The 57,671-nt window shown below is 38.2% G+C and carries 47 protein-coding genes (2 of these 47 cut by a window edge); 28 read left to right on the top strand and 19 right to left on the bottom strand.

The genetic code is table 11. The features are described 5' to 3' along the window. The 5 genes from IPM47_14755 to IPM47_14735 form a co-directional block, all read left to right on the top strand. On the top strand, positions 1-4,508 hold the 3' portion of the coding sequence (locus IPM47_14755; GenBank protein QQS28119.1) for a T9SS type A sorting domain-containing protein. The gene continues 3,127 nt to the left of window position 1, outside the view; 4,508 of the gene's 7,635 nt are visible here — the last part of the coding sequence; its start codon lies beyond the left edge, outside the window; its stop codon occupies positions 4,506-4,508. 109 nt (positions 4,509-4,617) lie between these two features. Then, complete coding sequence (locus tag IPM47_14750) at positions 4,618-4,992, top strand: response regulator (GenBank protein QQS28118.1); 375 nt, start codon at positions 4,618-4,620, stop codon at positions 4,990-4,992. Positions 4,993-5,538: 546 nt separating this feature from the next. Then, positions 5,539-6,318: a sugar transferase gene (locus IPM47_14745; GenBank protein ID QQS31488.1), complete on the top strand. Its 780-nt coding sequence runs from the start codon at positions 5,539-5,541 to the stop codon at positions 6,316-6,318. Positions 6,319-6,336: 18 nt separating this feature from the next. Beyond that, a complete protein-coding gene (locus IPM47_14740) occupies positions 6,337-7,278 on the top strand; it encodes a glycosyltransferase family 2 protein (protein ID QQS28117.1) in 942 nt (313 codons plus the stop codon). A 293-nt stretch (positions 7,279-7,571) separates the two neighbouring features. After that, on the top strand, positions 7,572-8,726 hold the full coding sequence (locus IPM47_14735; GenBank protein ID QQS28116.1) for a glycosyltransferase: 1,155 nt from the start codon (positions 7,572-7,574) through the stop codon (positions 8,724-8,726). 48 nt (positions 8,727-8,774) lie between these two features. Here the strand turns inward: IPM47_14735 and IPM47_14730 are convergent, their stop codons facing one another. Together IPM47_14730 and IPM47_14725 are read right to left on the bottom strand one after the other, a co-directional pair. Then, on the bottom strand, positions 8,775-10,292 hold the full coding sequence (locus tag IPM47_14730) for an NAD(P)H-hydrate dehydratase (protein ID QQS28115.1): 1,518 nt from the start codon (positions 10,290-10,292) through the stop codon (positions 8,775-8,777). 6 nt (positions 10,293-10,298) lie between these two features. Beyond that, a complete protein-coding gene (locus tag IPM47_14725; GenBank protein ID QQS28114.1) occupies positions 10,299-11,042 on the bottom strand; it encodes a class I SAM-dependent methyltransferase in 744 nt (247 codons plus the stop codon). 237 nt (positions 11,043-11,279) lie between these two features. Between IPM47_14725 and ung the strand changes: the two genes are divergently transcribed. The 5 genes from ung to IPM47_14700 all read left to right on the top strand — a co-directional run bounded on the left by ung (position 11,280) and on the right by IPM47_14700 (position 16,777). Further along, positions 11,280-11,972, top strand: coding sequence for a uracil-DNA glycosylase (gene ung, locus IPM47_14720; protein ID QQS28113.1), 693 nt, complete (start codon positions 11,280-11,282; stop codon positions 11,970-11,972). A 96-nt stretch (positions 11,973-12,068) separates the two neighbouring features. Further along, complete coding sequence (locus IPM47_14715; GenBank protein QQS28112.1) at positions 12,069-12,929, top strand: hypothetical protein; 861 nt, start codon at positions 12,069-12,071, stop codon at positions 12,927-12,929. Between the two features lie 100 nt (positions 12,930-13,029). After that, on the top strand, positions 13,030-15,549 hold the full coding sequence (locus IPM47_14710) for a penicillin acylase family protein (protein ID QQS28111.1): 2,520 nt from the start codon (positions 13,030-13,032) through the stop codon (positions 15,547-15,549). A gap of 2 nt (positions 15,550-15,551) precedes the next feature. Then, entirely contained in the window at positions 15,552-15,911 is a 360-nt protein-coding gene (locus IPM47_14705) for a hypothetical protein (protein ID QQS28110.1), read from the top strand. Between the two features lie 146 nt (positions 15,912-16,057). Beyond that, positions 16,058-16,777, top strand: a complete 720-nt coding sequence (locus tag IPM47_14700) for a hypothetical protein (protein ID QQS28109.1) — start codon at positions 16,058-16,060, stop codon at positions 16,775-16,777. A 65-nt stretch (positions 16,778-16,842) separates the two neighbouring features. On the opposite strand, the gene IPM47_14695 is transcribed toward IPM47_14700, so the two are convergent. Then, complete coding sequence (locus IPM47_14695; GenBank protein QQS28108.1) at positions 16,843-17,427, bottom strand: hypothetical protein; 585 nt, start codon at positions 17,425-17,427, stop codon at positions 16,843-16,845. 255 nt (positions 17,428-17,682) lie between these two features. On the opposite strand from IPM47_14695, the gene IPM47_14690 reads away from it, so the two are divergent. The 4 genes from IPM47_14690 to purH all read left to right on the top strand — a co-directional run bounded on the left by IPM47_14690 (position 17,683) and on the right by purH (position 22,341). Then, positions 17,683-19,050, top strand: coding sequence for an NAD-dependent succinate-semialdehyde dehydrogenase (locus IPM47_14690; GenBank protein QQS28107.1), 1,368 nt, complete (start codon positions 17,683-17,685; stop codon positions 19,048-19,050). Positions 19,051-19,443: 393 nt separating this feature from the next. Continuing rightward, positions 19,444-19,725, top strand: coding sequence for a hypothetical protein (locus tag IPM47_14685; GenBank protein ID QQS28106.1), 282 nt, complete (start codon positions 19,444-19,446; stop codon positions 19,723-19,725). A 113-nt stretch (positions 19,726-19,838) separates the two neighbouring features. Beyond that, the gene (locus IPM47_14680; GenBank protein ID QQS28105.1) at positions 19,839-20,690 is read left to right on the top strand and encodes a phosphoribosylformylglycinamidine synthase subunit PurQ; all 852 of its coding nucleotides are present in this window, start codon (positions 19,839-19,841) and stop codon (positions 20,688-20,690) included. A 31-nt stretch (positions 20,691-20,721) separates the two neighbouring features. Further along, positions 20,722-22,341 (top strand): bifunctional phosphoribosylaminoimidazolecarboxamide formyltransferase/IMP cyclohydrolase, encoded by a 1,620-nt coding sequence (gene purH / locus IPM47_14675; protein ID QQS28104.1) that lies wholly within the window; start codon positions 20,722-20,724, stop codon positions 22,339-22,341. Here purH and IPM47_14670 read toward each other — a convergent pair. From IPM47_14670 to IPM47_14660, 3 genes are all read right to left on the bottom strand, one after another. After that, on the bottom strand, positions 22,331-23,029 hold the full coding sequence (locus IPM47_14670; GenBank protein ID QQS28103.1) for a pseudouridylate synthase: 699 nt from the start codon (positions 23,027-23,029) through the stop codon (positions 22,331-22,333). The genes purH and IPM47_14670 overlap by 11 nt on opposite strands. 8 nt (positions 23,030-23,037) lie before the next feature. Continuing rightward, positions 23,038-23,862, bottom strand: a complete 825-nt coding sequence (locus IPM47_14665; GenBank protein ID QQS28102.1) for a hypothetical protein — start codon at positions 23,860-23,862, stop codon at positions 23,038-23,040. A 64-nt stretch (positions 23,863-23,926) separates the two neighbouring features. Then, entirely contained in the window at positions 23,927-24,931 is a 1,005-nt protein-coding gene (locus IPM47_14660) for a hypothetical protein (GenBank protein ID QQS28101.1), read from the bottom strand. Positions 24,932-25,185: 254 nt separating this feature from the next. Between IPM47_14660 and IPM47_14655 the strand changes: the two genes are divergently transcribed. After that, positions 25,186-25,773, top strand: a complete 588-nt coding sequence (locus tag IPM47_14655) for a thymidine kinase (GenBank protein QQS28100.1) — start codon at positions 25,186-25,188, stop codon at positions 25,771-25,773. Positions 25,774-25,948: 175 nt separating this feature from the next. On the opposite strand, the gene IPM47_14650 is transcribed toward IPM47_14655, so the two are convergent. Next, positions 25,949-27,247, bottom strand: a complete 1,299-nt coding sequence (locus IPM47_14650; GenBank protein QQS28099.1) for an AAA family ATPase — start codon at positions 27,245-27,247, stop codon at positions 25,949-25,951. Positions 27,248-27,478: 231 nt separating this feature from the next. On the opposite strand from IPM47_14650, the gene IPM47_14645 reads away from it, so the two are divergent. The 6 genes from IPM47_14645 to IPM47_14620 all read left to right on the top strand — a co-directional run bounded on the left by IPM47_14645 (position 27,479) and on the right by IPM47_14620 (position 33,632). Continuing rightward, positions 27,479-27,850 (top strand): hypothetical protein, encoded by a 372-nt coding sequence (locus IPM47_14645; GenBank protein QQS28098.1) that lies wholly within the window; start codon positions 27,479-27,481, stop codon positions 27,848-27,850. Between the two features lie 286 nt (positions 27,851-28,136). After that, positions 28,137-29,063 carry a carboxypeptidase-like regulatory domain-containing protein gene (locus IPM47_14640; GenBank protein ID QQS28097.1) on the top strand — a complete coding sequence of 309 codons (927 nt, stop codon included), beginning with the start codon at positions 28,137-28,139 and terminating at the stop codon, positions 29,061-29,063. A 232-nt stretch (positions 29,064-29,295) separates the two neighbouring features. Beyond that, positions 29,296-29,946, top strand: coding sequence for a ribonuclease H family protein (locus IPM47_14635; protein ID QQS28096.1), 651 nt, complete (start codon positions 29,296-29,298; stop codon positions 29,944-29,946). A 112-nt stretch (positions 29,947-30,058) separates the two neighbouring features. Next, positions 30,059-30,634, top strand: coding sequence for an exo-alpha-sialidase (locus IPM47_14630; protein ID QQS28095.1), 576 nt, complete (start codon positions 30,059-30,061; stop codon positions 30,632-30,634). 274 nt (positions 30,635-30,908) lie between these two features. Beyond that, on the top strand, positions 30,909-32,870 hold the full coding sequence (locus IPM47_14625; GenBank protein QQS28094.1) for a T9SS type A sorting domain-containing protein: 1,962 nt from the start codon (positions 30,909-30,911) through the stop codon (positions 32,868-32,870). A gap of 186 nt (positions 32,871-33,056) precedes the next feature. Continuing rightward, a complete protein-coding gene (locus IPM47_14620; GenBank protein QQS28093.1) occupies positions 33,057-33,632 on the top strand; it encodes a toxin-antitoxin system YwqK family antitoxin in 576 nt (191 codons plus the stop codon). Positions 33,633-33,715: 83 nt separating this feature from the next. On the opposite strand, the gene eno is transcribed toward IPM47_14620, so the two are convergent. From eno to IPM47_14600, 4 genes are all read right to left on the bottom strand, one after another. Next, a complete protein-coding gene (gene eno / locus IPM47_14615) occupies positions 33,716-34,999 on the bottom strand; it encodes a phosphopyruvate hydratase (protein ID QQS28092.1) in 1,284 nt (427 codons plus the stop codon). A gap of 18 nt (positions 35,000-35,017) precedes the next feature. Continuing rightward, positions 35,018-35,764 carry a polyprenol monophosphomannose synthase gene (locus tag IPM47_14610; GenBank protein QQS28091.1) on the bottom strand — a complete coding sequence of 249 codons (747 nt, stop codon included), beginning with the start codon at positions 35,762-35,764 and terminating at the stop codon, positions 35,018-35,020. Positions 35,765-35,876: 112 nt separating this feature from the next. Beyond that, the gene (locus tag IPM47_14605) at positions 35,877-36,650 is read right to left on the bottom strand and encodes a 3'-5' exonuclease (protein QQS28090.1); all 774 of its coding nucleotides are present in this window, start codon (positions 36,648-36,650) and stop codon (positions 35,877-35,879) included. Between the two features lie 69 nt (positions 36,651-36,719). Further along, entirely contained in the window at positions 36,720-38,081 is a 1,362-nt protein-coding gene (locus IPM47_14600; GenBank protein ID QQS28089.1) for a peptidoglycan synthetase, read from the bottom strand. A 236-nt stretch (positions 38,082-38,317) separates the two neighbouring features. On the opposite strand from IPM47_14600, the gene IPM47_14595 reads away from it, so the two are divergent. After that, positions 38,318-38,467 (top strand): hypothetical protein, encoded by a 150-nt coding sequence (locus IPM47_14595; GenBank protein ID QQS28088.1) that lies wholly within the window; start codon positions 38,318-38,320, stop codon positions 38,465-38,467. Between the two features lie 78 nt (positions 38,468-38,545). Here IPM47_14595 and IPM47_14590 read toward each other — a convergent pair whose 3' ends face one another. The 3 genes from IPM47_14590 to IPM47_14580 form a co-directional block, all read right to left on the bottom strand. Beyond that, positions 38,546-39,622 carry a trypsin-like peptidase domain-containing protein gene (locus IPM47_14590; protein ID QQS28087.1) on the bottom strand — a complete coding sequence of 359 codons (1,077 nt, stop codon included), beginning with the start codon at positions 39,620-39,622 and terminating at the stop codon, positions 38,546-38,548. Between the two features lie 81 nt (positions 39,623-39,703). Then, positions 39,704-41,296 (bottom strand): amidohydrolase, encoded by a 1,593-nt coding sequence (locus IPM47_14585; GenBank protein QQS28086.1) that lies wholly within the window; start codon positions 41,294-41,296, stop codon positions 39,704-39,706. Between the two features lie 104 nt (positions 41,297-41,400). After that, on the bottom strand, positions 41,401-41,901 hold the full coding sequence (locus IPM47_14580; GenBank protein ID QQS28085.1) for a hypothetical protein: 501 nt from the start codon (positions 41,899-41,901) through the stop codon (positions 41,401-41,403). A gap of 209 nt (positions 41,902-42,110) precedes the next feature. Between IPM47_14580 and IPM47_14575 the strand changes: the two genes are divergently transcribed. Beyond that, positions 42,111-43,547 carry a M20/M25/M40 family metallo-hydrolase gene (locus tag IPM47_14575; GenBank protein QQS28084.1) on the top strand — a complete coding sequence of 479 codons (1,437 nt, stop codon included), beginning with the start codon at positions 42,111-42,113 and terminating at the stop codon, positions 43,545-43,547. Positions 43,548-43,560: 13 nt separating this feature from the next. Here the strand turns inward: IPM47_14575 and IPM47_14570 are convergent, their stop codons facing one another. Next, complete coding sequence (locus IPM47_14570) at positions 43,561-44,130, bottom strand: Crp/Fnr family transcriptional regulator (GenBank protein ID QQS28083.1); 570 nt, start codon at positions 44,128-44,130, stop codon at positions 43,561-43,563. A gap of 48 nt (positions 44,131-44,178) precedes the next feature. Next, entirely contained in the window at positions 44,179-44,715 is a 537-nt protein-coding gene (thpR, locus tag IPM47_14565) for an RNA 2',3'-cyclic phosphodiesterase (GenBank protein QQS28082.1), read from the bottom strand. A gap of 232 nt (positions 44,716-44,947) precedes the next feature. On the opposite strand from thpR, the gene IPM47_14560 reads away from it, so the two are divergent. From IPM47_14560 to IPM47_14550, 3 genes are all read left to right on the top strand, one after another. After that, positions 44,948-46,066: a class I SAM-dependent RNA methyltransferase gene (locus IPM47_14560; GenBank protein ID QQS31487.1), complete on the top strand. Its 1,119-nt coding sequence runs from the start codon at positions 44,948-44,950 to the stop codon at positions 46,064-46,066. Positions 46,067-46,280: 214 nt separating this feature from the next. Continuing rightward, on the top strand, positions 46,281-51,191 hold the full coding sequence (locus IPM47_14555) for a tetratricopeptide repeat protein (GenBank protein ID QQS28081.1): 4,911 nt from the start codon (positions 46,281-46,283) through the stop codon (positions 51,189-51,191). A 550-nt stretch (positions 51,192-51,741) separates the two neighbouring features. After that, positions 51,742-52,614 carry an SDR family oxidoreductase gene (locus IPM47_14550; protein ID QQS28080.1) on the top strand — a complete coding sequence of 291 codons (873 nt, stop codon included), beginning with the start codon at positions 51,742-51,744 and terminating at the stop codon, positions 52,612-52,614. A 231-nt stretch (positions 52,615-52,845) separates the two neighbouring features. On the opposite strand, the gene IPM47_14545 is transcribed toward IPM47_14550, so the two are convergent. Further along, complete coding sequence (locus IPM47_14545; protein QQS28079.1) at positions 52,846-53,343, bottom strand: metallophosphoesterase family protein; 498 nt, start codon at positions 53,341-53,343, stop codon at positions 52,846-52,848. Positions 53,344-53,557: 214 nt separating this feature from the next. On the opposite strand from IPM47_14545, the gene IPM47_14540 reads away from it, so the two are divergent. Next, a complete protein-coding gene (locus tag IPM47_14540) occupies positions 53,558-54,877 on the top strand; it encodes a toll/interleukin-1 receptor domain-containing protein (protein QQS28078.1) in 1,320 nt (439 codons plus the stop codon). Between the two features lie 79 nt (positions 54,878-54,956). After that, positions 54,957-55,355 carry a hypothetical protein gene (locus IPM47_14535; GenBank protein QQS28077.1) on the top strand — a complete coding sequence of 133 codons (399 nt, stop codon included), beginning with the start codon at positions 54,957-54,959 and terminating at the stop codon, positions 55,353-55,355. A gap of 200 nt (positions 55,356-55,555) precedes the next feature. Here IPM47_14535 and IPM47_14530 read toward each other — a convergent pair whose 3' ends face one another. Together IPM47_14530 and IPM47_14525 are read right to left on the bottom strand one after the other, a co-directional pair. Further along, entirely contained in the window at positions 55,556-56,518 is a 963-nt protein-coding gene (locus tag IPM47_14530; protein ID QQS28076.1) for an inositol phosphorylceramide synthase, read from the bottom strand. Between the two features lie 6 nt (positions 56,519-56,524). Then, positions 56,525-57,671, bottom strand: the 3' portion of a protein-coding gene (locus tag IPM47_14525; GenBank protein ID QQS28075.1) for an NAD(P)/FAD-dependent oxidoreductase. 509 nt of this gene lie beyond the right edge of the window; 1,147 of the gene's 1,656 nt are visible here — the last part of the coding sequence; its start codon lies off the right edge, out of view — the gene reads right to left on this strand; its stop codon occupies positions 56,525-56,527.

The raw sequence follows: 57,671 nt of genomic DNA, 5'->3' as shown, positions 1-57,671 counted from the left end.
CTTTGCCAACAAGTGCAAATATACCAACCCCTCGTTCAGCCCCCGCATCTGCAGTTATGGGTAATGAAATTCTTGTTATTGGAGGAACACACCCAACCCAGACAACTGCCAATAAAAAGGTAGAAGCGTTTGATGTTAATACCCAAACCTGGCGGACTTTGAACCCTATGACAGACAACCGGCACGGAACACAGGCAATAGTTAACAATAGCAATATTTTTATCGCTTCAGGTTCAGCCAACACTGCTGAAACAGCTAACAATGGAAAAATGGAGCGGTTTTACTTTTTTACTTCAAACACTCCTACAGGCATTGTTTTGCAAAAAGGGAACTTAACTTCAAATCTCTCTACAGTAAATTTTCCTTTAGTTACATCCGGAGGTTCTTATAATCAAACGATAACTCTTACTAATTCTTCGGGAAACCAATCCCTGATACTGACAAGTTATACATTGGAAGGAAGCAGTGCATTTTCTGTTTCTGCAACAGGAACATTACCTAAGGTTATTGCTCCAGGTCAAAGTGTTACTGTTCAGATTAATTTTACCCCTACTTCAAACGGATCACAAACAGGAACCTTATTAGTTGGAAATTCAGGTCAGACATCTGTTATCAGCATTGCTTTATCGGGAACTGTAGAGCCATTTTCAATCAGGTTAAATTGTGGAGGTGGAGAATACACAGCATTGAACGGGAAGATATTTGCTGCTGACGCTTTTTATTCTGAAAACAGCTCTGTTTTTACAACTTGGATACAAACCCCAATCAACAATAGTACGGATGATGAGTTGTTTCAAACCCAAAGAAACGGTTATGCAAACGGGCTTAGTTACAATATTCCTCTTCCTCAATCAGGCCTGTATTTGGTGAACCTTTATTTTGCAGAGTTAACAGCAACGGCAAACGGACAAAGATTGTTCGACATTAATTTTGAAGGTGGTCCTGCTGAACAATCTGGTTTTGATATTTTTGCTCAAGGTGGTGTAAATCAGGCAGTTCTAAAATCATATTCGGGAATTTCTGTCACAGATGGAATATTAAATATCAATTTCACTGCAACAATTAATGCTTCTGCTATTGCAGCTATTGAAATTATTGCTCAGGAAGGTATTGCCCCACCGACTCCTGATGTTTTATTTGTTGTTAAAAGTGCTACATTAAATACCGGTGAAACTGCTGTGAAAAACAGACTGCAAAGCAGTGGTTATACAGTTACTGTTGTAACACAATCCAATGCATCTTCAGCCAGTGCAACCGGTAAAAGTTTGGTAGTTGTCTCTTCAGAAATTGATGCCAATGTTATTGGAGCAATGTTTAAGAATGTACCTGTTCCATTTTTAAGTTGGGAAGCGTGGATATTTGACGATATGTGTATGACTAACTCAACGTCGGGAACTCATTTTGGGCAACAGACTAATAATTCTACAAACTTAACCATTTCTAATGCTACACATCCAATAGCAGCCGGATTAACAGGAACGGTTTCTGTATATTCAACCGGCCAAAAAATGATGTGGGGTGTTCCTAATTCACAGGCTACGATAATAGCAAAAGTGAGTAATACTTCTAATAAAGCTACCATATTTGCTTATGAAACTGGCACTACTATGTTTAACAGTTTAGTTGCTCCTGCAAGAAGAGTGGGTTTCTTTCTTAATAACAATACAGCCGGAACTTTAAACACCAATGGTTGGAATTTATTCGATGCTGCGGTTTGCTGGGCAATGAATTGTAATAGTTCAGTTGTACAACCGCCCCCAGCTCCTCCCGCCAATACACCTCCTGTTTTTAGTCTTTCACCTTCAAGTGTAACGGTACCCGCTAATTTTGCAACGCCACAAATCATAACGGTAACTCCGGTTGCTGTTCCTTCTGCTGAAACCGGACAAACTGTTACATATACACTATCTCCTCCATCAGTTACCTTTGCAATTTTGAATATTAACAACAGCACAGGTCAGGTAACAATAACGGCAATGCCCAGCCTTTACGGAACTCAAATTTTTACCATCATTGCCAATGACGGGCAAATTATCAATAACGTTGCCACTCAAACTTTTACTTTGACAGTAGAACCACCACAAAACCCTGGAGGGAATACTTTTGCTATACGTTTGAATTGTGGAGGTGCTGCTTATACCGATCCCAATGGCAATCTGTTTGCTGCCGATAATTACTTTACAGGTGATGGAACTTCACTTACATTATCTGCAATTGCTAATACTAACAGCCAAACTTTATACAAAAGTGAACGTTACGGATGGGCAGGCAATTTAACTTACAGTATTCCGGTGCCTCAATCCGGCAGTTATACGATAAAACTTCATTTTGCAGAAATTTATTGGACTGCTTCAGGTCAGCGAATTTTCGGTGCTAACATTGAAGGTGGTCCGGTAGAGTTAAGCAATTATGATATCATTGCTGATGCTGGCGCAGCTAATACCGCAGTCGTGAAACAGTTTGATAATATCAATGTTACAGATGGAGTTTTGAATATTCAGTTTACGGCAAATGTCAACGCAGCTAAAATATCAGCCATTGAAGTATTGGGTACTTCAGGTGGCACTAATCCTCCTGTCAATACTCCTCCTTCATTTACCATTTCGACAAACAATATAAATGTGCCGGCCAACTTTACAACACCACAGATAATTACTGTAAATCCAACAGCTGTGCCCCCTGCCGAAGCATCTCAAGTGGTTACTTATTCTTTAACACCGGCTTCGGTTATTTTTGCCAATGTCAGTATCAATTCTACTACAGGGCAAGTTTCCATCACTCCGGTTCTGGATTTATTCGGGACACAAACCTTTACAATCACAGCAAACGATGGACAAGCTACTAATAACTTATCAACTCAAAATTTTACTTTGACAGTAACTGCTCCAACCGGTGGAGAAACTCCCATTGCAATCCGTCTGAATTGTGGAGGAGGTGCTTATACAGATACGAATGGTAATGTGTTTGCTGCTGATAACTACTATTCTGGTGATGGAACCTATTTGACCTTGTCAACTATAACCAACACAACAAATCAAACGCTTTACAAAAGTGAAAGATATGGATGGTCAGGTAATTTGGCTTACAATATTCCGGTTCCTAACAGCAGCAACTATACTGTAAAACTACATTTTGCGGAAATATATTGGACTACACCTGGGCAAAGGATTTTTAGTGTAAATATTGAAGGTGGGCCTTTAGAATTAAACAATTATGATATCGTTGCAGATGCAGGGGCATCAAATACTGCTGTAATCAAACAGTTTGATAATGTTACAGTGACAGACGGAATGTTAAATATTAATTTTACAGCCTCAGTCAATGCCTCAAAAATCTCAGCTATAGAAATATTGGGAAGTACCGGTGGAGGCACTAATCCTCCTGCCAACACACCACCGGCGTTTACCCTCTCTACAAATAATATAAACGTTGCAGCCAATTTTTCGACACCACAAACAATTACGGTAACTCCGGCAACAGTTCCACCTACCGAGTTATCGCAAGTAGTTACCTATTCACTGTCTCCGGATTCGGTTGTTTTTGCCAATGTCAGCATCAACTCTTCAACCGGACAAGTTTCTATTACTCCAATACTTGATTTATTTGGCACCCAAACTTTTATCATTACTGCCAACGATGGGCAGGCATCTAATTATTTAGCTACTCAAACATTTACTTTGACTGTTAGTGCTCCAACTGGAGGTGGGAGTAATGTAGCTATACGATTAAATTGTGGAGGTGGGGCTTTTACTGATTCACAAGGTAATGTATTTGATGCAGATAATTATTTTGCAGGTGATGGAACCTTTGCTACGCTATCTTCAATAGACAATACAACAAATGATGCTTTATACCAAACCGAGCGATTGGGCTGGGTTAATAATCTGACCTATCAAATACCCGTGCCTTCATCAGGACTTTATACTGTTAAGCTACATTTTGCAGAAATTTACTGGACAACTACCGGGCAAAGAGTTTTTAATGTCAACATGGAAGGTGGAGATGTAGAATTACAGAATTACGATATTATTGCAGATGCCGGAGCACCTAATACTGCGGTCATCAAACAGTTTGATAATATATTAATCAATGATGGTGTGTTGAATATTCAATTTTCAGCGGTTACAAATGCCGGAAAAATATCTGCAATCGAGATTTTAGGAACTCAAACTTCAGGAGGTAATGGACAAGGAAACCAATCCTCGGGAAAATATGAGTCAGAAAGTTCCCAACAGCTTGCTGAATTTGAAAAAAATGAAGTTTTGATATTTCCGAATCCTACATCAGGAAAAATCCAATTGACATTTGAACAACCATTAAAAGATGGGGTAATACTCCGCCTTGTTGATAATCAAGGCAGGTTGGTAAAAAATATTTATCCCGAATTAACTATTGACTCAGAAATAAAAAGCCTACAAATAAATATGGAAGAAATCCCGACAGGATTGTATTTCTTACAAATTGAAACAGAAAAATTTGTAACTACGAAAAAAGTAATCAAACGTTAAACATGATTTTAAAATCAAGAGAATATTTTGAGACTTTCTATATAACTCCCTTATTAAACACAATTGTGCAGTAAATTGCTAAACCCTTATTCACCCAAACAACTTTTTTATGAAACGCAAAACAATTTTGGTCGTTGATGACGACAAAAGTACACGGACTCTATTAAACTGTATGTTAAACAAACAATTTGACGTAACCACACGCAAAGATGGTATGGAGGGAATGGTTTGGTTAGATTTTGGCAATCTTCCTGATTTAATTTTGATGGACATTGATATGCCACATTTTAATGGGTTTGATTTTTTAGACAACCTCAGAAAAAGCGGTTTTTATCGTTCAATTCCAGTAGTGGCTTTATCAGGAACTGATAAACTTGGTGAAGTAGATCGGTTTTTTAAATTGGGTGGAAACGCTTTTTTAAAAAAACCATTCAATCCTTCTGAACTTTTTTCTACCCTAAACAAACACATTGCCTTGAATTAACAGCCTTTTTAAGCAAAATTGAGCTAAGCAAGAAATTTTACATAGTTGTCAATCCAACTTTTTTTGTAAAGTTTGATTGGACCTTTTTAGGTGTAAAAGAGTTTATGCTCAGAATTTTTAGAATTTTAAGACCCTATAAACATGAATATCATATTTAAATCTGAAAGCAGAAAAAGAATTTTAAAACCCTTAAACATTTTTTCCGAACAACAGACTAATGTTAATAGGAAAAATAATCAGTATTTGTATTTTGTTCATAACCAATTTGAATTAGAGAGGGGTAGTAATTTAAATAGGTTTTCAAGTGCAGAAAACTGTTTGCCTTTTTATAGCAATCCCTTAAATTTAAATCAATCATGGTTTGGCACTAATCTTGATGTACCCAATCATTTGCCACATGCAATAATCTGCGACTATTCTTATTTTGTTAAATACAGCAATGAATTGTCCATTTGGGTAGAGCAAAGTGATGTTATTCAGAAATTGCCCTTTATTGTAGTTGCTGATGAATCTGATGTTAAGAAAGACCCCGGGTTACTAAAAAAAATGGCAAGCACTTCTTTTGTGGATGATTGCTATATTTATCCATTAGATTGGAATGAAATTGATGACAGAATTACTTGGTTGAAACAAATTAAACCTGTTAGGTATTTATTGAAAACAGACAATGATGTACTTTTTACCGGAAGGATTCCTTTTTTTAAAAGATTTTTTGATGTCTGTTTTGCTTTTTCAGCCCTGTTGTTTTTTGCACCAATCATGTCATTAATTGCCTTGGCAATAAAAATAGAGTCCCGAGGCCCAGTTTTTTACAAATCTAAACGTGCCGGAACCGGTTATCAAGTTTTTGATTTTTTTAAGTTTCGATCTATGACAATTAGTGCTGAGTCTGAACTGACAAAACTTCAACATCTCAATCAATACAACCAAAATAATACTTCTGTTTCAAATGAGGCAGAAACCACATTTGTAAAAATAAACAATGATCCTCGAGTAACGAAAGTTGGATGGTTTATAAGAAAAACGAGTTTGGATGAATTGCCCCAACTCTTCAATGTATTAAAGGGCGATATGTCAATTGTTGGTAACCGCCCATTACCATTATATGAAGCAGAACAACTTACCAAAGATGTATGGTCAAAGCGGTTTTTAGCTCCTGCAGGTATTACCGGTTTGTGGCAGATCACTAAAAGAGGTAATTCAGAAATGTCAGCTATTGAGCGTATTGAACTTGATAATATGTATGCCGAAAAGTGCAGTTTTTGGTTCGATATAAAAATCATTTTATTGACCTTGCCCGCTATGCTACAAAAAGAAGCGGTCTAAAAGCCAATAAGTTTCATAATGAAAGAGCCTTTAGTTTCAATAATCACTGTAAATTTTAACCAAACACTGCTTACCTGCCAATTACTATCATCTGTTGAAAAATTGGAGTATAGCAACATTGAAGTTATAGTTGTGGACAATGGGTCTTTGGAAAATCCCTCCAAACACATTGAGGAAATGTATCCATCTGTTAATGTAATCAGAAGTGAAGTAAATTATGGTTTTGCAGGCGGCAACAATTTGGGGTTAAGAGCTTCTAAAGGAGACTACTTGTTTTTTGTCAACAATGATACAGAACTCAATAAGGACTGTATCGGAAAATTGTTGGAAGTATTTGAGAAAAACTTAAAAGTTGGAGTAGTTAGCCCCAAAATTAACTTTTACCAATCCCCCGAATTTCAAAAACAATCTTTGATACAATATGCAGGCTATACTCGTTTGCATCCGATTACTGCGAGAAACCATACAATTGGAGAATTTGAAATTGACACCGGTCAATACAACCAAGCCGTTCAAACATTTTATGCACATGGGGCTGCTATGATGGTTAAAAGGGAAGTGATTGAAAGGGTTGGAGAAATGCCGGAACTATATTTTTTATATTACGAAGAACTGGATTGGTGCGAACAAATTCGAAAGGCCGGATTTGAAATTATGGTTGAACCGAATGCAGTGATTTATCATAAAGAATCGATGTCTGTTGGTAAAGAAAGCCCAGTTAAGACTTACTACCTTACCCGTAACCGCATTTTGTTTATGCGTCGCAATTCTTTTCCTTTAAATTTTGGACTTTTCATAATTTATTTTGCACTTGTGATTTTTCCAAAAACCGTATTGATTTTTTTGTTGCAACGGCAAACTTCCTATTTAAAGTCATTTTTTGCTGCCATTTACTGGCATTTTAAACATATAGATAACAACAACCTGCCTTCTTTAGCCTCAAAACAAGTTGCTGTTTAATCTTTGTTTTTTAGTTTATTTTTGAGATGCTTTATGGTTTGTAGTATTTTGATTGTGAATTAATAGCATATTGTTACAAACATTTTTCTCCACTTTTTTTATACTGGAGTTATATTGGAATTTTTTTTGGCGCATTTTATGAAGAGCATGTTATCTGCATTAGCCATGCTTATAAAAAGTTATTTTAAATGAGTCTATTTTTTGAGTCTGTCTTCACATACTTAGTCTATTTAGTCAATTATATATTTTTCTTTTGCTTGGTTTTTCCATTTGTAATGGTACTCTTATCTTTTTTGTCTCCCAAAAGAAATGCTGAAAGAAAAGAAATTCAACCATCTGTTTCGCAAATTCAAACCGATTTCGGCTGTATTATAACGGCGTATCAGAATTTTACATTGACGTTGCCGGCTGTTGAGGCATTATTAAAACAAAATTACCCTCATTACACCATTTATTTAGTTGCTGACGATTGCAATTTGAATGAAATAAGTAATCACAAACTCGAAAATGAGAAGTTGAAAGTGCTAATTCCGGAAAAAAGTCTTCATTCGAAGGTTATGTCTATCAGGTATGCGATTCTTCAGTTTATTCGACCGCATACATTTACAGTCATTTTTGATGCCGATAATTTGGCAGCCGAAAATTTTTTATCTGTTTTGAATAGCAAACTACAAGAAGGGTATAAAGCAGTGCAGGGTAGGAGAGTAGCCAAAAACCTGGATACTATATATGCCTGTGCTGATGCTTTAGGAGAAATTTATAAAAACTATATCGAACGATATGTCCCTTATTTGTTGGGGTCATCTTCTACAATAGCCGGTTCAGGAATGGCGATTGATACAAATATTCTTTCCGAGTTTTTAAATAGTCCAGCCATAAATCGTTTGTTACAATCACAAAGTGTCATAGTAGCCGAAGATAAAATGTTGCAATATCACCTTTTGTCAAACAATTTCAAAATTGCATTTGCCCGGAATGCTTTAGTTTATGATGAGAAAATAACTACCGCAACTCAGGTAAAACGACAACGAACGCGGTGGTTATATGCATATTTTGAAAACATACCAAAATCAATATCGCTTATATTTTCGGGGATCATTAATTTAAACCCAAACCGCTTAATTTTCGGTTTGTTCTCTTTTTTGCCACCCATGTTTATTTTATTATTAGGAGCTATAATTTTAGCCCTTTTTGATTTGTTATTTACTTGGCCTTTTATGTCCTTGTTTCAAACTGCGGCCATCTCAATTTTTACAGGTAATATTTTTTGGGTTCTGTATCTAAGCAAAGCACCGAGTCGGGTTTGGCAGGCGATTTGGATTTTACCTTACTTTGTATTCAATCAATTACTAGCTTTGTTACAGGTGAAACGAGCCAAAAAAAATTTCATGGTCACTCAACATAGCAAAAAAGTATCACTCGAAGAAATGGAACAAGATAGCAGATAAAAAAGTACATCTCAATCAGTTAGTCCTTTTAGTTTTAAATAATTCACTTTAATCCACTATAAGTCCGAAATGTTGGATTATGTCGGACGCAGTAATAGAATGCCGAAATGCTTTATTTGCCCTATCTCCGGCAAGACCATGAAGATAAACACCCAATATTGCGCTTTCTTTTGAAGTGTATCCTTGTGCCAACAAACCGGCAATGAACCCGGTTAAAACATCTCCGCTTCCTGCAGTTGCCATTGCAGGATTTCCGGTAGAATTAAAAAAACAATTTCCATCGGGGCAGGCAATTGCAGTATGTGCGCCTTTTAGTACCATATATATTTGGTTTTGTTCTGAAAGTTTGCGAAGTTTTTCAAGACGTTCAAATCCGTTTATTGTTTTTCCTGCCATACGTTCAAACTCTTTGATATGTGGAGTAAGAATGCTGTTTTTAGGTACAAACTCTAGCAAAGTATCAAGACCTATCATATTCAGGGCATCAGCATCCAAAACCAAAGGCTGTTTCAGGGTCTGCAACCAGATTTTAAAGGTTTTAGCCCGATGTTTGTCAACACCTATACCGGGACCAATTGCTATACTTTGGAATTTTGGAAGGCCTTTTTCGTTGTTGAGCAACTCTTGTCCAGGAAATTTTTCGATGCTTTCAGAATTGTTCGAAGGTAAAAACATGGCCTCTGGAAAAGCTGTTTGAATAATTTCATACCAGGATTCAGGAGCAAATACACTCAATAATCCAGCTCCTGCTTTTAGTATAGCCTTGGCAGAAAGTACACAAGCACCCATTTTTCCGTACATGCCTGCTATTAGTAAAACATGACCTCTATTGCCTTTGTGAATAAATTTTGATGGCGTTTTAACTAAAGATTTTGCTTCTTCGGAGCCAACATAATAGTTGTAAGTGATAGTAGCTTCTAAGATTGAAGCATCTAAACCAATTGGAATTGTCTGCCATTTTCCCACAAAATGTTCATTGTCCGGAAGCAGGAAAGCGAGTTTCGGCAATTCAAAACTCAAGCTATAATTGGCACAAACCACTTTCGATTGAGGAGGAGTAGCTTTGTCAGCATACAAACCCGAAGGAAGATCAATAGCTACAATTCTACATTGGCTTAAGTTGATAAAATCAACTGCGGCTCCTGCCAATCCTGCTATAGGTCGGTTCAATCCAGAGCCAAACAAAGCATCTACAACTATGTTATTATCAGGTAAATTGGGAAAATCAGTTGCTTTTTTGGGGTAAAAAATAGCCACTGGTAGTTTTTTCAGGCGGTACTCATTTAATTTGAAATCTTCTGATGGTTTAAACCCGGATATTTGTAAAACTACAACACGAATTGTGTACCCTCTTTGATGTAAAAGTCTTGCAAGACAAAGTCCGTCTCCACCATTATTTCCGGTAGTACAAAATATCACAACCGGTTCAGGAGCAGGAAACAATTTGACAAAACTATTTGCTAAAGAACATGCAGATCTTTCCATTAAATCGGAAGATTCTATTGGTTCTTTTTCGATGGTAAAGGAATCTGCTGTCCTGATTTGGTGGGAAGATAATATTTTCATGCCTTCTTATTTTCCTTTAATTGCCAATAAAAGCATTAAATCGTCTCCAAATTCAAATGGCTCTCCCAAATAAGAACCATAGGGTTCAAAATGAACAAATCCTGCCGTTTTCAGGAGCCTGGTCAGTTCAAGGTAACTATAAATCCTCACACTACTTTGAAATTGTTTTCTTTCCCCTTTTTTATCAACTAACGTCCAGTTGCCTTTTAACCGGCTGGTTTGAAAATCAAAGACTCGTTCTTCAAACAAAATATAATCTTCATATTGCCAATATTCTTTTGGTGTAAAAACAGGCAATAATGTTTCCAAAACATGGTTTTCAAGCAATAAAAATCCTTTTTCAGATAAAGCATTACCCATGCAAACCAATGAATCTGCATTATCTTTTTCTGAAAAATAACCAAAACTGTTATAGGCGCAGATCACAGTATCAAAAGTGCGGTTAAAGTGCATTTTTCGCATATCCCCAACTTGAAACTGAGGTCTGTTTTTTTTAATTTTTTGTGCACTGAGTTTTGCTTTTTCTATCGCAGTTTCATTCTGGTCTATTCCTGTTGCATCAAATCCTCGCTTTGCCATTTCTAAAGCTATTCGACCAGAACCAGAAGGCATATCAAGCAAAGAAGAATGGCCAAACTCGACCATTAATTGCTCTAAAAAATTACACTCTAAAGCCGTATCTCTTTTAACTTTGATTAAATGAGATAAAGGTTCCCAAACCTCACTGAAGTAATCGGACCACCAGTTCATGTGTATTAGAATTGTTTATTTTGCAAATGTAGAACTTAGTCACGTTTTTTTTCAATGTTATTGAAATCATTCAGATCAGAGGATAGTTATGAGAGTTATCTTTTGATTACTACTTTGACAATATTCATCATTTTGTTTGGATGAATTAATTAAGTTGAAAGTAAATGTTTTAAATTACCTTTGTTGGATTACAGTTATAAAATAATTGAATCTCCGTTTTAAAAAGCTCAGAAAAAAATGAATATCACCCCTTCTGAAAAATTAACGCCCAAAATAGAACAATCATGGCTGAATGTGTTGCAGGATGAATTTCAAAAACCATACTTTGCAGAAATAAAACAACATCTAGTAGAAGAAAGACAAAAAGGAATTGTTATTTATCCTCCAGGCTCTCTCATTTTTAATGCCTTTAATAAAACTCCATTTGAAAAAGTTAAAGTAGTAATTTTAGGACAAGACCCTTATCATGGCCCGGGACAAGCTCATGGTTTATGTTTTTCTGTTCCAAATGGAATTGATCCACCACCATCTCTAAAAAACATATTTAAAGAACTTAAGGCGGATTTAAATGTACAAATTCCTAAGTCAGGAAATCTTGAAAAATGGGCGGAACAAGGAGTTTTCCTTCTTAATGCCATGCTTACTGTCAGAGCAAATGAAGCAGCCTCACATCAAAAAATTGGTTGGCAAACTTTTACAGATGCCGTAATTTCTATCCTCTCTGATAAAAGAACTGGATTAGTTTTTTTGCTATGGGGAGCATTTGCTAAAACAAAAGCAAAATTAATTGATACTTCCAAACATAATATACTGCAATCGGGCCATCCATCTCCGTTATCTGAAAGGTATTTTTTCGGCTGCAAACATTTTTCGAAAACTAATAACTTGCTGATTAAACAAGGTTTAAAACCTATTGATTGGAGCTTATAGTTTAGGTAGTTGTTGAATGCGTCATATAAACAAGAGATTGTTAACTTTTTTATACCAAACCATCTCTCTCATTCGTTGAAGCTAAAAATTTATCAGATGAAAAAGTTTTTTGCCATAATTTGCACATTGGTATTTGTTACATCAATAGCATGCAATCAGGAATCTGACACTACGGATGAACCTCAATTAGTGTTTCGTTTTAAGTTTGACCCCAATCAGGAACGATTAAACAATTTTGGACTTCCGGCACCAATACCTGATGGTCATGCTGCTCAAACTCCCCTTTTCAATAAAATAAGCGCACATTACGTTGAACTATCATCCAGCATTTTCACTCAAATTGGCCAAGGACAAGTGCTTTACGTAGCACCAGAAACTACTCAAGGTGGAAGTAAAGCAATTGATTTTTCAAAATCTAAACTGGTTGCTGAAAATGAGATGTTTTTAACAATACCTCTAAAAGATATAGCAGCCGGTCAATACCCATATCTGAGGATTTCATTGGCATATCAAAATTACGATATTCAGGTAACTGCTATGGGTTATACAGTAACGGGAACTTTAGCTTCATTTATAGGCTACAATACATATATCAATTCGTTCGACATCAAAAACAATCAGATAGCTGTAAACAGTAACAAAGCACAAGGATATTGGGGATTTGAAAGCAGTTACGGAGTAATAGAAGGTCAAGCACCTCCAGGAGCAACTACAGTTCCCAATCCATTGGCAAATACTTCTCCGATTCCACCGGGTTCTTGTTTGGTAACTGGGTTGTTTGATCAGGCATTAACCATCACCGGCAATGAAACAGAAGACATTGAAATTGAAGTTTCTTTGTCAATCAACAAGAGTTTTGAATGGATTGAAACTGGAGGCAACAATCTTTATGAACCTTTAGAGGGGGATGCTCTTGTTGATATGGGAATACGTGGAATGAAGGCTAGGGTTAAATAACTCCTTAAATGAACAAGGTTCCAAAAAAATTGAGTCGAACTCTTGAAGCCAAAAACTTTTCCTATCTTTCGGGCTTATCTTAATTTGCTACGAAATTAATATGATTAAGTCCATTTTAAGCTTCACTTTATCTTTTTTTGCAACAATCCTGTTGATTTTCCTTTTAAACCGAACACCTGCAGATTGGCCATTTATAGGAAAAAAACTGATAGGAACTCCTGTGGCAATGCTTCCCCCTATTGGGAAATTTTTGGATCCATTCTCTGGTTTTTGGCAAAATGCAGAGGGACTTATCCCTGTATTGCCTTCTACTCAAAGTCTTAAAGCATTAAAAGCTAAAGTCGAGGTTGTTTTTGATGAAAGACTTGTGCCTCATATTTATGCTCAAAACGAATATGACCTATACTTTGTACAAGGTTACGTTACTGCTTCTCAAAGGCTATGGCAAATGGAATTTCAAACCCATGCAGCAGCTGGACGAATCTCAGAAATTGTTGGCATCAATGCTATTGAATTTGACCGTGAGCAACGCCGCAAAGGAATGACCTATGCCGCAGAACTTTTAGTCGAAGCCATGAAAAGTGATACATTGGTTCATAATATATCCAACGCTTATGCCGATGGGGTTAATGCTTATATCAGACAGCTAACTTACAAAAATTTGCCAATTGAATATAAGCTGTTAAATTACAAACCGGAACCTTGGTCAACTTTAAAATCAGCGTTGTTGCAGAAAAAAATGGCTGATGATTTGACCGGAAATAATTCAGATATACAGTTAACTAATGTGGCTGCTGTTTTTGGTAAATCAACAGCTGATTTACTATTTCCTGATTTTATAGAAGGTCAAGATCCAGTTATTCCTGCCGGTACAAAATGGGAATTTACACCAATCGAAGCCAAAAAACCAATTGTAAATACTCCGGACTCAACTGATACAGGATGCCTTTTCCCAATCAACCATCAACATCTTTTACCTCCTCAACCACAAACAGAACCAACTATTGGTAGCAATAATTGGGCAATTAGTGGAAGCAAAACCAAATCGGGCAAACCAATCTTATGCAATGACCCGCATCTTCAACTTAATTTACCTTCAATATGGTATGAAACTCAACTTACCGCACCCGGTGTCAATGTTTATGGAGTGACCATTCCCGGAGGTCCCGGCATAGTTATTGGTTTTAACTCTGATATAGCATGGGGAGTAACCAATGCCGGTGTTGACGTTAAAGATTATTATAAAATCACTTTTAAAGACAACACAAAATCAGAATATCGTTATGACAATCAATGGAAAGAGACAACTAAACGGATTGAGCCTTACAAAGTGCGATATGAATCAGAAGCTATTCAGGATACTGTGATATATACCCATTTAGGACCTGTTTCTTTTGAAGATTACGGCCCCGACAATCTTTACCTCGCCATGAAATGGAAAGCTCATCAACCTTCAAATGAGTTTAAAACATTTTACTTGCTCAATCGGGCTAAGAACTACAATGATTATGAAGAGGCATTGACCTGGTATGAATGTCCGGCACAAAACTTTGTTTTTGCAGACAAAAACGGAGATATTGCAATATGGCAAAAAGGTAGTTATCCCGTTAGATATAAAGAACAAGGGAAATTCATATTAGATGGCAGCAATCCTGACCATGAATGGCAAAAATATATACCCAATGATCAAACTCCACATATCCGAAATCCTCAAAGGGGTTTTGTAAGTTCAGCAAATCAACACCCTACGGATTCTACTTATCCTTATTATTACCAAAGCAATGACTTTGAGTTTTATCGCAACAGACGGATTAACAACCGACTGTCAGAAATGAAAGACATTACTCCAACTGACTTGCAACAACTTCAATTAGACAATTTTAATCTTCAGGCTTCAGAAAGCTTGCCGATTATGCTTGGATATCTTAATCCTGATGAGTTAGAAGAAGGGGAATTACCAATTTATCAAACCCTAAAAAACTGGGATTTCTTCAACAATCCAGATGCATTAGCACCCTCATTTTACGAAGTATTCTGGCAAAACCTGCTGAATGAAATTTATGATGAATTTAATAACCGGACGGACAGTCTTTCTATGGTCTATCCGGAAAATGCTGTTACAATTGGCTTAATGAAACGTCTTCCCGCTCATCAGTTAATGGATAATTTATCAACTCCCGAAACCGAAACATTGGCTGAATTAGTGAGACCAGCTTTCACAAAATCTATTGTTGCATTGACACAATGGGCAATTCAAAACGGAAAAACTTCTGATTGGGGTTCTTTTAAAGGGACCTCTATTCTACATCTTGCCCGCATAGGTGCTTTCAGCAAAACTGAGGTTTATTGTGGAGGCAATTACAGTATTGTCAATGCAACCGGAAAAAGAGCTGGTCCTTCATGGAGAATGGTTGTGGCTTTTACAGATAATGGAGTTGAAGCAAAAGGCATTTATCCCGGCGGACAATCTGGCAATCCGGGAAGTTATAACTATACTAAATTCGTTGACGATTGGGCTAAAGGGGAATACTATTCCTTGCGCTTTGTGCCATCTTCAGCCGATTTTAAGGCCGGGGAATTTGTTTCATTGCAAAACTTTATTCCAAGTAAAAATAAGTAAACATGAAAACCACTCCAGTAATTGCCATTTTATCAGCTTTATCAGCCTGGTTTTTCCCATGGTGGAGTATTGCAATTGTAGCGGGATTAGTTGGATATATTGCAAATCTGAAACATGCAGGAATCGCTTATGCAGCAGGATTTGCAGGAACAGGATTATCATGGGGCATTTATATCAGCTATTTAAATTTTCAAAATAAAGGTTTATTGCTTGGCAAAATAGCCGAAGCATTTTCAATCCCTGAATCTGGATATCTTATCACTTTATCTATCTTTATTGGAAGTTTGGTCGGAGGAATGGGATGTGTAACGGGGGTTTATTTTAGAAGGTTAATAGAAAAGGTTAAAACCAGAAATGTTTAAATTTGTAAACTGACATGTCCAGTTTGTTGAAGCCAAAAATTGCTTTTCTTCTAATATTTTTGCTCTTTACAATGCTTAATTCTGCCTGTAAAAGCAGTCAGAAATCAGCAAAAAAAACAACTGTAACGAAATCAGAGAAACCGGTTTTGTCAAAAACTATAGAAAAATCGGAAGAAGAAATTGCTTTAGAAGGGTTGGAGAACATGTCATTTAGCGATAACATCGTGATAGAAAAAATACAAATTTTACTCTATTTGCATGGATATAAGCCCGGCAAAACAGATGGAATTTTGAAACAACAGACTGAGGAAGCCCTAAACAGTTTTCAATCAGACTATCAGTTAATGATTGGCGACCGCAGTATAAAAACACTTGAATCTCTGGGTGTGCATTGGTTTGATTTTTCGGTTGAAGATATACAGCAAAAACTTTTTCAAAAAGGATATGATCCGGGGCCTATTGATAATATTATTGGACCAATGACCCGCAATGCTTACCTTGATTTTTTAAAAAACAATCAATTTAAACAATCGGACATCATAAACGCTGAAATAAAAAAAGCACTATTCAGTGATGACCCAAAATATATTTTACAGACAGGAGAAGGAACTCAGATTTCAGAAGAAGATCTTTCTGACAAAATTTCTCAGACTTACCCTTTTATAACCGGTATTACCATTTCAAAGGCATCTATCAGAGATGTCCAACAAGCATTAAATGCAAAAGGTTATGACGCGGGCCCATATACTCAGGTATCAACACCTCAATTTAAAGATGCATTATTTCAGTTTCAGGTAGATAAACAACTCCCTATGGGAGGTATGAATGTTGAAACACTTAGAGCTTTGGGATTTAAAGAAGACTAAAAGAAAAATCCACCTTTGCGTTAACAAACAAAGGTGGACTTCGAAATAATTTTAATAGAATTGAATTAGGCTATAACGCTTTTGTAGGCAGCGTTATAAAGCATCAGGTAACGCTCCTGACCTTTTGAATTATACTCTTTAAAATTAACATTGTTTTCATACCACTTCTTAAGAACTTCTGCAAGTGCTATCGTGTCGTTTTGTGAACCTAAAAAGAAATGAAGATTGTATTTTTCACCGGCATGAACAAACGAAAAATAATTATTAGTGCCTTTAAATGGGCTGGTAAATCCTGCATAACCATCATAAACCAAGGTTAAATCTTTTAAATCTTTTAAGGGAAGGTTATACTTCCGCTCAGAATCGTCCCAAGTAAATTCTAAATGATCAGCATGAACATTAAGTGTGCCGCGCTTGTCATACCTCTTATGATACCACATCAAAAGTGAAAAAACAGTAATTAAAATGGTAATAAAAGTAAGCAAGCCATTTGCAAGAAAGAATGGGGGGGCATATCCGTTTGCCTGATAATAAGATTTGATAAAGCCGGCAAAAATTACCCAAGTTAACACTGGGCCAATAACTCTGAAAAAACCACTTGCCATTTCTTGCTTATCCGGTACAATCAATTCTGTACTAAAATGTGACATTGTTTTGATGTTTTTTACTTAAAATGTATCAACAGCCTTTATTTTTTGCGCTGCAAATATAAGTGTAAATCAGAAATTCCGTAACTAAAGGGCAGAAAAATCTCTTTTTTTTCTGCTGTATGAACTGTAACCAATAATTACAAGCTGCGTCTTTACACAGTTGTTTTATACTTGTGATCTAATGTTTTAAAATGTCCGATTACATGTAATTTTGCAGCCTACCTTTATATTTACTCCACTTTATTTGGTTAGAATATGCGATTCGAAACAATCAACCCTTTTAACAACCTTTTAGTAAAAAGATATCCTGCACATTCCGGAAGACAAGTTCAAAATATTCTTAAAAAAACAGAATCGGGATTTGATATTAATCGTACTGCTGCCATTGCTATCAGAAGCAAAAGGATGAATGCACTGGCTGATTTGTTGGAAAACAAAAAATTATATTGCGCTCAACTGATTACGCTTGAAATGGGTAAACCAATCAAAGAATCTATTTCAGAAATAGAGAAATGCGTGAAATGTTGCAGGTACTATGCCGAAAATTCCAAGTTTTTTCTTGCCGAACAAACGGTAACAACCAATTATACTTCCAGCACTATCAGTTTTCAACCATTAGGGGTAATTTTGGCAGTTATGCCTTGGAACTTCCCTTTTTGGCAGGTTTTTCGGGCTGTTGTTCCTGCTATAATGGCCGGCAATGTGGTCTTGCTCAAACATGCTGCAAATGTTCCCCAATGCGCTTTACTCATTGAAGATTTGTTTAAACAAGCTACTTTTCCGGAAGGTATTTTGCAAAACCTGTTTATTGACCATAACAAAATAAAATGGGTTATTGACAGCCCGTATGTTTCAGGGATAACTTTGACCGGCAGTGAAATTGCAGGTTCAAAAGTTGCTGAAATAGCTGGAAGAAATATTAAAAAAACTGTTCTCGAACTTGGAGGGAGCGATCCGTTTATTGTGTTGGAAGATGCGAATGTTAAAGAAGCGGCTAAAGTTGCAGTACAGTCAAGAATGATTAATTGCGGACAAAGTTGTATAGCTGCTAAGCGATTTATTGTCATTGAAACCGTATTCAGTGATTTTGTTCGCGAGTATGTGGATGGGTTACTTCAGCTAAATATGGGTGATCCTACTGATGAAACCGTTGATATAGGACCGATGGCAAAACAGGATTTGGCAGATTTATTAGAAAAACAAGTCAAAGATTCTATGAAAATGGGAGCAGAAGCTTTGATAGGAGGCGGAAAACCACATGGGACGACCGGCGCGTTTTTTAATCCGACCTTATTGGTAAAAGTAAAACCCGGAATGCCGGTATTTGATCAGGAAGTTTTCGGACCTGTAGCTTCGGTCATTACTGCAAAAACAGTGATTGAAGCAATTGATTTGGCGAATAAAACTAAATATGGTTTAGGGGCTTCTATATGGTCAACCGATACAGAAAAAGCAATCAGATTAGCCCGTCAAATACAAAGCGGCAGTGTTTTTATCAATGAAATGGTTGTAAGTCATCCCGCATTGCCTTTTGGGGGAGTTAAAAATTCTGGCTATGGCAGAGAGCTTGCAGAGTTTGGCATCAAAGAGTTTACCAACGTAAAAACCTTGGTAATCAAATAGATACATAGTTTTCAAAAAGCATTTATTTTAATCTTTTTCAATCAGCATTTAATGCACATGTTTTATTCGATTATTTTTTACCTGAATTGCCTCATTTCTATTTTTCTTTCCTACCAATCTGCAATGTATGTATTTGTATATTTTGCCAATAAGAGATTAGGACATCAGGAATCCTTTTTCATGAGTGCGAGATATTTAACCTTGGCTGCAATTTTTATTTTCATCACAATTACCGGATTTTTTCTTAAAAAGAAGTTGGCATCACCAATTCCCGCAATTTTTGTAATGGGATTTCCGTATTTTTTGCTTATACTCTATGGACTGTTTATGATTGCAATATTAATATCTTCAAAGGGCAGATGGAATTAATCTTTATTTACAAAAAATTAGTAAATGTCAAATCCCGTTTTTTCACCAGATGGCAAATACAAAGTTGTGTTTTCAAGTTTTGAAATGAGAATGTCTCATTGGGTGGATAATCCCATTGTCATTAAAGTTGCTACAAACGAAGTTGTCTATGAGTTAGGCGGCTTGTATAGTGCCGATACTGTAAAATGGTCGGAAGATAGTCGCTTTGTTACAATGAGTATTCGGGAATATCCCGGTAGAAAAAAAGGGTTCACCATAATTTTTGACGTGCAAACAGAAACCTCCACCAGGATTGAAGATGAGTAAAACTATTCATTTTGATTACCTGCTCAGTCGCTTTAACTATTGCAGATCCAAATTTCGTTTTACCTGATTAATGGAAATATCGTTACCTTTGTGCAACAATATTCCGTAAAATAATGACACCTACTGTCGCTCATCAGGTTAAATCTTTGGTCATTACCGGTTTTGGTATTAATTGTGAAGAAGAAACAAATGCAGCTTTTCTACTTTCAGGCGCAGATTCTGAAATTGTTCATCTGAACGATATTCTACTCAAAGGATTTGATATCCACACTTTTGACATTTTGAGTTTTCCGGGAGGTTTTTCTTTTGGTGATGATATTTCATCCGGCAAAGTTTTGGCCAATAAGATAAAATATAAGCAGTTATCCACCGGAAAAACGATGTTGGATGAAATAAAAAAATTTCTTGCAAAGGGTAAATTTATATTTGGAGCCTGTAATGGTTTTCAGGTATTAGTTAAGCTTGGGTTGTTGCCAGACGTTAGTGGCAATATTGAACAGGAAGTAACCCTAATGCGCAATAATTCAGGCAAATATGAAGACCGATGGGTGAATTGCTTAGTTACACAGGGAACTAAAACTCCTTTTTTAAAAGGAATAACCAAATTGGCTTTGCCGGTTCGTCATGGAGAAGGGAAACTTATAATCAGGGATGACCATATCCGACAACAAATTATTTCCAACCAACTGAACTGTCTGAGCTATTGTGATGAGTTGGGGCAACTGACCGATGAATACCCACTTAATCCAAATGGTGCTGAATTAAACTGTGCCGGTTTAACGAATACAACCGGACAGGTATTTGGTTTGATGCCGCATCCCGAAGCTTTTTTGTCAATTTACAATCATCCTAACTGGGGACAACTAAAACGCCGGAATCCAAGCCTGCCTGAAGAAGGAGAGGGGCTACAGATTTTTAAAAACATTGTAAGGCATATCAGCAAATCAAAGTCTCCTGTTAGTTAGATTTTCATATTTTTATAACCATTACCTTTTCATGCAAATTACAATAAGGCGTGCATTATTAAGTGTTTCAGATAAAACGAATTTAATCTCTTTAGCTAACACGCTTCAATACTGGGGTTGTGAAATTATTTCAACTGGAGGAACCGGCAAAATATTAGCTGAGGCAAACATCGCTTATACTGAAATCAGTAAAGTTACCGGAAACCCTGAAGCTTTTGGCGGGCGAATGAAAACCATTTCATTTACTATTGAATCGGCTTTGTTGTATGACCGTGAAAAAGATGCAGCAGAAGCCGCACAATTAGGAATAGCTCCAATTGATATGGTAGTTTGCAATTTGTATCCCTTTCAAAAAGTTATGGAAGCAGGTGCAGATATTGACACGTTGATTGAGAATATTGATATTGGAGGGCCAACAATGCTCAGATCGGGAGCTAAGAACTTTAAACATGTGGCTGTCGTTACAGATGTTAATGACTATGTAAATATCATCGAAGAACTAAATGCCAATCAAGGGAGAATTAGTTACAGTACTCGGTTCAATCTGATGCGCAAAACATTTAACCATACTGCTGATTACGACTCCATGATTGCCGTAGAGATGGACCGCAGAGATAATGTTCACTCGTTGCGACTTTCTTTCTCTGATGGCAAACCATTGAGATACGGAGAAAACAGTCATCAAAGCGCAATTTTTTATCGCCAAAATCCAGCAGAACATTCTCTTTATGATATGAATGTGTTGCATGGGAAAGAATTGTCGTTCAATAATATCATGGATATTCATGCGGCAGTAGAATCTGTCCGGCTTTTAAATCCTAACAGACAAGGATGTTCAATAGTGAAACATAACAATCCCTGCGGGATTTGTGAAGGCAATCATCAGCCTGTTGTTTTTGAACTGGCTTGGGAGTCAGACGTGATATCTGCTTTTGGTTCTATCATTGCTTTTAACCAAACATTAACTATTCAAACTGTAGCTTTTTTAAGATTAGAAGATGTTGATAAAAGCAAACGAAAATTTGTAGAAGTCATAATTGCACCTGATTTTGAACCTGAAGCTCTTGAATATCTTCGGCAACATAAAGATTTAAGGATTGTCCAATTAGATATTTCCAAAGTTCCTGCCGGTAAAGACCTGAGATTTTTGAACAGTTCTCTTTTGGAACAAGATTTCGATCAATCTTTGTATTCAAAAATAGATATTGTTACAACAGTTCAACCAAAAACTATGGAATTGGAATCCATAGTTGCTTTTGGGCTAAAAGCAATTAGCAATATAAAATCGAATTCTATTGTTGTTGTCAGAGAGGTAAACGGCAATTACCAAATGTTGGGAATGGGAGCCGGACAGCCCAATCGGTTGATTTCTACTCAACTTGCGTTGAACAAAGCTAAAGAAAATCTGCTAAGGAGCTATACCGGACATATCAACGATGTCGAGGATTATTTAGCAGAAATTTTCAGTGATTGTATTCTGATTTCAGATGCTTTTTTCCCTTTTGAAGACAATGTTGATTTGGCTGCAACGTATGGAATTAAAACGATTGTTCAACCCGGAGGCTCAATTCGCGACAAACATGTAGTTGGCAGGTGTGAGGAACTTGGGATAGCTATGGTTATGACCGGTTTACGGCATTTTAAACATTAAATTCCCATCCAAACCGTTGTATAATTTTGGCCATCGGTTCTAAGATCGGTGCCTTTATTTCCATCTCTTTGTTAAAAACAGGATGCAAGAATTTCAGGCTGTAACTATGAAGCATCAGATATGGACAATCTAATTTATCCCTGAAAAAGTGATTATGCCGGTAATCTCCATGAGGAAGATCGCCGATAACCGGATGACTGATATAATTAAAATGCCTTCTTATTTGGTGCATTCTACCGGTATAAGGTATTACTTTAACCAATGAATATCTCGCGGTTCTATATTTCCCAACAGGAAAGGGTAATTCTACGGTATTTATTCGTTCAAATTTTGTCAGAGCCTCTTGTTCTTTGCCGGTTTTTTCCTTTGACAATGGGTAATTTATTGTTCCAGTTTCATCGGTATATCCCCTGACAATAGCCAGATAATATTTGACAACCATGCGTTTTTGGAAAGTTTGGCTCAAAAGCGAATGAATCTGGTCTGAGAATGCAAACAACAAAACTCCAGATGTGCCTCTGTCTAAACGATGAACAGGGAACACCGTTCGACGGGTTTGATTTCTTACAAATTGAAGGGCAAATTCGTTAGCATCCTTAGCAATTCTGGTTTTGTGTACTAATAGTCCATTTAGTTTATTAACAGCAATCAGATGATCATCTGAGTACAAAACCTGAAGTTGTGCCATAGGATTATTTACTCCCGGGTTTCTGTAACCGATACATTGCCGGTTGTTCCGCTATCCCATTCTACTACAATAGTATTTGTGCCTTGTCCTGAAATAATTGTTCCGTTTGCTGAAACTGACCACAGGTAGGTACTTCCTGCGTTAAACTCAACACTATAAGTTTGTTGTTGCGTTGAACATACGGTACTGTTTCCGTCTATTACCGGGGTTGGAGTAAATTCAACAGACACATCTAATGTTCTTGCCGCACCATCCCCACAAACATTTGAAGGAATAACAGTAAGAATATAGTCTCCGGCAATTGACCATTCAACAGTTGCCGTATTGCCTGATGGAGTTAAAATGCCTCCTCCGGAAATTGACCATGTATAAGTAACTCCAATCGTATTTTCAATAGAATAAACACTTGGCAGGTCTGTGTTACAGGCAAATGTATTCCCGACTATCAAAGAAGGTTGATCCGGAATCGCAGCAACTGAAGCAGATAAAGTTCGGGAAGTGCCATTTCCACAACCATTGGAAGGTGTAACGGTTAACGTCTGTTCCCCGGCACTGTTCCAGTTTACTGTTACGATATTAGTGCCTTGTCCGCTGACAATGGTTCCACCTGAAGCAGTCCAGTTATAGGTAATGCCGGAAACTGAACTTACTGAATAAACTGCTTCGCCAATACAAGGAGTATTATTGCCGGCGATATTATCCGGTTGCAATGGAGCATTGTTAATTGTAACCGTAAATTCAGCAACCCCTACACATGCCTGAGAAAACCCTTTTGTATTGGTCAATGTGAAAATTATCAAAAAATAAAGGCAAAGTATGATTTGTTTTTTCATTACGCTAAGGCATTAACTCGTTAAATAGATTGTCATGGAAGCTGAACATCTCAATAAGATATTATTATCTGTTCATGAAACTCGCTTTAATTATGTCCAAAAATTCGCGAACAATGGGGTCATGATCGTTCCATTTGTAATCGTAACGGAGGTTAAGGTTAACGTAAGTCAACGCTTCAATATAACCCTGGGAGGCTGCCAAATCATCAATGGCATGAGTATAAGCTTCTTCATCTCCTCCAAAAAGATGATTGATATAGGTATTGCGTTGTCCGATACCGATTGCAAAAACCTCATCTCCTGATTTGCTGATAAATTTGTCAGAATGATTGGAATCTTTGTGTTTTTTCCCAAGAACATCGTTCAACTCCATTGCAACAGTTTCTTCTGTTGAATCTTCATCCTCGTTTTCCCGGAGCAGAATTTGTGATTTTTGAAAATCGGTAAGAATTTGGGTTTTTACAGATCCATCTCCATCAACAATTACCTCTTCGTCTTCAATATTTTCGACTTCGTCATGCTGATAGGATTCGTGCTGATAATTTGTATTCAAGTATGCAGTAGCAGCCACATCATCGGTCTCATCTTCATCATCGGTAAAATAATTGTGGCTTACAATATTAACAGGCGCTGCTTCAATATGCAACTCTTTTTCCTCTTCTTCAACTGTAGAAACAGGAATTTGATTGCTGATTTCATTTACCTCCTGTTTTTCAGTGTGTTGCACGGTTTGTGAAGAATTATCCGTTTCAGGCTCAATTGCTATTTCGTTTTCTGGTTCTTCTTTAACTTCCGTTTCATTTAAAAAAACTTCTTCTACCTCTTGCTGTATCTGAGTTTTTAGTTGTTGCGCCCTTTGTTCGAGAGGATGTTGAATATCGGAACCGGTGCTTTCCTGCTTAATGTCCAATTCAACTTCTACCAAGCCATCATAAAGCTCTGTTACATATTTTTTCAATAAGGCAAGCTCCAATTTTTGCATATTCTCGTCTCTTTTTCTGATATTCCGATAGAGATAATTTATTTTTTCTATTGTAACTGCCAACCTGTTGATGAGTTTTTTGTCCATTTTTTGTCGGTTATAAGTGAAGCTAAAATTAAATTATGAATGATTAGCCCGAAAGATAGCAAATGTAACTGTAAGAATTATTTTGAAGCTGATAAAATCCCAAATTCCAATGAAATTATACTCTGAATTGACAACAGGAGGTCAATTTTTGAGACGAATCGTCCATGTCTGAAGATTGTTTTGTTTTGATTTTAAGTTGGTAAGATAAAAAATGCTCTATATTTACAGCTTTTGAATGTGAAAATTGAACAAGCATGTTTTTAGAGCCTCAAGTTAAAAAAGGATGGATTGAAGTTGTTTGTGGTTCTATGTTTTCAGGTAAAACAGAAGAACTGATACGCAGGCTTCGAAGGGCTGCAATCGCCAATCAAAAGGTTGTAATCTGTAAACATGCAATTGACACTCGTTTTGATGAAAACAATATCGTATCACACGATTCAAATACCATTCAATCTGTTCCGGTCAATCATTCTTCAGATATATTATTGCTTGCCCAACAAGTAAAAGCTGAAGTGGTAGGCATTGACGAAGCTCAGTTTTTTGATGAACATTTACCTAATATTTGTGAACAACTTGCCTTGCAAGGCATGAGAGTTATTATCGCCGGATTGGATATGGATTATTTAGGAAAACCTTTCGGAACAATGCCTCATTTACTTTCAGTTGCTGAGTATATCACAAAATTACATGCAATTTGTATGGTTTGTGGAAATCTGGCAAGTCATTCTTACCGAAAACAAGCTAAAGAAGGTCAAGTTTTGTTAGGTGCTAAGGAAATGTATGAACCGCGTTGCCGAATATGTTATCATTTAAATACTGAAACCGAAACTAAGGGCAGTTAATATCACTTCACTATCTGAAAAAACCCACCTCTAACCCCTCCGAGAAGGGAAGTTTAAAGAAGTTTGTCAGTAACTGATGGTTCAAAATTGCATCATAGTTGGTATAATATCCGTTAACTGATATTAACTTCATACTATTAAAAAAGAAATACTTTGCATTTTAACCTGAACGGAATCAATACAGTTTTGCTTTTTCGGCAAAATTCAATATTCGATCATCAATAATGATATCATTGTATTTTATTGGTTTTTTGAGAGAAATGCCCTCTAAAGAAGTACATCTGCTCAAAGCTACATAAATCTGCCCCGGCGCAAAAGCACCGTGTCCAATATCAATGACTACCTGATTGAAGGTTTTCCCCTGACTTTTGTGAATGGTGATTGCCCATGCAGGCTTTATCGGGAACTGGTTAAAACTCCCGACTACATCAGTGATGATTTTGTTTTCTTTTTGGTCGAAACGATATCGCAGTACCTCCCAGGTGCATTTTTCTAAAGTATAACTGATTTCTCCGTCAAGGCCTTTCACTTCAACTACAATATCCTCATTGTCAATATACTTTACCGTGCCCAAAGTGCCGTTTACCCATCTTCCAAACTGATCGTTTCTAAGGAACATGACCTGTGCATCCCGTTTCAGGGTCAGTTTTTTTTCGTTTGGCATAATCCGGTCTTCAAAATCCCCTACAATATCGGCTTCAAAAGTATAGGCTTCCGACTTAATCTTTTCTAATTCACGGTTATTGATACTTTGTGCCAGATAGTTGGTGCTTGTAAGAATAACGGACAATTCATTTTCAGAAGTAAATACCTCCCGGTTTACACATTTGGAGTTGATTTCTCTTAACTGAGATTCGGTAATATTTTTAGTCCGTATCGCATCGAGCAAATCCAAAAAATGACGGTCTTTTTGCCGGAATACTTTTTTAAGTTCGACAAATTGTATGGAGACTGAATGCATCACATTGGCACTAAAAAAATAGGGCGTTTCGTATAAGAAATTGAATAACTGTTGTTCCACTTCACTTGAAATGACTGGAGGCAACTGAAACAAGTCGCCAATGAAAATCATTTGAACCCCGCCAAAAGGCAAACTTTTTTCCCGCCCGTTTATTCTCATGAAATAATCAATAGCATCCAAAATATCAGCCCGAACCATAGAAACTTCATCTATAATGATTGTATCCAAACTTTTATAAAGGGTGTTGTTCGGCCTTTTTTTGATATGATCAGAGTGAATAGGATGAGGAGGAAAGCCAAAGAATGAATGAATAGTTTGCCCACCAACATTCAAAGCTGCAATGCCTGTTGGCGCAAGAACGACCAACTTCTTTTTGGTCTGTTGCCTGAAATATTGCAACAAAGTAGATTTACCGGTTCCCGCACGTCCTGTCAGAAATACATGACGACCTGCTGAATCCTCAAACAATCTTATTGCTGTTTCAAATTCTGAGGTATGTTCTATCTGAAGCATGTATCTTAAAAAATTGTAGTAGAAGTGGGTGCAATTTACATAAAAAATAACGCAATGTTTAAATTGCCGAAGGTTAAATGCAAAATATTTATTAGTAGTTTAGAAAACCCGGGTTGGTTTTTTTGCTGAAAGCATCCCGGGGTGCTGTATTTTAGCACAAAGAGCGCATAGTAGCTCGGGAACATTCCAAATGTACAGCAAAGCCGATTATTAAAATGACATGGTTTTAAGATGGTGCATTTAGCTTTAACTGCTGTTCTGTTCCTGTTTATTCTTGTTTATTTTGAATTTAACCTCGTGCAATCAAGTTTCACCCTCGTGCAATCCACATTTGCTCTCGTGCAATTAATATTTGCTAAAGTGCTGAGCGGGTTTGCTCTCGTGCAATATCAGTTTGCTAAAGTGCTGAGCAGGTTCGACCTCGTGCAACATCGTTTTGCAAAAGTGCGTAGCAGGTTCGCAACATTACTTAGCACATTTGACCTCGTGCAACCTAATTTTACCCTCGTGCAACTATCATTTGCCGGCAAATCTTTATCACACGGCAATATATTTACTAATCACGTTAGCAATTTGGTTTTGCACGGTTATAAATTTGGTTAGTTTGAATATCAATGCTTTTGCCTCGATAGTCAATTGCAATTGCAAGCAATGCTATTTCATAGTTTTTATAACAAATTAATCTCGCACGTTATCAAATCTGAACCGCGATTTGGCAAATCATTATCGCACTACAATATTTTTGCATAAAATAGCGTCTAAAGTGAAGGAAGTTTGAAAGGATATACTATTTTTGTAAAACTATGGGGATATAAAGACATTCACCTGCCAAAAAACAACAACAGATTTAAACCAAACCGATTAGATTTCCCGCTAAAACACCCTTGATATGGATCAGATAGCCCGGAAATTCAACATTTCTTACGACAACTGCCTTCAGTATGCCAAGGATATGCGCAATTTGTTTGTCGCCGACGTTGCCGACTTTACCGCATTTGATGCCGGTTTAGACACCGCTTTTTCAGACGACTGGTTGGACGACATTGAAGCCGCAGAAGCCATTTTGAGCGACGAAGCCCTTGTGGACGTGCAAACAGGGCTGACCCAGACGGTCGAAACAGCGATGAGAAAATGCCGCGAATGTTTTCAGGAGGTGAAATATTTTGTCCTCAGAGCGTTCCCCGCCAAAGCCGATGCCCCGAAGCTGCACGAATTGGGTTTCGACAACTACGACAATGTCCGCGCCAGCCAGACTTTGATGTTGCAGTTTATGCGCGATTTGTTCATCACCGCCACCAAATATGCCACGCAGTTGGATGCGGTAAACTTTGATGCCGCCAAATTGGCCAATATCAACAGCCTTGCCAATGCCCTTGACAGCGCCAATCAGATACAAAACAATTTTATCAAAAGCCGCCCCGTCGCTACTTCCAAGCGCATCACCGCCTACAACAAAATCTGGGATTCGGTAACCCTCGTTGCCCGCGCCGCCAAAATTATTTACCGCAACAACCCCGTTAAATACAACCAATATCTGCTCCCCGCCACCCACGAATCCGATACGGCCTTGTCGCTCAAAGGCAAGGTCATCAACACAGCAACCTCCGAGCCGGTCGAAAACGCCGCGATAAGTGTCCTGGGATTGGACATTACCGTCCATACTGACAGCAACGGAAGGTATGGAATTGGACTGATTGAGGAAGGTAACTACGACCTCACCAGCTACGCAGCCGGCTTCGAAACGGTCAATATTACCAACGTCCCCGTCAACGAAGGCATCACCACCGTTCAAAACTTCAACCTTACCGAAACTTAGCGCGGTTTTTTCTCCTGAACAATCAGTACGGGTCAGGAGATACAGAGCCGGCAGATAGTGCTGTAATGTTTTCTGCAATTGCCACATAAAAGAAGGTGTATATGTTTTTACACTTTCCCGAACCGCGGTTGCACAACCTCGAATTGAACCCATACTACCTGTTCCGGGCTTTAAATGACTTCCTTTTCTAATTCCTTTCAATTACCTTTGCCCGAAAATTTCAGATTTGCAAATGGCTGTTTCTAAGTCAAAATTCTATACCGTTTGGGTCGGAAGAGTTCCCGGAATATATGCTACCTGGGAGGAATGTAAAGCCCAGACTATGGGATTTGAGGGCGCAAAGTACAAATCGTTTCCCACAGAGGCAGAAGCCATCCGGGCTTTTAGTAACAAACCGGAAACTTATTTTAAAAAGACGAATCAAAATTCGGCGGTCAGCAAACAAACAAATTCCAAACAACAATCCAAACATTCCGTCCCCATTGTTCCGAGCATTTCGGTGGATGCTGCTTGTAGTGGAAATCCCGGAATCATGGAATACCGGGGGGTAAATACCGAGTCCGGAGTGTTGATTTTTTACCAGGGCCCTTTTGAAGGAGGCACCAACAATATCGGTGAGTTTTTGGCTTTGGTACATGCTTTGGCCTTGCTCAAAAAACAAAATAAAATCATTCCTGTTTATACAGATTCCTTAACAGCGAGGACATGGGTAAAAAACAAGAAGGTAAAAACCACGCTTGACCGCAACCATAAAACAGAAACGCTGTTTAAACTGATAGACCGTGCCATAAACTGGTTAGAAAATAACGAATATACCACTGAGATTTTGGTTTGGGATACCCCAAATTGGGGCGAAATTCCGGCAGATTTTGGCCGCAAATAAACGGATTTTGCGCTAACTGTCAGAAATTGCTCATCAATCCTTTCGGAGTTGTCAGATTTTTGGGGTAAAAGTCGTATAATTGCAACCTATACCAACAACCTGTATATAATATATGAAAAAAATTTTACTCCCCCTGTTCATCCTGACTGTCGCAGCCGCCGCAGGATATTTTTACATAGCCGGTGACCCCAAAAACAATAAAAACAACCCTCACAAAGAAAGCGAAAGAGGGGTGGCAGGTGCATTAGAATACCTGAGCAGGATGCGGGGCAATGCCCAAACCGGTGAAGTTTCGCCGGACGATGTGTTTCGTGCGCGGAAAAAAGCCGATCAGATGCAGTTAGCCAAATCGGGCAGCGCCATATTGGACTGGGAGTTCATTGGACCCAACAATATCGGAGGGCGAACCCGCGCCATTTTGATAGACCGCAACAATACCAATCATCTCCTTGCCGGCTCTGTGTCCGGTGGGTTATGGGTGTCATTTGACGGAGGCGTCAACTGGGCAGAACATCCCTTTAATACAGATAGCCCCTGCCTTGCCGTTTCCTGTATCGCCCAAGCCCCAAATGGAGATATCTATATCGGTACCGGAGAAAAAATAGCCGGATGGTCCACCGACTTTTACGGAACCGGCAACAGCGCATTTCCGGGGTTGCGGCATTTACAAATCTACGGATGGGGGTAATACCTTTTCACTCCTGAGTTCTACCCAACCAGCTCCAAATAACGCCAATCAGCAATGGGCTTATGTTATAGCATTAGACACACATCCCACTAATGAAGGCTGGATTTATGCAACTACCGAACGCTCATTATATATAAGCACAGACGGCGGAAATACGTGGACATCGCCGGAAGGTATTCCAAATAATTCAGGTTCAGGATACGATGTAAAAGTAGCTTCGAACGGACATGTTCATGCTCTGGTAGGCAGCAGATACCTCAAATCAACCGATGGTTTGACTTTTGTAAACAAAAGCGGCAGCAATCTGGGCGATTTTCCGAACATTGGCGACAACAAAAAACTGGCTGTTGCCCCTTCCAATCCAAATTACATCTATGCTGTTACCATTTTCCCAAACGGTTGTCTTCGTCAGGTCTTGCAATCTTCCAATGGCGGAGATGTATGGGTCGAAATCGGAGCCGGGGTAAACGGCGTTTTCAACCCGCTTGGCACGTCCAGCTATTGTCAGGGATGGTACGACCTCTGTATTATTGCAGACCCCTCCAATCCTGAAAGAATATTTGTCGGAGGATTGACGCTGTGGTCCTGGTCCTCAACCGACAACTGGCAAGCAGTTACAGACGGATCTGAAAGTTATTTCAACCCCTACTATGTCCATGTTGACCTTCACACTCTGACTTATCATCCTACCGACCCCAATATCATATACATCGGTTGTGATGGCGGCGTATTCAGAACCACCAATGCCACTCAAAATGCTCCAACGTGGAAAGCCCTTAACAAAAACTACAACGTAACCCAGTTTTATGCCATCGCCGCAGGTTATGACGGAAGGGTGCTGGGCGGAACTCAGGACAACGGAACTATCTTTACCAGCTTCGATACCGACTCATACTTTGCAGGATTAGACGTTACCGGCGGTGACGGAGGATTTACCGACATTTCAAAAATAAATCCCGATGTCATGTTTGCAGCCAATCAGGAAGGCGCTTTAAGACGCTCTCCCAACGGCGGAGAATCCTTTGCCTATGGCGGATTTTTGGACGAAAACATAGACTGCCAACCCACACAGGCTAATGGCGATTGCGACTCAGATGGACATGTTGACAACAATCCTCTCTTCATCACGCCCACTATTTTGTATGAAGATCTCACCACCGGACTGGCAGTTTATGCAACAGGGAACGGAGTCGGTCAGGTTTGGATGACTATCGAGGCGTTAAACGTCAGCAAAGTTCCACACTGGCAGGTAGTCGGCACTTTCACGGGAGGCGGAACCGTCAGTTCGGTCAGCATAGCCCGCGACCCTTCTGGCAAGGTCATGATCTTGGCAGGCTCTACCGGAGGAAGAGTCATGGTGTTGAGAAACGTGCTGGTGGATGAGTTTGGCCCTAATCCTTCCATCGCTGCCATTTCGGCCATTAACAGAAAAATATTTTCAGTATCCGAAATCACCGGTCAAAGTTCCGGTCGCTACGTAACCTCTGTTACCTCCAATCCGGGAAATCCGCAGGAAATAGTGGTAACCATGGGAAATTACAACAACAACAACTATGTTTTCAGAACTACCAATGCCTTTAGTTCGTCAGCCACATTTACTTCTATTCAGGGCGTTGGAGATAATGCGCTGCCTCCGATGCCGGTATATAGTTTAGTCATTGATGCCGACAACCCCAACCGCCTCTTTGCCGGAACCGACCTTGGCGTATGGATGTGTGATATCGTTCAAACAGGAGTAAGCACTTATGAATACACCTGGTCTGAACAAAACAATACCATCGGCAGGATTCCGGTATTCAGAATCAGACAAGAGCCCATCAAACAACAAGGTTGTAATGTGCTGTATATCGGAACACACGGTAAAGGGTTTTTCAGAAGCACTACCCTCACATTCCCGCCGCCCAACTGCGATACTTCTTTGCCCGGATGGGGAAATGCCGTTGGAACCGGTCAGGCTGACCAAAGTGGAAAACTAAATGTAAAAATTGCGCCTAACCCTGTTTCAAAAACCGGAACTATAATGGTAGAATTGCCCGCCAATTATACGAAAACAGCCAATCTATCCGTCAAAATCTTCAATCTGATGGGGCAACAGGTTTCAGACATACTTTTTAGTTCCGGAAACGGAGAGGTTCAGGCAATCCCCCTTGATGTAACCAAACTATCTGCCGGAACTTATCTGGCAGTTGTAGAAATGGAAAACAATCGCATAAGTTCCAGATTTGTAGTGCAATAGTACTATAGTAGAAACTTTTCGCACAACAGTAAACTTTTGTTGCACGGGAGCAAAACTAATCCGCACGTTTATTTTTTTTAAAAAAATGTGTGTTAAGGAATGTGAAAACTTTTTTCCAATCCATGGCTAATTCAATAAATTTGCACCCAAAACATCAAATTTGAAAAACACCAAATTTTTTAACCTATGCACAGCTTAAAATCATTACTAATTGTATTCGCAATGTTTGCGATAGCCTCATGTAGTCAGGAAAGTAAAAAAGCAGAAAGCACGGTAAGTAAAGAAGACTATATTCTTACAGAGTATCCGGGAGGTGGAGGACTTCAAAAAGCGGTTAAAAAAGACAAACAGTTAAAAGTGGTAGAAGAAGGCGATATGCTGAATGGTAAAAAAGAAGGCACCTGGGTTACTTATTTTGTCAATTCAGGGTTAATTTCTTCAGTAACAAGTTACAAGGACGGGAAAAAGCACGGGTTAATGCTCAAAGCAGATGAAACAGGGGGGATTACTGAAAAAATGTTTTACATAAACGACCAGTTGGAAGGCCAAAGGCTTGTTTACAACCGAACAAGAGTTAAGGAAGAGGCAAACTACAAAAACGGGAAATTAGAAGGCCCCCGAAAGCTTTATTACGACAATGCAAAACTTCAGGAAGAAGGAGTTTTTAAGAACGGAAAAAGAGAGGGTAAAGCCATCTGGTATGATCAGGAAGGCAATAAAACAATTGAATATACCTATAAAGACGGAGAAAAAGTAGAATAAAGGCTTTTGGATTTGCCATATCCCGAAGAAAAAAAAGAGGCTCTGTAACTATGTTGCGGAGCCTCTTTTTGATTCATATAAAATCACATAAAGCGATAGTATTTCCCGGGGTAAAAAGCAGCAGTTCCAAGCTCTTCTTCAATTCTAAGCAATTGATTGTATTTAGCTATCCTGTCAGAGCGCGAAGCAGACCCTGTTTTAATCTGTCCAGTATTTAATGCCACCGCTATATCTGCAATTGTCGTGTCTTCCGTTTCGCCTGAACGATGACTGATAACGCTGTTATATCCGTACCTGCCTGCAAGCCGCACGCAGTTAAATGTCTCAGAAAGTGTGCCGATTTGGTTGACTTTAATCAAAATAGCGTTTGCAATTTCTTTCTCAATACCATCAGCAAGACGGTTAACATTGGTAACAAACAAATCATCCCCTACTAATTGAATGGAATGGCCCAATTCTTCGGTTAATTTTGCCCATCCGTCCCAGTCATCTTCGTCCATTCCATCCTCTAAAGAAATAATGGGGTATTTTTTGCACCATTCCGCCCAATACTCAACCATCTCGTTGGAGGTCAGCATATCTCCGGTAGATTTTTTGAAGCTATACATCTTTTTTTCAGGCAAATAGAGTTCGGACATAGCCGCATCAATGGCAATCAGAATATCCTCTCCCGGGCGATAACCTGCCTTTTCAATGGCATGTAATACCGTTTCGATAGCTTCTTCATTGGATTTGATGTTTGGTGCAAAACCTCCCTCATCCCCAACATTAGTAGAATAACCCTTGCCTTTCAAGACAGTTTTAAGGTGATGAAATACTTCAACGCCCATCCGCAGTGCATCGGCAAAAGTTTCAGCCCCCACAGGCACCACCATAAATTCCTGAAAATCTATACTATTGTCGGCATGAGCGCCACCGTTTAGGATATTCATCATGGGAATGGGTAAAGTTGTCGCATTCACTCCCCCCAAATAGCGGTAAAGCGGTTGCTTTAAACAAGCTGCTGCCGCACGCGCCACTGCCATTGAAACTCCCAGAATGGCATTTGCTCCAAGATTGCTTTTATTTTCGGTCTCATCAATCTCACACATCAGAGAATCAATCTCGGCCTGATCGAAAACACTCATCCCTTCTATTTCATTAAAAATTTTAAAAGCATTTTCTACCGCATTGGTTACGCCTTTTCCCAAGTAAATATCAACATCTTTATCGCGAAGTTCAACCGCTTCATGCTTTCCGGTGCTTGCTCCGCTCGGAACAATCGCTCTGCCCATACTGCCATCTTCGGTAATTATTTCCACTTCAACAGTTGGGTTTCCTCGAGAGTCTAAAACCTGTCTTGCTCTGATGTCTGAAATTAAGCTCATAATATTTTAGTTAGTGATTTAAGAAATCAAGGTGCGGGCATAGTTTTTAAAAAAACTTTGCCACTTCATTTTAATTACTCCCAGCGCGGCCTCTTTAAAAATACCGCTGCTCATTTTAGAAACTCCCCAAATCCTGTCGGTAAATGTAATTGGTATTTCGGCAATAGTAAATCCAAGTCGCCAGGAAGCAAATTTCATTTCAATCTGAAAACCATAGCCTACCGATTTGATTTTGTCTAAATTCAGACTTTCCAAAACTATGCGTTTGTAGCAAACGAAACCTGCGGTAGTATCATGTACAGGTAGCCAGGTGATAAGTCTGACATATAATGAAGCAAAACGCGACAGCAATATTCTGTTCATAGGCCAATTTTCAACCTTCCCACCGGTTACATATCTTGAACCAACTGCGATATCGGCTTTTCCTGAAGCACAAACATCATACAACCGAACCAAATCGTCCGGATTGTGTGAAAAATCCGCATCCATTTCAAAAATATAGGAATATTCTTTTTGCAAAGCCCATTTGAACCCGTGAATATAAGCCGTTCCCAATCCGAGTTTGCCCTTTCTTTGTTCCAAAAACAGCCTCCCCTCAAACTTGTCGTCTATCAATTGTTGAACTATTGCCCCTGTTTCATCGGGAGAATTGTCATCAATGATCAACAAATGAAAATCTTTGGGCAACGAAAACACTTTCTCTACCATTGCGGCAATGTTTTCTTTCTCATTATAAGTAGGTATAATTACGATGCTGTCAGCCAAGTTGCTCAAAGTTTTGTGGGTCAATAAAACAAGAAAGTTAATTGAAACAGTAGTTAAAGAATATAAATTTTCAGAAGTAACTCTTGTGTTGAATTTATAGTTGCAAAAATGGTTATTTTCCCGTTTTTGCTTTTATGGTATCTCTGATTTCTTTGACTTTTTGTTTAGTATCTAACAGAAAGTCGCTTTTCATAATCCAATCGTAATACTGAGGTTCTATACCGAAAACCTCTTCTACCGGTTTGCCCTTATGTTTGCCAAAATTAAATTTGATAACACCATTTTCAGAAATTAGCCTCCTGCCGGAATCGACAAATACTTGATCAGAAGAAAAGTCATGTAAAAAAGGAACGTTAGGCTGTAAACTATCTTTGTATAGTGATAATTGACCAATCAGGATTTCATAGGTAGCCATTACATCTGCCTCAGCACTGTGTGCAGATTCTAAATCCTTATTACAATAAAACTTATAGGCAGCAGCCAAATCTCTTCTTTCCATTTTTTGGAAAATACGAAAAACATCAATAAACTTTCTTTCCGTATTTCGAAAATCAATCCCAACCCTTAGAAATTCTTCAATCAAAATCGGCACATCAAACTGATTGGAATTATAGCCGGCAATATCGCTGTCTTTTAACAATTCGCTCAGTTTCTCAGCAATTTGTGAAAAGAAAGGTTCATTGGCAACATCTTCATCATAAATATGGTGTATTGCCGAAGCTTGAGGAGGTATGGGAATGGTAGGATTTAAACGCCATGTTTTACTTAAAGTGTTTCCATCTGGCATCAACTTTAAGACACTGATTTCAACAATTCTGTCAGTTGCTAAATTGACTCCAGTTGTTTCTATATCAAAAATGGCTAACGGTCTCTGAAGTTGGAGCATGACTATTTTATTGTTAGTGATCTATCAATGAAGAGTTTGTATATCGTCCTGAATCAGGGTATATCTGGTTCATTCCGTTGCAAATATAGCAATACTATTCAAATTGATACCCCCAAAATTGCCCGAACTCATCAAAAGCAAGTCTGTGTTTTCAAAATCTAAACTCATTAAATAGTTTTGCATGTCTTGAGGCGTGTTAAAAACGATCAGGTTTGGATGTTTAAAACAATTGATAATAAAACTATCGCTTACTGGCGGAAGATTTTTAATAGCCAAAGCCTCCGGATCGTAAAAAACAACAGCTTTTTCTGCCGGTTGCAAAGTGTTTGCATAAAAAGGCAAAAAGTCAGTATTCAAACTACTATAAGTGTGTAATTCAAGACAGGCGATAAGTTGCCTGTTAGGGTGCATTGCTTTGACCGCTTTAGTCGTTGCTGTTACTTTTGAAGGGGCATGTGCAAAATCCTTGTAAACCGTACAACTTTTTGAATTAGCTACTATTTCGAGCCTTTTTGACGCGCCGGTAAATGATTGAATAGCTTCAAAAAATTGAGTTTCGGAAATATTATTTGATAGTTCGCATACCATTTTAGCACCAATCAGATTTTGCAGGTTATGTTCCCCAAATATTTGAATAGGGTATTCTTTTCCGTTTCTGATTACTTGCCAAATTTCATTTTGATCAGTAATGTAATCCGGAGTTGTGTAAGGATATTTATTTGCATGTTTAACTTTTAGAGCTATAGATTCAACCTCTTTATCTCCGGCAAAATAGACCAAATCCCCTCCATCTTCTATGCTGTCTGCAAACAACCTGAATTGTTCGACATATTCTTTATAAACAGGAAAGACATTGATATGATCCCATGCGATTCCGCTAATAAGAGCAGTATGAGGACGGTAATATAGAAATTTAGGTTTCAGGTCAATGGCAGATGCAAGATATTCATCACCTTCTATAACTATAATGGGGGCTTCTTCGGTCAAAGAAACAGACTCTTCAAATCCGGGAATTTTTGCACCGACAATAAAATCGAATTTGCAGCCCCAATATTTTAAAACGTGCATAACCATAGAAGTAATGGTAGTTTTACCATGACTACCGGCTATTACAATTCTTCTTTTGTTTGCTGCATGTCGGTAAAGAAATTCGGGATACGACCAAACAGGAATACCGGATGCCTGTGCCTTTAATAATTCCGGATTATTTTTTTTAGCGTGCATTCCCAGGATAATGCCATCAAGTTCATTGGTTATTATCTCAGGAAACCATCCTGTTTTATCCGGAAGCAAATTGTTTCTTTCCAGATTTGATTTAGACGGCTCAAAAATTGCATCATCAGAACCGCTGACTAAATGACCTTTTCTTTGCATAGCAATCGCTAATTGGTGCATAATACTTCCACCAATGGCAATAAAATGTAATCGCATTTTTAAAGTGAACAATTAAAAGTGAAAAACTAAAACGGTTACGTGAATATCAACAGGGGATTGACCATCAACCAATAATCCTTGAATAATGAAATTTTGCCGCCAAAATAATAGTAAACTGAGTGAAAAAAGGAGAATTGGGCAACAATTTTAGCTGTTTTGAAGTTTAGTGTAATAAAGTACGAAGATATTGCGTTACTCAACAAATTATTAAACAAAAAACCTGACATTATCAGATGAAACAATCTTTCATTAAACAAATTGGTATTTTTACATTAACTTTAGTGTTTACACTAACCCTTTTTACGGCATGTCATCGCGGTACCGGATGTCCGGGAAGTATCACTTATGAAGCACAAAAAAATAATAGCGATCAGGATTGTTAGTTTAGTTTAAAATTTTTTCAGTGAATTTAGATAAGACCATGTTATTCGATTTGAATGACATGGTCTTTTTATTTTGGGTTACTCTTCTTTGGCCTTCCAGATTGCCCCATATTTTTCTACGAGAATATTGTCGTAAAAATCAGCTTTTTCAAAAAGATTTTTGAAAATAGTTAAAGCCATCTCCCGGGTAAAATAGGCATCATAAATTACCGTTGATAAAATAATGTCTTGCTCATAAACACTAAACATCACATTGTCAAGTGAATAATTTTCTCTCAACAGGAACTCGTATATCTCTTTAATATTGTTTCTGGGAAGCCTGCAAAGTTGAGCATCTCCTATAATATACCGAAGTTCTTCTTCGTAGGTTATTTCAATCAAAGCAGTTCCATGATTGATTTCCCAAGCATTAGCACCTCTTCTTGCAAGAACAGGATTTTTTCCCAACTCTGAAATTAATTCTTCTATCAGCTTCGCTCTGCCAACAGGCTGATAAACTTCTTCTTCATAAAAAGACAGTCTTGCCCCGCAGTTTGGGCAATAATTGTCAACTGCATTCGATTGTAAAACCAAATTAAAACATGAAATACATCGTGTAGATCTTTTCCCTTTGAATGGTAAATATTCTTCCAAAGATTCTCTGAGATAATAGGCCGGTAAAGCGAAACCTAAATTTTCACCTCCTTGCAAAATAAATGTGTTCACTCCAACTATCTCACCGTTTAAATTTACCAAAGGCCCCCCACTGTTACCCGGATTTATTGAAGCATCAATCTGTATATATTTGATGTTATTATATTGTCGCTCTACTTTTGAAACAATTCCTTTTGTTGCACTGTATTTTAACCCATAAGGATGACCAATAGCCAAAATTATTTCGCCTTGTATTACATGTGAGTTTAAATGAACTTCAGGCTTTGGTGCATTAGATGGCATTTCCAGAAAAGCAAGATCGTATGCAGGGTCTTTAAATAAAACGGTAGTCGTAGTTTCAGGAATTTGATTGCCGTTAATTACAGCTTCAACACTATCACTGACTACATGAAAGTTAGTAACTATTAAATCATACTCCTTTACATAAAATCCGGTACCGGTGCTATATGGAGTTGCTATCTGAACCACAACATTGCGGTATTGTTCAATTGTTTTGTCCATATTGAAGAATACAGTTTTAAATGGTCAAAAGTAGGATGATTTAACCGTATTTTAGAATTATTGACCAATTTGTGTCATTCACTAAATAATCCTATGTTCTATTACGCCATTAACCATGGTAAGCAATACTTCTGTATTTGGAACTTCATTTTCTGGAATATTCATCAGGTCTGAAGTTAACATACAAAGGTCGGCTTGTTTGCCAACTTCCAGACTTCCCAAACTGTTTTCTGAAAATTGTGCATAAGCAGCCCAAATCGTCATGGCTTTTAATGCTTCTTTTCTTGTGATTGTTTCTTCCGGTTTGAACCCTCCATTTGGAAAACCATTTAAATCTTTCATGCTGATGGCAGCATAAAATCCTAACAAAGGGTTTATATCTTCAACCGGAAAATCACTTCCCATTGCAAGCAATCCACCATGTCGAAGTAACTGGCGAAAATTGTAGGCATTTTTTAACCGGTTTCCTATTCGATCTTTCACCCAATACATGTCTGAAGTGGCATGTGTCGGTTGAACGGATGGTATGACTTTATAATCTCTGATTATTGATAAATATTGTGTCGGCATAATTTGAGCATGTTCCAACCTCCAGCGCAGGTTGTTGCCGGGAGTGAGTACTTGGCTGTAACATTTTAAAACAAATTGATTGGCCGCATCTCCTATTGCATGAGTAGCCACCTGAAATCCGCAAGATTTAATCTTATTCAATTGGGTAATAAATAATTCTTCGTTCAGCATTGGTATTCCAACATTTTCCGGATCATCTGAATAAGGTTCTTGCAACCAAGCACCTCTCGACCCTAAAGCTCCATCTGCAAAAAACTTAAATGTCCTGAAAGTCAGTTTAGAATATAGTTGGATGCCTTTTTTTGAATACTTTTCGATATTCGATTCTGTTGCCAACATCATGGCATTTATTCTAAGTGCTAATTGATTGTTGGTTTCCATGTTTAAGAGCAACCTCATTTCATCCGGCATTACCAAGGCATCTCCTATGGTGGTCAATCCAACTGCCAAACAGTTTTTTTGCGCTTTCATTAACAATCTTATGAATTCATCATCAGAAAGTTCTGGAAGTGTTTCAACCACTTTTTGAATGGCATTGTCAATTAATAATCCGGTTGGGAAACCATTTTTTAGTACAACAATCCCACCATCAATTGAATTGGGATTTTCTATTAATCCGGCTTGTTGTAATGCGGCAGAATTTGCAATAGCAGCGTGTAAATCTATGCGTGTCAACACGACCGGTATGTTTGGGAATTCTTTATTTAGTTTCAAATTATCTGGCATTTCAGGCGGAATCCACAAGTTTTGATTCCAGCCTCTGCCAACTATAGCTTTCAAGTTTGGATTTGCTGCAGCATATTGCTTTGTTCTATCTATTACTTCATCCATAGAATTTGCACCGAACAAATCGAGTTCTTTTAACTGTTTTGCATACCTCAATAAATGGCAGTGAGCATCAATTAACCCCGGATAAACATATCTTCCCTTACCATCAATCAACTCTTTGGCAGCATAGCGTTTTTTCAGGTGTTTTGTAGTTCCTAATTCTAAGATTTTGCCTTTGTCAATCGCAATTGCTTCAAACTGGCGGAATTGATTGTCAACCGAGTAAATTTTAGAATTAACTACAATAGTATCTATAGGAATATGAGTTTGATTCATTCGTATTTATTTTGGAGCATAAACATACAACAAGTTTGTGAGCTGATTTAAAACAGTCTCTACCAAAATAAACCAACAAAATGAATAGAGGAAAACAAAAACTTCTAATAAGCTACATTCAATACCTGCCCGTTTCTAACTTCCACCTGGTTGTCTGTGTTGATATCTAATCCCTTAAAAAAGAATGAACCGGATATTCTTCTTTCTGAGACCTTAATAGTTTCAACATTCACACTAATTGCGTTATTTTGCACAAATTCTACTCCGTTTAGAATAACGAAAGAGGTAATTGGGAAATTTGAAGCAGCACTGTTGTCTAAAGGTTTCGCTGCAAACGAAAAAGAACCTTCTGATTCGGGCATTCTTATGATAACAGTAGTTCCGTCTTCAGAAGTACCGGTCAAAGTAATGATACGAGATGTTTCATCGTAGTCTGATATAATTTGTGTGGCGTACCAAATAAATACAATTCCGGAAGAACCAATAATTTGAGCTGAAAAAACCGGAGTTGGATTTTCCTGATAATCGTAAGTTGTTTCACAGGAAAACATTAGGAGAAGCAATAAAAAAATGAACGTCAGGTGTCTAAGGTTATTTAATGACATAAAGTTGTAGATTTTTCATTCCCTGCAATCTGAAACTTAATTTTGTTTAGTTAAACAGGTTTTTTTAGTTTTTTAATTTCTAAAACTATGGGTGAAGAAGAGTTGAACAAGAATTATTTTTGATTAGGAATTTACCACAATAACGTAAAATTGAAGTGTAACGTTGCCTTTATTTTTACAATTTTCAACTCTATTTTTAAAATACAAACATGCAAAAAAGCAGTTCTAAATGGGTTATTCTTTTCGGAATAATAATGACCGGAGTAATATTTATTTCAGCCATCTATAAGTCTTCAGACAATCTACCTAAGTTGGTGAATTTAGAAACAGAAAAGGTTATTAAACAAATATTTGATCATACTTTAAGTTCCGGCAAATGTTATACTGACCTTGAATATTTATGCAAAAGAATTGGAGGTCGTTTAAGCGGCTCTCCACAAGCAGCGGCAGCAGTGGAATGGGCTTTACAAACTTTGGAACGCATAAATACTGTAAATGCATATAAACAAGATGTTATGGTGCCATATTGGGAAAGAACCGGAAAGGAAGAGGCAAGAATTATCAGTAAACATATTGGCTGGCAGTCGGTCAATGTTTGTGCTTTAGGAGGTTCAGTCAGCACAGAGAAATGGGGTGTTACAGCAAAAGTCATTAAAATTGACAGCTTAGGGGCATTAGACCTATTGGGAACTAAGCAAATTTCAGGTAAAATCGTGTACTTAGACCGCCCTTTTGACCCCACTTTTATAGATACTTTCGATGCTTATTCTGCTTGTGCTTCGAATCGGTTTACCGGGGCATCAAAAGCTGCTAAATATGGAGCAGTTGCATTTGTATTGCGTTCTTTGGCTTCAAATGATGATGAACATCCCCATACCGGAAGCATGCATTATGAGGATGACCAACCCAAAATTCCGGCTGCTGCAATTGCTACTGAAGATGCCAACTTACTGACAGGATTGATGACCAAGGACCCTGATTTGTCTTTATATCTTCAATTGAATTGTATGAAACATCCTGACCGTCTTTCACACAATGTTATCGGAGAAATTAAAGGTTCTGAGTTTCCCAATGAAGTAATTGTAGTTGGCGGACATTTAGATTCGTGGGATAACGGAGAAGGCGCACATGATGACGGAGCCGGAACGGTTCATTCTATTGAAGTGCTGCGAACTTTGGTTGAGTTGGGAATTACTCCAAAACGCACCATACGTTGTGTGTTATTTATGAATGAAGAAAATGGCGCAAAAGGCGCACAAGAATATGCCAAACTTACAAGTACAAATGGAGAATCCTGTATTGCGGCTATAGAATCAGACAGGGGTGGTTTTAGTCCAAGAGGATTTACCATTGAAACCAATAATGAAACACTGACGGAGGAGAGGTTTGCTAAACTAAAATCATATCGCACTTTGCTCGAACCTTTTGGGATTCATCAGTTTGAAAAGGGTTTTAGTGGAGTGGATGTTAAATATTTGAAACCACATGGGACTACTTGTCTAGGATTAGTACCCGACCCACAACGTTATTTTAACTATCATCATACGCCCAACGACACTTTTGATAAAGTAAATGAGCGTGAACTCAAAATGGGGGCTGCTGCGATGACCGCATTAGCTTATTTGATTTCAGAAGAAGGATGGTAAATCCTGAAAGCGTTTAAATCTTGACATTGTTATACAGTTTGCTGAAGTTTGTCGGATTGATGTGAAGATAAGAAGCGATATATTTATGAGGTACTAATTGCAAAAGATGTGGACTTCGATTGCAAAATGATTGGTATCTTTCCAAAATGCTTAACGCTTGTAATTCAATATGCCTGTTTATCATCCCTGCAAGGATACTTTCAGTGAGTTTTCTGAATAAGCGCTCAATATCCTGCGATTGATTAAATAATTGTTGAAGGGTTTCGTAAGAGATTTCAGCCATCGAACTTTTTGTCAAAGCTTTGAGGTAACATTTGGATTCGCTTTGGTTTAAAAAAGATTCCGGTATTGAACATAGACTTGGGTTGTAAGTAAACGCCAGAACATGTGAATTGCTTTCGGTTTCAAAAAAAGACATTTGAACCCCGGTAAGCACAAAATAACAATTTCTTGCCACCTGACCGGGAACGATTATCATCTCTCCTTTATTGAATGAAACTGTTTTTACGCTTGCTTTTAATAGCTCAAAAGAGTGTTTTTCAATTGGGTGAATCTGATTAAAGAAGTCAAAATATGCTTCCATATTCTAAATTTACTTCTAATACTAATTTTATACTCAAGGATTACTTATTTACCCCTTTAATTCAAACTTGACTAAGCTTAAATATTTCCTGCCTTGTTCCGTTTGAATTGATTCCCATAACTCAATTTGTCGAACGGAAATAGAAAATGGCTCAATTTGTAACCTATTAACGAGTTGCTTCGCTATGATATCATTTCCTTTTTGTTCGGACATTCTCAACAAGGTGATATGAGGGTAAAACTGATGTTCAGGACTGTTGCTTAATACTTCAGAAATCAGGTTAGCCATAGTATTTAAAGGTTCAACTTCTTTAAAAGTCAGCCAAATCATTGGCCCTCTGTTTGAATTTAGCACTACTTTCGTCTCTTTAAAAACTAAATCAAATGGAGGTATATAATGTGTAATAGCTATAACTTTTCTGGTTATCAAAGCAATATCTTCAGCCCGGGTTTCTCCAATAAAATGGACGGTGAGATGCAGATTTTCAGATGCAATCCATTTATATTCCGGAAAAAGCTTTAGTTTTAGTAAAATGGCATGATTAATCTTTGATGTGAACGGGATTGAAAGAAATAATCTTTTCATTTTTTGGTCATGTATGTTTTAGTCTTATTGATTTGATTAGTTTTCCAAAAAATCAATGCAGCTTGACTCCATTTGCTTCAGTAGGTTGGCAATGATATAAAGTTAATTTTTTTTCTAAAAAACAAGATAAATGACTACTATGGTTATTAAGTTTGTGCGATATTGAATGAAAGACTTAGCTTTAATTAAAATAGAATCCAACCCACCCCAAATATTTATGTATAGCAACGAAATAATAGCAAAAACCGCACAGGGGTTAGAAGAAGTTTTAGCCGGTGAAATTGCCAATCTTGGCGCAAAGGTAACTTTTAAAGGAAATAGAGTAGTTCATTTTCTTGCGGATAAAGCAATGTTATACAAAGCGAATCTATATCTAAGAACTGCCTTCAGAATTATGTTGCCGGTTGCCAGTTTTTCAGCAAACAGTCCCGATGAATTGTATCGTCTGGCATTTAAAACAGAATGGGAAAAATATTTTAGTACAAACGATACGTTCGCTATTGATTTTACGATTCACTCCCCTTTGTTTCCACACACTCAATATGCAGCTTTAAAATTGAAAGATGCTATTGCCGATCGCTTTAGAAGCAATTTCAACAATCAACGCCCTTCAGTGAATACTCACGAACCTGATTTTTTAATTCAATTACATATTAGTGGAAATAAAGTAAATCTACTTTTAGACAGTTCAGGCCAATCACTACACAAAAGAGGGTACCGTACCTTTCAGGTAGAAGCTCCGTTGAATGAAGTGCTTGCAGCAGGTATGGTGTTGTTAAGTGGGTGGGATGGACAAACCTTATTTCTCGATCCAATGTGCGGTTCAGGTACAATTGCCATAGAGGCTGCTTTAATTCAAAGAAATATTGCCCCCGGCATATTTAGAGAACGATTTGGTTTTCAGTCATGGCGTGATTTTGACGGGAAATTGTGGAAAGAAATAGTCGCAGATGCTCTTCGTCAAAGTAAACCTTCTCCCGATTCTCCAATTTATGCCTCAGATATTTTGAATTCAGCGGTTAAAAAAGCAAAAGAAAATGCTCAAAATGCAGGACTGCCGGATATTCATTTTTTTACCGCCGATTTTTTGGACAACAAAGCTGTGATTGACGAGTTATCCGGGGTTATTTTTATAAATCCACCTTATGGGGAAAGATTACAACCTTACGAAATCAATAACTTTTACCAGGAAATTGGCAACACATTAAAAAGACATTACAAAAACTTTACTGCCTGGATATTAACCGGGCATCTTGAAGGATTGAAACATATTGGGTTACAAACTTCCCGACGTATAACCTTGTTCAATGGCCCTTTAGAATGCAGATTGGTTGAATACAAATTATATTAATCCTGCATTAAGAAGAAATTCAAAAAAAAATTCGCCTTTTTATTACTAAATACCTAAAAGGACTTTACCTTTAAAACAGAAAATTAACCCTACAAATATCAGCTTTTATAGTTAAGAACTAAACTGCCTGAAGTCATAGCACAGAACCTTTTTTGCAGGTTTAGTGTGCAAGAATTTTATACTTCACTATTTGCATTTACATTGTGTTCTTTTTATGGCAGTAAATTTTTACAAAACCGCTATTGGGTTGCTTACAATTTTGTTGGTTAGCCATTTAAATGCTTTTAGCTTGATTGCTCAGAGTTTAAACTCGGGCGAGCAAAAAAAGGAAACCCAAGCATCAGTTGAGACTGAAAACAATCAAAATTTTTTGTTAGGTCGCAAAAAAATGGAATCCGGTGAATTTGCCGTAGCCCGAGCTTATTTTACCATTGCCACCGAAGAACTGCCCGGTTCATGGGTTGTCAGATTGGAACTCGGCAAAGCGCATTATGCCTTAAATGATTTTAAAAGTGCAGTCAGTGAGTTTGATCAGGCAATAAAATTTAACAATCAAATTGCCGAATCTTTTAACGAAAGAGGTAAAGCTAAGGCTGCATTAAATAAAAGATCGGATGCACTATCTGACTTTGCCGAAGCCACAAGAATTGATCCCGGTTTCAAAGAAGCTTATGAAAACAGCGCAGCGATTGCTCTGAAAACAGGGAACTATAACGACGCAATTGCATTTTACGATAGACTTATTGAACAAAATCCTAACTACGCTACTGCATTTTATGAACGTGGAAAGCTAAAGGCCGCAATGGGCAGTTATGATGGAGCAGTTGCCGATTTTAAACAGTCTATTAAGATTGATAGTAAATACTCTTCTGTTTATTATTCAAAAGAGAAAGCTACTGCTATTTCAGATACGCTTCAGGCAATCATTGAACAGAGCCGGGTTGCAATTGGTATGATGAAAATGTCGGATGGAGACTATCAAAACGCAATTTCCGATTTTACGGAGGTCGCTAATCGTTTTCCAAAAAACAAACTTGCATTTTACCAACGTGGGCTTGCTTATTCGTTGCTGAACAGACCTACGGATGCGATAGCTGACTTTGATAAGGCTGCCCAAATTGACTATAAATATTCCGATCTGTATTTTCAAAGAGGAAAATGTAAAAATGATATCCATGATTATATAGGAGCACAAAAAGACATAGACAATTACCTGACCTTAGTGCCTAATCAAAAAGATGCTTTGGTTTTGAGAGGTGAAATCAAAACCAATCTTAAAAACTATCCGGCTGCAATTCTTGACTTTGATCAGGCTATCAGTTTAGACCCTCAGTTTTCATTGGCTTATGTAGATAGAGGTGTTGCCAAAATGTTCAACGGTGATAATCAGTCGGCATTAACCGATTTTCATGCAGCAATTGGGATTGACCCTCAGAACCCGGTTTCTTATTATAAAAGAGGATTAGCAAAATCTACATTGTTAGATTATAACGGAGCAATTGCTGATTTCAAAAAGGCAATAGAACTACAGCCTTCCTATAAGTATGCCGTACTTCATTTGGGAATTACACAGGCTGCACTTTCCAATCATTTAGAGGCCATTGCCACGTATGAAAAAGCCCTGACATTAGACCAACAATTTCGGGAGGCTTATTATCAACGTGGATTGTCAAAAATGGCTCGTAAAGATTATCTTGGAGCAATAGTTGATTTTGAAACAGCAATAGGCATTTATTCTGACTATGCACAGTCTTATTTTGCATCTGCATCAGCACGAACTGAAATTGGTGATTTGACCGGTGCCATCGTTGATTATGACAAATATATTGAGTTGATGCCAAATCATGCTGAAGCTTTTTATCGTCGGGCTTTGGTTCGCAAATCTATCAAAGACAATCAGAACTCTTTAAGTGATTTTACTAAGGCCCTGACTTTAGATACAAAATTTGCCGATGCCTTTTTTCAGCGAGGATTGCTTTATAACAGTTCCGGCAACTATTCTGCCGCATTAGACGATTTTAACAAAGTTATTTTACTTCGTCCAACAGATGTTCCTGCTTTAATGGAACGCGGGAAAATCAGAGTTTTGGTTGAAAATTATTCGAAAGCAATTCTGGATTTTGACGAAATAATCAGACTTGAACCTTCCAACCTTACTGCTTATTTACAACGGGGACATGTGAAACTAAAAACAGGAAAGTTCACAGATGCGATTAACGATTATAATTCGGTAATTTCCCGAGATTCAAAAAATGCGGATGCCTATGCCAGTAGAGCTGCCGCCAAATCAGCAATGAAAGACTACCCCGGTGCTTTGCTTGACTATGACAAAGCCATTGATTTAGAACCCACAAATACTTTGGCTTATAGCAACCGGGCAAATACGAAGGTTGAAACCGGCGATTTAAAAGGAGCTATTGCCGACCTTAACACACTCAACAAACTTGCTCCCAATAATCACGAAGTATATTTTCAGATTGCAAGCCTTCAATATGCCATTGGAGAATATACTGAAGCATTGGAAAACTACAATAAAGCCATTGAGTATGACAAGAAAAACAAATTTGCTTTCTTTTACCGTGGTGTGTCTAAAGCAAATCTAAACAAACATCAATGGGCAATCAGCGACTTCGATTCTGCCATTAAACTTGACAAGAAATACCTTTATGCTTATCACAAACGAGCCGGAAGTAAGACTCAGGTAGGAGATTACAAAGGTGCTATTGAAGATTTTACCACTGTCATAAAAATAGACAATAGCTTTGGAAGCAGCTATCTACGCCGTGCCGAAGTACATGCTTTGACCGCCAACCATACACAGGCAATCAAGGACTTTACTTCCGCCATAAAAACTCAGCCCGATAACCCATCAGCTTTTGCAGGAAGAGGTAAAAGCAAGGCAGGAATCAGAGATTTTGAAGGAGCGGTGAAAGACTTTTCTAAGGTGATAGAGTTAAAAAAGGATGATTTAAGCGCATACAGCAACAGAGGTAATCTATTTGCTGCCCTCAAACGTTATGACGAAGCATTGACTGACTTTAACAAAATCATAGAGTTAGATCCTAACAATAAAATGGCATACAGCAACCGCGGCAGTGTAAAAGCAGCCATGAAAAACTATCAGGCAGCTATAGCCGATTACGATGTTGCGATTTCTATTGATAATCAGTTTCGTTCCGGATATAGTAATCGTGCTCAATATAAGGCTGAACTCGGGGAATACGAAGCTTCGATTGCAGACTTTGATGAAGCGCTTGATTTAGATCCTAAATATAAACTCGCCTATTATAACAGAGGTGCTGCAAAATACAGCATCAATGATTTTTCAGGTGCCATTGAAGATTTTACCGCCGTTGTTGACCTTGACCCTGAAGACATTGATGCTTTTAATAGCCGGGCCAATGCAAGAGTAGCAAACGGCGACTTTGAAAATGCAGTTACAGACTTTAACCGGGTTCTCGAACTAAACAGGGACTTTGAAACCGCTTATGTTAACCGAAAGAAAACCCGAATCCAGATTAAAGAAGTGGTAACCGATGCAGCAACTCCGGAAGAACTTAAACTATACAACATGTTGTTGAGCGGTCTGTCAAAAGTGGCTATGGGAGAATATGCCGCTGCCGAAAAAATCTATGACGAGGTTATCGGGCTTAATCCGGAATATAAACTGGCTTATTTTAATAAAGGTATTTTGAAAAATACAGTAGGTCAGCATGTTGACGCTATTGCTAATTTTACCAAAGCTATTTCAATTGACGATAAATATGCGGCGGCTTTTAATTACAAGGGAAGGGTACATGCAGATATGAATGACTTCAAATCTGCCATCTTAGATTATTCACAGGCAATAGCAATTGATTCCACTTTTAAAATTGCTTACAACAACAGAGGACTGGCTAAGGCCGCTTTGGGAAATCATATCGGAGCTATTGCTGATTATGATTTGGCACTTAAATTTTCACCCCAATATAAATCTGCCTACAACAACCGTGCCTTGTCTAAAGCTGCTATTAAAGACTTTGAAAGCGCTATTGCAGATTATGATAAGATTATAGCCCTTGACCCACAATACAAACTTGCATATAACAACCGGGGAATCGCTAAAATTGCGCTCAGCAGCTATGGTAGTGCAATTACCGATTTTGACCGCGCCATTGAAATTGATCCTAAATATGAAGCCGCTTTCAATAACCGGGCTGTTGCAAAGTCGGGAATGGGTGAGTTTGATGCGGCGATTGCAGATTTTGATGCCTTGCTTCAACTAAATCCCAAACACGAATCTGCTTATGAAAGCAGGGGTAGTGCGTTGTTGGCAATGGAAAAATATGCGGCTGCTATTGCTGACTTTACCCATGCCATTAAAAACAACCCAAACAATAAATCTGCCTACTACAATCGTGCCATTGCCAAGCATAACCTCAATGATTTTAAAGGAGCTGTGGATGATTTATCTAAAACAATTGACATTGACCCTAACTTTACCGCTGCCTATAATCAGAAAGGCAAAGCATATACAGCACTTGAAAAACCCTCCGAAGCCATCAAAGAGTTTAACAAAGCGATTCAGTTAGACCCAAAATTCACTATGGCTTATTATAACCGTGCCATTGCCCGACGAAGTGCAGACGACCTGAAAGGCGCAATTTCCGATTACAAACAAACCATAGAACTTGACCCTTATTTTGTGGATGCTTACAACAACAGAGGCACTGTTCGCATGAAGTTAGGCGAATTTGTAGATGCCCTTTATGATTTCGACAAAGTGGTTGAATTAGACCCGACCCATAAAATGGCTTTGTTTAACCGCGCCCTGATTAAAGACAATTTTGGAGAACATCGGGACGCTATTGTTGATTTTGGCAGGGTGCTTAGTTTAGACGAAAACTATGCAGATGCTTTTACTGCCAGAGGAAACGCTAAAGTTAAAATCAAAGACTACAAAGGTGCAATTACCGACTTTGACAAAGCCATTTCCCTTTCTCCTAAATCGGGTGAAGCCTTCTATGGAAGAGGAAACGCTCGGTTTAAACTCGAAGACCTCGCCGGTAGTTGTTCCGATTGGCAAATGGCTTTAACCTTAGGCTATCGTCAGGCTTCAGAAAAAGAGAAAGCGCATTGTAAATAGTTGTTGGTTTTCAATTGCTTTTAATTGACCTCAATTGGCTTTTTTTTGCGCTAAATTCTGTTTTTACTACTCAGAATCTCGCTGTTTTTTGCCAAAATTGGCTTTGCAACTGCTAACATTCAACTTTTAAGGGGCGACAATCAATTTTTTGCACCTCGATTCTTTTTTGCGAGTTGTAATTTTTTTTTTGTGATTGCTCAATTTTTTTTTGGGATTGCTAACTCAAAAAATGAGATTGTCAGGAAACATCTTTTTGCACCTCGATTCTTTTTTGCGATTGGTGGCATTCATCTTTTGCTTCCTCGATTATTTTTTACGATATGCTACTTTTAAAATGCGCTTGGTGGCAGTCAGCAATTTTTTGTTAGCCTTTAAAATGTTTTTAAGCCTGTTTTTAAGGTATAAATTATCTATATCCAGACCGGAATTGGCACTTATCAGAAGAACACCGGTAATATAAAATCGGGAATTTCCGATTGCAAACCGTTAATTATCTCTACTTTTGACCGGTTTGCGAGTTAAAAAACATAAACACAAAATTAAATTAAGAATGGCACAGTTTTCAGAACCTATGTTAAAGGACAATGCATTGTCTGGGAAAGTTATCATTGTAACCGGAGGAGGAACCGGACTTGGCCGCTCAATGAGCAAGTATTTTCTCGAATTGGGGGCAAAGGTGGTCATTACCAGCCGCAAGTTACCTGTCTTAGAAGAATCGGCTTCCGAACTTCGCACAGAAACCGGTGGAGAAATACTTGCAATTCCCTGCGATGTTCGTCAGTATGAACAAGTCGAACAGGTTTTGGCAGCAACGATACAGACATTCGGCAAAATTGATGTTTTAGTTAATAATGCTGCCGGAAATTTTATCAGCCCGACAGAACGGCTATCGCCTCGTGCTTTTGATACCGTGGTGGACATTGTGTTGAAGGGTAGTTATTATTTTTCGTTGGCAACGGGTAAACATTGGATTGAAAAAGAAATTCCCGGAACTATATTGAGTATTGTTACAACTTATGCCTGGACCGGGTCGGGATACGTTGTTCCATCGGCTTGTGGCAAAGCGGGAGTATTAGCATTAATGCGTTCGTTGGCGGTGGAATGGGGTAAGTATGGAATTCGATGCAATGCTATTGCACCGGGTCCTTTTCCAACTCCGGGTGCATGGGACAGGTTGTTTCCTGAACCTTTGCGCAAAAAGTTTAACCCGGAAAAAAAAGTACCCGTAGGACGCGTAGGCGAACATCAGGAACTCGCCAATCTTGCAGCATATTTGGTCTCAGATTTTTCAGCATTTGTCAATGGAGAGGTCGTTACCATTGATGGCGGTGAATGGTTGAAAGGCGCAGGCGAGTTCAACTATCTCGAAATGCTGAACAACGATATGTGGGACGACCTTTCAACAATGATGAAGGGAAAATAAGGGTTTGAATTCTTGCTTTTAAACCGGGTTTGAATGTGGCTGGAATTTCTTTTTTCAATGGTAGTTACTAGAAATGCCAATTAAGAGACAAGGCGTGCCTTGTCTCTACAGGGAATACGACATTTAAAATGTGAACTTTGGGATATAGAACATTGAATATAGATACAATCAACTTAAACCCAATTTGTTACAACTCCATGTTACCATTGAAACCCGTAAAAACCGATGTTATTATTTTCTTCCCAATTCTATTGCTTCTACATCGTATATCCGTTGGTTGTCAATGCTCAATCTGATCAGGGTTCGCACTTTGTGAAAACCCGATCTGCCGACTGCTCCCGGGTTGATATGCAATAAGTTGTTAAAAGCGGGTTGTCGTGCAATCAATAATAAATGAGAATGTCCACAAACCAGCAAATCGGGTTGATGAGTGAGGATAAGATTGCGCACTCTTGGCACATACTTTGGCGGTTTGCCTGCTATATGGGTCATTAAGACCTTAACACCTTCACAGGTAAAGAATTCGTCTTCTTTAAATTCTAACCTGATGATATGATTGTCAATATTGCCGTAAACTGCTTTCAACGGCTTTAATTGTTTTAAATCATCGGTTACAGTAAGGTTGCCGATATCTCCGGCATGCCAAATCTGATCACAAGGTTCCAAATAATGTAAAATGCGCTCGTCTAAATAACCATGTGTATCCGACAAAATACCTATTCGCTGCATATTGTATTATTTGATTTAAGTAAAAGTAAAGGTAGTTTGTTTTTAACACCATTTGTGGTATATTGACAAAGCAACAGGAAATAGCTATCTTGCTCCGTTTTTTAATGAACACTTTATTATAGTTTGTCATTGAGTTGAAAGCTTTAAGTTTTTCGTTAAAAATCCGGAATAAAATTAAATCGCCGGTCAGCGTTTAAAAAACAGTACCCAATATATGCCTTCTTTGGAAAACAAAATCAATCTATACATCGCTTATGACGAGGCCGACACTGAGTTTAAAGAAGAGTTGGTCGAACATCTCAGTTTTTTGAGGCGTGAGGGATTGATAGAGATTTGGCATAAACAAAAGATTGAGGCCGGTGAAAATATGGAAGAACGCCGGAAACAAGAACTTGATAAGGCTCAGGTCATTTTACTGCTGATCAGTTCTGATTTTGTTAATTCTGACGAGATCTATGAAAACGAAGTAGTGGTGTCTGTTGAAAGACACCGGCAAGAGCGCTCACGAGTTATACCGGTGATCGTTCGTGAATGTTTGTGGAAAACAGGGCTTTTGTCAAACCTGTCTCCGCTGCCTGTGGGTGGCAAAGCGGTTAATAATTGGCAAGACCGCGATGCTGCTTTTAAAAACATCGTTTCTGAAATTCAAAAGGTAATTGCCGGCTTTACGCTGCAAGAAGGAGAATTGAAATTTGAACCCATCATTCCCAACAATCAAAAGAGCAATAAAATCACCTTTAAAAAAGCGATCGTTCCCGGTTTGTTAGCTTTGGTTATTGGGTTTTTTGCTGTTTTTTTTGGTTTATACTTTAACGGCCCTTATAAATCCGATGCAATTGATAGAGATAAAATATTAGAAAAACTACAGGGCGATTGGGTTAATCCAAAAACTACCGATAATTTCATACACCGGATTATTCTTCGGGGCGATACGGTCGAAGTTTATAGTCTTGGCAATAATGAAGAACTGTATTGGGGTGGTCAAAAACTCGAAATCATTAATCCCCGCAAAAGCAGGGTTCAATATAACGGGTTTTCGTTCGAGATTGAAACGATGATGTCAACCTATCAGGACACATTGGTTGAGAGTTTGGTTGCTATATATTCGTTTGATACCACAGGCATTTTTAACATCAGAAACAGCAGGCTATATAAGCAGGAAACCCTATCTTTGATTGCCATGAACATGAAAATCAACAATCCCCCGTTACCGTCAGATACTCCGGTATATGTTTTGAATAAAGAAAAACTCGTTAATCTGAATGAATTGGAAATAACACCAAGAATGTTGATTGATAACGGAGCTTTGACAAAAGACACTACTCAAACCAAAATCAGACCGGAAGTAGTACGGGATGCTCAACTCAGAAGAGCAGCCTATCTCAACAGCTTTAAGGTTCAGCCTGAAATAAATTTAAACACCAATGCCTTATCTGATACCGGAACCATAAAAGTGAAGGATAATTTATTTAAGGAAGTCATTAAACCAAATCCCGAATCTGAAGTTAAACCTCAGATTATTAAAAGGGAATGATTTATAAATGTTTGCGCTTCTCCCACTTCTATAATTTTCTTTTGATAATTCACTTCTTTAATCTTCATAAAATTCAAGTATGAAAAATTTCTTTTCAGTAGCATTTATGTTGTTGTTGTTTGTCGTTGCCGGTAATGTACAGGCTCAAAGCAACAAATCGAACGAGGGTCAGTCTCAAACTCCTGTACCCGTTGTACAACCTGATCCAAACAATCAAACACAGGAACAAAATTCAGACCGGCCATTGTCTGACCAAAAATCGGAAAAACAAGCCATCAAAGTAAAAGGGCAAACAACGCGCGATGCTGTAAAAAACACGAATTCAGACCGAACAAGCACTTTGAACAAAGATTACAAAAAAAACAAAAAAGCGAAAGAGAAAGCCAAAGCCAAAGCAAAGAAAAAACACAAAAAAGGAAAATATCCTAAAAAGGAAGTTAAACCAACTCAAAAAGCACAAGTCAGAGAAGCTCAATGATTGAATAATCGTGTAATTGAAAATGCACTTTAATATATGTAGTTCATGTAATCCCCCGATGCGAATGTATCGGGGGATTTTTATGTGCTAAAATTTGATTTATTCAAATTCAAACAACAATTTATTACCTCGCAACCCGAAAGGTTAATCTGAGGAATTCAATAGTCATACCGGCAGATTGATTGTTGGGAATTACTAATTTATCCCCCGATTTTAATTAGCAAATCCTCAAACCAAGGTTTTACCCGCTTCAGGGTAATTAATTTCTCCAGCAACCAGCAACTAAAAACAGCAGTAGCACCACCTGCAAGCACATCAATGGTATAATGATGTTGGGTATAGATGGCAGATAGCCAAATGCCGGCTGCAAAGATGAAAAAGGCAATGTTGAGCAGGCGATTTTTTAATTCTCTCCCATAGATGAAACAAACTACCGGAAAAGCACAGTGCATAGAAGGCATGGCTGCAAAAGGTGCAGGGGCTTTGGCATAAAACTTTTCAAAGAAAGAGAAACCTGTTATCTCGTCAAAATGAATCAATCCTGCCGGATGACCAATTGTCGTCGGGATAAACTCAAATCCATGTTGAGCAACATACCATGGAGGTGCAGCAGGATAAAGATAATAAATGAACATGCCCACAAACTTGGTCAGGGCGAAAGCATACATAAAGCGCAGACAAAGCTGTTTATGATATACAAACAAATAAAACCCGAACACAAGCGGAACCGGCACCCAATTGATATAGAATAAAGCAGATAAAACATCAAAAAAGGGAAGGTGAAACATCGCTGAAAGCTCATTCAAAGTATATCTCACCCCCTCATAATTAACTCCAAACCAATACTTTTCAGTCTCATACAAATCGCGGATATGAACGGTGTTAAATTCCGTGTTTGGAAATGCCCGCAAAGAATCAAATACAATTGTATATACCAAAAAGATAGCGAATGCAAAAAGAAACTGCCTCGATTTCAAATGGGCGAAGTAAAGCAGAACAACTAAAAGAAAAATGGCAACATGTTCGGTCTTCAAACCAACAACACCATAAAACCATGCAAAATAACCAATGCCGGCAAAGGTAGTCCAAAGCCATTGACCGGCAGATAACCGTCTTTCAAAACGATTTGGTTGATCAATCTGTCCGTTTGATGGTATCAACATGAGAAATCAATGAATTGAATGTTTGGCAGTCAACAAACCGGTTTCTTTAACCCTTTTTCTGATAATTGCGGGCAAATTTCGTTTCAGCAATACGGCTGAGGTCAATACTCCTCCGGTGATTGCCCCTCCAATTCCGCACGATGCGATATCCTGTCCGGTCAGGTAGAGGTTGGTGATAGGAGTTTGTGGTTTTAAAAACCGCAACGCAAACCGCTGAGGGCTATGTTCAATCCCATAAAGTTCCCCAAACTGATAATTTACAAAATGTTTAGTCGAAAGAGGAGTTGACAATTCGTGATAATCCACTTGTCCTTCTAACTGAGGCACATATTGAAAAAGCACTTTTAGAAGTCGTTGAGTCATTTCCTCCTTCCAGGTGTCGTATTCCATCCCTCTTTTTTTCCATCGGGTATCTTCCCATTTTTCAAACCATTCATAAGGGGCAAAAGTAATGATATCCACAGTTGCAGTGCCCGGATAGCGATTTTGCCAATCGGGGTCTTTTGCCGAAGGGAAAGATATATAGACCAAAGGGAAAGGCGCTGTTTCAGGATTTTGTAAGTAGTTTTCCATGTTTTCATCATGGTCATAACTATCTTCGGGATAAATCCAGAGGTTGGTTTTTGAAAGGCCCAGTTCTTCCGCTGTTTTCTTAAAACCCAGATACAATGCAATATGAGATACAGACGGCTTTACTTTTTCAATCTGATCGGGAAGTCCTAATTGATTTTGTATTTCCGGCAAAAGCAAATGTTGATAGGTATTGACTATTCCTGCATTGCTGACTATAATTTTGGAAGCGATTTCTACTCCATCTGCCATAATCAACCCCGTTGCTTTTCCATTCACAACCTTAATTTGTGAAACTTCGGCATTGGTTAAAACAGCACCTCCCGATTTTGCAATCACTGCTGCTATGGTCTCGGCAATACGACTACACCCTCCAACAGGAAAGCAGGCTCCGTTCAAAAAATGTTTAGCCACCATGGCATGTATGACAAAACTTGCGGTCTTTGGTGTTAACCCATAATCACCAAACTGTCCCGTCAAAACCCCAATTAACTGTTTGTTTTGAGTTAATCCGCTTAAAACTTCGTACACTGTTTTTTGAGACAACGAATAGTATTTGCTGCGCATCATCCCTCCAATAGCC

This window comes from Sphingobacteriales bacterium (assembly GCA_016700115.1).
Lineage (GTDB): Bacteria > Bacteroidota > Bacteroidia > Chitinophagales > UBA2359 > UBA2359.
This window is presented reverse-complemented; position numbering and strand designations above follow the sequence as displayed.

Coding starts and splice junctions, on each gene's coding strand:
- IPM47_14630 (QQS28095.1), top strand. CDS start 30,059: ATGAAAAAAATTTTACTCCCCCTGTTCATCCTGACTGTCGCAGCCGCC.
- IPM47_14695 (QQS28108.1), bottom strand. CDS start 17,427: ATGTCACATTTTAGTACAGAATTGATTGTACCGGATAAGCAAGAAATG.
- IPM47_14540 (QQS28078.1), top strand. CDS start 53,558: ATGCCTTCTTTGGAAAACAAAATCAATCTATACATCGCTTATGACGAG.
- IPM47_14670 (QQS28103.1), bottom strand. CDS start 23,029: ATGGCACAACTTCAGGTTTTGTACTCAGATGATCATCTGATTGCTGTT.
- IPM47_14550 (QQS28080.1), top strand. CDS start 51,742: ATGGCACAGTTTTCAGAACCTATGTTAAAGGACAATGCATTGTCTGGG.
- IPM47_14595 (QQS28088.1), top strand. CDS start 38,318: ATGAAACAATCTTTCATTAAACAAATTGGTATTTTTACATTAACTTTA.
- IPM47_14575 (QQS28084.1), top strand. CDS start 42,111: ATGCAAAAAAGCAGTTCTAAATGGGTTATTCTTTTCGGAATAATAATG.
- IPM47_14635 (QQS28096.1), top strand. CDS start 29,296: ATGGCTGTTTCTAAGTCAAAATTCTATACCGTTTGGGTCGGAAGAGTT.
- IPM47_14745 (QQS31488.1), top strand. CDS start 5,539: ATGGCAAGCACTTCTTTTGTGGATGATTGCTATATTTATCCATTAGAT.
- eno (QQS28092.1), bottom strand. CDS start 34,999: ATGAGCTTAATTTCAGACATCAGAGCAAGACAGGTTTTAGACTCTCGA.
- thpR (QQS28082.1), bottom strand. CDS start 44,715: ATGAAAAGATTATTTCTTTCAATCCCGTTCACATCAAAGATTAATCAT.
- IPM47_14655 (QQS28100.1), top strand. CDS start 25,186: ATGTTTTTAGAGCCTCAAGTTAAAAAAGGATGGATTGAAGTTGTTTGT.
- IPM47_14740 (QQS28117.1), top strand. CDS start 6,337: ATGAAAGAGCCTTTAGTTTCAATAATCACTGTAAATTTTAACCAAACA.
- IPM47_14620 (QQS28093.1), top strand. CDS start 33,057: ATGCACAGCTTAAAATCATTACTAATTGTATTCGCAATGTTTGCGATA.
- IPM47_14555 (QQS28081.1), top strand. CDS start 46,281: ATGGCAGTAAATTTTTACAAAACCGCTATTGGGTTGCTTACAATTTTG.
- purH (QQS28104.1), top strand. CDS start 20,722: ATGCAAATTACAATAAGGCGTGCATTATTAAGTGTTTCAGATAAAACG.
- IPM47_14705 (QQS28110.1), top strand. CDS start 15,552: ATGAAAACCACTCCAGTAATTGCCATTTTATCAGCTTTATCAGCCTGG.
- IPM47_14665 (QQS28102.1), bottom strand. CDS start 23,862: ATGAAAAAACAAATCATACTTTGCCTTTATTTTTTGATAATTTTCACA.
- IPM47_14650 (QQS28099.1), bottom strand. CDS start 27,247: ATGCTTCAGATAGAACATACCTCAGAATTTGAAACAGCAATAAGATTG.
- IPM47_14585 (QQS28086.1), bottom strand. CDS start 41,296: ATGAATCAAACTCATATTCCTATAGATACTATTGTAGTTAATTCTAAA.
- IPM47_14605 (QQS28090.1), bottom strand. CDS start 36,650: ATGCTCCAACTTCAGAGACCGTTAGCCATTTTTGATATAGAAACAACT.
- IPM47_14545 (QQS28079.1), bottom strand. CDS start 53,343: ATGCAGCGAATAGGTATTTTGTCGGATACACATGGTTATTTAGACGAG.
- IPM47_14600 (QQS28089.1), bottom strand. CDS start 38,081: ATGCGATTACATTTTATTGCCATTGGTGGAAGTATTATGCACCAATTA.
- IPM47_14685 (QQS28106.1), top strand. CDS start 19,444: ATGTCAAATCCCGTTTTTTCACCAGATGGCAAATACAAAGTTGTGTTT.
- IPM47_14640 (QQS28097.1), top strand. CDS start 28,137: ATGGATCAGATAGCCCGGAAATTCAACATTTCTTACGACAACTGCCTT.
- IPM47_14725 (QQS28114.1), bottom strand. CDS start 11,042: ATGAACTGGTGGTCCGATTACTTCAGTGAGGTTTGGGAACCTTTATCT.
- IPM47_14570 (QQS28083.1), bottom strand. CDS start 44,130: ATGGAAGCATATTTTGACTTCTTTAATCAGATTCACCCAATTGAAAAA.
- IPM47_14535 (QQS28077.1), top strand. CDS start 54,957: ATGAAAAATTTCTTTTCAGTAGCATTTATGTTGTTGTTGTTTGTCGTT.
- IPM47_14590 (QQS28087.1), bottom strand. CDS start 39,622: ATGGACAAAACAATTGAACAATACCGCAATGTTGTGGTTCAGATAGCA.
- IPM47_14715 (QQS28112.1), top strand. CDS start 12,069: ATGAAAAAGTTTTTTGCCATAATTTGCACATTGGTATTTGTTACATCA.
- IPM47_14730 (QQS28115.1), bottom strand. CDS start 10,292: ATGAAAATATTATCTTCCCACCAAATCAGGACAGCAGATTCCTTTACC.
- IPM47_14750 (QQS28118.1), top strand. CDS start 4,618: ATGAAACGCAAAACAATTTTGGTCGTTGATGACGACAAAAGTACACGG.
- IPM47_14645 (QQS28098.1), top strand. CDS start 27,479: ATGGTGCATTTAGCTTTAACTGCTGTTCTGTTCCTGTTTATTCTTGTT.
- IPM47_14660 (QQS28101.1), bottom strand. CDS start 24,931: ATGGACAAAAAACTCATCAACAGGTTGGCAGTTACAATAGAAAAAATA.
- IPM47_14580 (QQS28085.1), bottom strand. CDS start 41,901: ATGTCATTAAATAACCTTAGACACCTGACGTTCATTTTTTTATTGCTT.
- IPM47_14530 (QQS28076.1), bottom strand. CDS start 56,518: ATGTTGATACCATCAAACGGACAGATTGATCAACCAAATCGTTTTGAA.
- IPM47_14710 (QQS28111.1), top strand. CDS start 13,030: ATGATTAAGTCCATTTTAAGCTTCACTTTATCTTTTTTTGCAACAATC.
- IPM47_14680 (QQS28105.1), top strand. CDS start 19,839: ATGACACCTACTGTCGCTCATCAGGTTAAATCTTTGGTCATTACCGGT.
- ung (QQS28113.1), top strand. CDS start 11,280: ATGAATATCACCCCTTCTGAAAAATTAACGCCCAAAATAGAACAATCA.
- IPM47_14690 (QQS28107.1), top strand. CDS start 17,683: ATGCGATTCGAAACAATCAACCCTTTTAACAACCTTTTAGTAAAAAGA.